Raw genomic sequence first — 57,328 nt, forward strand, 5'->3', positions numbered from 1 at the left:
AGTGGGTCGCAGAGCTCAAACAAGCCGGCGCACGTCAACAAAACGTAGCCGCCAACACCCAATCCGAGACGCCCGACCGGGCGCAAAACTGAAAGAGAGGTCCACCATGACTTTCAACACTACTCCTCGCCGTCTCGCTGCTCGCTCCTTCAAGGCCATTGCCCTCGTCGCCAGCATGAGCGCCCTTTCCCTGTCGGCCTTTGCAGGTGATTCGGCCCTGTACGGCCCAGTCGCGCCAAAAGGCTCGAGCTTCGTACGTGTCTACAACGCCAGCAACGCCGAAGTCAGCGCCACCGTTGGCAGCACCAACTTGAGCGACGTGGCTCCGCTGGCCAGCAGTGACTTCAGCTTCATGCCTGGCGGTGACTACAGCGCCAAGGTCGGCAGCCAGACCGTTCCGGTTAAACTGGCCCCCGATCACTATTACACCCTGGTCAACAACGCCAGCGGCCAGCCTCAGTTGATCGAAGAACCACCGTTCAAGAACAAGCAGAAATCCCTGGTCCGTGTGCAGAACCTCACTGACAAGGCACTGACCCTCAAGACCGCCGATGGCAAGACCGAAGTGGTGCCGAACGTAGCGGCCAAAGGTCGTGGCGAGCGTGAAATCAACCCAGTGAAGGTGACCCTGGCGCTGTTCGAAGGCGACAAGAAAGTCGGCGACCTCAAGCCAGTGGCCCTGGAACGCGGCGAAGCGGCCGTGCTGTACGTCACAGGCAGTGGCAGCAGCCTGTCGCCAGTATGGGTGAAACGCCCGGCGTCGACCCGCTGATGAATTCGCCTGATTGACGTTGTCCCCCTGTGGGAGCGGGCCTGCTCGCGAATACGGTCGCACATTCAACATTGATGTTGGCTGAACCACCGCTTTCGCGAGCAAGCCCGCTCCCACCCTGAATCGGGGTGTCATTCGGGCACGGAACAATAACAAGAGAGTGAAACGACAGAACGCAGTAGCTCTAAAACCATTTCGATTTGTAGGAGTAACAAACATGATTCCGGTGATCTTGTCAGGTGGTAGCGGCTCACGTCTTTGGCCGCTTTCGCGCAAGCAATTCCCTAAACAGTTCCTGGCCCTGACCGGCGAACACACCCTGTTCCAGCAGACCCTCGAGCGCCTGGTGTTCGAAGGCATGGACACGCCGATCGTGGTCTGCAACAAAGACCACCGGTTCATCGTCAACGAGCAACTGAGCAATCGCAAACTGGAAGTCCAGCGCATCCTGATGGAACCGTTCGGGCGCAACACCGCGCCGGCCGTGGCGCTGACCGCGATGATGCTGGTCAATGAAGGTCGCGACGAGCTGATGCTGGTGCTGCCGGCCGACCACGTGATCGAAGACCAGAAAGCCCTGCAACGCGCCCTGGCCCTGGCCACCGTGGCCGCCGAGCGTGGCGAAATGGTGCTGTTCGGCGTACCGGCCACCAAACCGGAAACCGGCTACGGCTACATCAAGTCGACCAACGATGCGCTGCTGCCTGAAGGTGTGAGCCGCGTCTCGCACTTCGTTGAAAAACCCGACGTCAAGCGCGCCACCGAGTTCGTCAACGCCGGCGGTTACTTCTGGAACAGCGGCATGTTCCTGTTCCGCGCCAGCCGTTTCCTCGAAGAGCTGAAAAAGCACGACCCGGACATCTACGACACCTGCCTGCTGACCCTGGAGCGCAGTGAGCAGACCGCAGACACCATCACCTTCGACGAAGCCACCTTCGCCTGCTGCCCGGACAACTCCATCGACTACGCCGTGATGGAAAAAACCCAACGCGCCTGCGTAGTGCCGCTGTCGGCTGGCTGGAGCGATGTCGGCTGCTGGGCGTCGCTGTGGGAAGTCAATGAAAAAGACAGTAACGGCAACGTCACCAAAGGCGACGTGGTCATCCAGGACAGCCGCAACTGCATGATCCACGGCAACGGCAAACTGGTGTCGGTGATCGGCCTGGAAAACATCGTGGTGGTCGAAACCAAGGACGCCATGATGATCGCCCACAAGGACAAGGTCCAAGGCGTGAAGCAGATGGTCAACACCCTCAACGCACAGGGCCGTACCGAGACCCAGAACCACTGCGAAGTCTATCGTCCATGGGGTTCCTATGATTCGGTGGACATGGGCGGTCGCTTCCAGGTCAAGCACATCTCGGTCAAGCCGGGCGCGTGCCTGTCACTGCAGATGCACCACCACCGCGCCGAACACTGGATCGTGGTCAGCGGCACCGCCGAAGTGACCTGCGACGAGAACGTGTTCCTGCTCTGCGAAAACCAGTCGACCTACATCCCGATCGCATCGGTTCACCGTCTGCGCAACCCGGGCAAGATCCCGCTGGAAATCATCGAAGTGCAGTCCGGCAGCTACCTGGGCGAAGACGACATCGAGCGCTTCGAGGACATCTACGGTCGTTCCACCCCGGTTGAGCGCGGCGTGTCGGTGAAAACCATCGCGCAGTAACGATCAGCCACACGAGAAGCCCCCATCCAGCCCACTGCGTCCCCTATCTGCAGTGGGTTGGGTGGGGGCTTTTTTTTGAGACGCGCCATGGACGAACATCATCGCTTCAACATTGCCGGTTCCCTTAGGTAGGATGTGCCTACGGTATCGGAGACTTCAACCATGCTTATCGGCGTCTTGCTGGTCATCACCTGGCTCATCCTGTTGTTGCGCTATCCAGCCAAGGCGCTGCCGGTGTCCCTGGCGGCGTTCATCGGGCTTGGCCTGGTGGCCGCGTGGGTGCTCTGGCAGGAAAACCGTGAAACCCGACAGGTGGAGCGCCTGGAACTGCGCATCACGTACGCCCCCGAACACTGCCCCGCCGATCGTCCACTGCTGCTGAACATGAACAACGGCAACGACGTGCCGCTGACCGAACTGCATTGGCGGATCGCCGCTTACGCGCCCGGCGATACCATCAACCTGGCCGACACCCCCTACACAGCGCCCCGCTACCGGGGTCCGGGCGAACTGCAAGCCGGCGCCAGTTGGCAGGACTGCCTGCCCCTGCCGCCGCTGCGCCCTGGCTATCGCCCGCAAACCCTGGAGTTTCGCGCCGAGCGATTGCAAGGTAGCTTCTCCAACTGATTGCCCTCCTCCCTTTTTGCACAAGGAATGCGCCATGCCCGTCGCGTTGATTACCGGATGTTCCAGCGGCATCGGCCGCGCCCTCGCCGACGCCTTCAAGGCCGCTGGCTACCAGGTCTGGGCCAGTGCGCGCAAAGTTGAGGACGTGGCAGTGCTCAGCGCTGCCGGGTTCACGGCGGTGCAATTGGACGTGAATGACGGCCAGGCCCTGGAGCAGTTGAGCGAGCGAATCAACCAGCAACACGGTGGCCTCGATGTGCTGATCAACAATGCCGGCTACGGCGCCATGGGGCCGCTGCTGGACGGCGGCGTACCGGCCATGCAGCGCCAGTTCGAGACCAACGTATTCGCCCTCGTCGGCGTAACCCGTGCACTGTTTCCGGTGCTGCGCCGGACCAAAGGCCTGGTGGTGAACATCGGCAGCGTTTCCGGTGTGCTGGTCACCCCGTTTGCCGGCGCCTATTGCGCCTCGAAGGCAGCGGTGCACGCCCTGAGTGATGCGCTGCGCATGGAACTGGCGCCGTTCGGCATCCGCGTGATGGAAGTCCAACCCGGCGCCATTGCCTCCAGCTTCGCCAAGAATGCCGGCCATGAAGCCGAACAGCTGATCAGCGAACAATCACCCTGGTGGCCCCTGCGCGACGGCATCCGCGCCCGGGCCAAGGCCTCCCAGGACAAACCAACCCCCGCCAGCGAATTCGCCACTGGCCTGCTCAAGGCCGTACAACAACCCAAACCACCGCGCCTGCTGCGCCTGGGCAATGGCAGCCGGGCCTTGCCGTTGATGGCCGGATTGCTGCCCAAGGGCTTGCTGGAGAAAGGGTTGATGAAGCGGTTTGGCTTGGGTGGGTCACTTTGATAGCTATGCAGCGATGCGATTGTCGCGGCCACCTCGAAAACTGTGGGAGCGGGCTTGCTCGCGAAGGCGGTGGCACAGTCAACATCAATACTGAAATAACCAGCGATCTCAGCGCTCGCCCTGGGGCTCGACCACCACTGTGCAGGTCATCCCCGCCGCCAGCAGCACACCCTGCGGCACTTCATCAAGATGAATCCGCACCGGCACCCGCTGGGCCAGGCGCACCCAGTTGAAGGTCGGGTTGACGTCGGCGATCAGCTCGCGACTTTCGGGGTTGTCGCGGTCGTAGATGCCGCGGGAGATGCTCTCCACATGCCCCTTGAGCATTTCCCCGCTCATGAGCTGCAACTGCGCCGCATCGCCGATCCGCACCTTGGGCAACTTGGTCTCTTCGAAGAAGCCATAGACCCAGAACGAATTCATGTCCACCACGGCCATTTTCGCCTCGCCGATGCGCGCATAGTCGCCACGGTGCACGTTGAGGTTAGTGACGTAGCCGTCCACCGCCGCGCGGACTTCGGTGCGCGCAAGGTTCAGCTCGGCCGCCTCCAGTTGCGCCTGGGCGTTCTGGTAATCGGCCAGGGCCGAGTCGGCGATGTTGCTGGCGTCGTCGCGGTTTTCCCGGGAGATCACCAGGCTGTCCAGGTCGGCGCGGCGATGGGCGTTGATCTTGCGCATTTCCCAGGTGGCCTTGCGCGACGCCACCAGGGCGCGCGCCTGTTTGACCGCGATGCGGTAATGCTCGGGGTCGATGCGCAGCAGCAGGTCGCCCTTTCTTACGGTTTGGTTGTCGCGCACCGGCACCTCGACCACCTCGCCACTGACATCGGCAGCGACGTTGATGATGTCGGCCCGCACCCGGCCATCGCGGGTCCAGGGGGTGTTCATGTAATGCACCCACAGCGTACGGCCGATCCACAACGCCAAGGCCAGCACCAACAACGTCGCCAGCAGGCTGAAAAACTTTTTCATCGCATCGATCTCAACGGTAGACCGTCAGCGCCAACGCGCCGAACAGGCAGGTAAACAGACTCAGGCGCAGCAACGCCGGGTGCCAGAAGAAGCGGTACAGGTCCAGCCCCGACAGGAAGCGATCCAACGCCCAGGCCAGGGCCGCGGCGATGAAGAACATCAAGGTCATGGTGGGCATGTACACGCCATGGAAGGCGATCTCACGGGGCATGTTCAGGTTCCTGGGACAGCGCTGTGGCATGCGGTATGGCATAGCCGGCCAACGGCGATTGCGGGTCCAGCAGCGAAGTGCGGATGAAATGCAGGTAGCTTTTCACCCGGCGCAGGGCTGAGGTGTCGAAATGCGGGGCGAAGGGTTCGTCGGTGGCCTGAACGCGGCTGATGGCGTGATCCACCGCCACCAACGCGCGCTCCAGATTGCTCTGGCTCGGCAGGCGGAACAGCCGCACCAGCGCCCGCCCCATCACACGGATCGCCTGGCGCCACGGCTGGCTTTCGGCATAAGCCGGATGCACGGGCAAAATCGCCTGCTCCTTGCGCAACTCGATAATCGCGTGGCCGACCTCCAGCACCACGAACATCCAACGCAGCAATCCCCGTTGCACCTGGGGCTGCCCCGCCGCCAGCCCGTAGGCTTGGTGCAGCAAGTCGCGGGTGCCACTTTCAAAGCTCGACGCCAGGCCCTTGAGCTTGCCGCTGATGGCAAACACCACTTGTTCGCGCAAATCCTGTTCCAGCCGGCGCCACAACCAGCGGCTATTGGGCGGCAGGATGATCGCCCCGGCGGCGGCGCACACCAGCATGCCGAGGATCATCGCGAAGTAGTCGTTGATGAAGGCGTAGGGGTTGTAGACCGTCAGGTTGTCCGGTACCGAGCCGGTGCTGAAAAAGATCAGCAGCCCCAACCCGACCCCGGCGTATTGCGGTCGCGAACTGAGGAACGAGCCGAGCATGATGACTGGCGCGAGCATCACACAGAGCAGAGGAAAACCGTCGATCAGCGGGAAGATGAAAAACATCTCGACGAAGCCGATCAACGCCCCGAACAACGTGCCGCAGGCCATCTGGAATGCCATGCGCTTGGGGTTCGGCGTCGCGGCAGACAGGCCCACCGTGGCCGCGGCGATCATGGTCATGGTCGCGCCGCTTGGCCAGGCCGTGGCGACCCAATAACTGCCCAGTACCAACAGGATGAAGGCGGCGCGCAACCCCGAAGCCGCCGCAGCCAACCCATTGGTCTGCGGCACGAACGGTTCGTCCCAACGCTCGCGTTCGTGCCGATGGTCGGCCAGGGACGCGTGCGTCAAGGCATAGCCGTGCAAGTCGTCGACGAAGCGATAAAGCAATTCGTAGGCGGTGTGGAAGTCCAGTTGCGCCCCATCACTGGGCGCCGATTCCTGGAACAACGCCCGCAGTCGCCGCACCTGGGCCGGCAACTCAGCCTTGTAGTCGGCCAGCGCCGCCGCCAGACGCGCCCCATCGGCGTCGGTCAGGGCCCGTGCGCTGAAACCGTCGAGCAATTCAGCCAACGTTTGCAACCCGGGTTTGATGGCGTTCACCACATCATCGGCCGCACTGCTGCGCAAGCGCTCCAGCAACTGATGCAAGGCATTGAAACGGGTGGTGATGCCCATGAACTCGCTGTTCAAGCGACTGAGCCGACCATTGCGCCGACGCATATGCGGGTCTTCGAACACGGTGACGCTGCGCAGGCTTTCCAGGCCCACCGCTTCGGCAATGAAGCCCACGTTGCGCGCCTCGAAGGTCTCCCGTTTGCTGCGCCCGCGCAAGCCATCCGTGACGAACAGGGCAAACACCCCAAAGCGCTGGTACAAGGCGTTGCGCATGGCGGCGCTGGCGGTTTGCGGCAGGATCGCGGCGCTGACCAGAGTGGCGCAGACAATCCCCAAGGAAATTTCCAACACCCGCCAGACCGCCGCCATGAACGCCCCTTCCGGATGAGCCAGGGCCGGTAGGCCGATCATCGCCGCGGTGTAGCCGGCCAATACGAAACCATAGGCGCGGAAGTTGCGATAACGCGCGGCACCGGCCGAACAGATGCCGACCCAAATGGCCAGGCAGCCGAGAAACAGTTCGGTGTTCTGGGCGAACAGAGCGATCAACGCCACCATCACCGCCGAACCCGCCAGGGTGCCGAGGAAACGATAGAAACTCTTGGCGAACACCTGGCCGCTCTGGGGCTGCATGACGATGAACACGGTGATCATCGCCGTACGCGGTTGCGGCAGTTCCAGACGCATCGCCAGCCACAGCGTGAGGAACGCGGCGAACAGGACTTTGAAGATGTAGACCCAGGTCACCCCATCGCTGCGGGCCCAGTCGAAGAAACCACGGCGCCATTCGAGGCGGTACAGCCAGCGTACGGGGGCGAGTAAAGACGTCACAATAGACCTACTTAGCCTGGCTCAAGTCAGGGGTGTCGTTGCCGGCTTCCAGCCCACCGCCCAACGCCGTCACCAGGTCGCCATGGGCCATCAGGCGCGCTGCTTCTACCTGCTGCCGCACCTGTTGCTGCTTGAACAACAGGCTCTGGGCGTTGAGCACGTTGAGGTAGTCCGTCAACCCGCGCTGGAACGCCACCAGCGCAATGTCGTAAGTGCGCTGGGCGGCCGCCACCGACTCGGCGGCAAAGGCTTGTTGCTTGTCCATCGATTCACGACGGATCAACTGATCGGAAATGCTCTTGAGCGCGTTCACCAGGGTCCGGTTGTAGTGGGCAACGGCGATGTCATAACCGGCGGCCGCCTCGCCCAACTGTGAGCGCAGGCGCCCGCCGTCGAAGATCGGCAGCGAGATGGCCGGGCCGACGTTATAGGTGAGTTTTTTGCCGGTCAAAAACTCCAGCGCCCCACCGCCAGTGGCCATGTAGCCGACACTCGCCACCAGGTCGACGTTGGGATAAAAGCCGGCGCGGGCCACCTCGATGCCCCGCGCCTGGGCCGCCACTTGCCAACGCCCGACCACCACATCCGGGCGCTGGCCCAGCAGTTCGGCGGGTAATGCCGACGGCAGCTTCAAAGGCGCGCCGAGGGCCAGGGTTGGACGTTGCAACCGCGCGCCCTCTCCTGGCCCCTTGCCCGCCAATGCCGCCAATTGATTGCGGCTCAAGGCAATGGCTTCATCGAGGGCGTCGAGTTGGCGATGGGTCTCAGGCAACGGCGCCTGGGCCTGGCTGACTTCGAAATGGGTACCGATGCCACCGTCCAGGCGTTTTTGCGCCAGGTCGAGAATCTGCTCTTGCTGGTGGAGCGTGGCGACAGCGATATCGCGCTGGGCGTAATGCAACGAAAACTGGATATAGGCGCGCACGATGTTGCTCTGCAGTTCCAGTTGCGCCTGCCGCGCCTCAGCGACACTGGCATGGGCCAGGTCAACCGCCCGCTCACTGGCATTACGCTCGCGGCCCCATAGGTCCAGGGCGTAGCTCAAGCCCAGGCCAGCGTTGTTGTCCCAGGTGGTGGTGTCGGCGAGTTCGCCAGGGCCATAGAACTGATCGGTGGGCCAGTTGTGACGCTTGAAGGTCGCCTGGCCATTGATCTGCAGCGACTCGGCGGCCTCGGCCACACCGGCCATGGCCTTGGCCTGACGCACCCGTGCCACCGCCATGGCCAGGCTCGGGCTATCGTGCACGGCCAGGTCGATCCAGCGATTCAACTGCGGGTCGCCATAGGCGCTCCACCATTGGCGGGTAGGCCAGTGGGCGTCGCGGGCGGCCTCGCGGATGGTCGCATCGGTAGCCAATTGGTTGGCCGGTAATACCTGGCTTTGCGGCCCAATCCCTCCTGTCCCGATGCAACCACTGATGGTGAATGTCAGAACCCAAACACTGAGAGTCTTCAGCTCTCTGCTGATGCAACGCGGCACTTGCGCAAAATTCCTGAGAGGGGGGCATGACGACGAGGATGGCTGCCTGTTAACGCAAAACTTGTGGGAGCGAGCTCGCTCCCACAGGTGCCCGCCAAGGCCCGCTCCTGCTTTGGCGGCAATTCTAGGCATCGCCCTCCCCGGCGATAAGCCGACCTTTCTGTGAATCTTTGTTACCGTTAACGCGATAATCCATTAGTCGGGTCCCGTAGCGCTGTAACTTCATGTCACAATTTGCCACCGCCCAAGAGAGCCCTCCATGGACACCTTGCAAAACATGCGCGCATTCAGCTGCGTTGCCGAAGCCGGTAGTTTCACTGCCGCCGCCGCGCAACTGGACACCACGACAGCCAACGTCTCGCGCGCGGTTTCCAACCTGGAAGCCCATCTGCAAACGCGCCTGCTCAACCGCACCACCCGTCGTATTGCCCTGACCGAGGCGGGTAAACGCTACTTGCTGCGTTGCGAGCAGATCCTGGCGTATGTCGAGGAAGCCGAAGCCGAAGCCAGTGATGCCCATGCACGCCCCGCCGGGCAGTTGAAGGTCCACACCATGACCGGCATCGGCCAGCATTTCGTGATCGATGCCATCGCCCGTTACCGCAAGACCCATCCGGACGTGACCTTCGACCTGACCCTGGCCAACCGGGTGCCGGACATTCTTGACGAGGGCTACGACGTCTCCATCGTGCTCGCCAGCGAGTTGCCGGATTCGGGCTTCGTCTCCCAGCGCCTTGGCATCACCTACAGCATCGTCTGCGCATCGCCGGCCTACGTGAAAGCCAGCGGCTGCCCGCAAAAACCCGGCGACTTGCTCAACCACGCCTGCCTGCGCCTGGTCAGCCCGGTCATTCCGTTGGAGAAATGGGTGTTCGACGGCCCGGAAGGCCAGGAAATGGTCACCATCAACAGCTCACCGTTCCTGGTGAATTCCGCCGATGCGATGAAAACCGCGATCACCAGCGGCATGGGTGTGGGGGTATTGCCGGTGTACGCCGCCATCGAAGGCCTGCGCAACGGCACCCTGGTGCGGGTGATGCCCAACTACCGTTCCCAGGAACTGAACCTCTATGCCATCTACCCTTCGCGCCAATACCTGGATGCGAAAATCAAGACGTGGGTCGAATACCTGCGAGGCTCGTTGCCAGAAATCCTCGCGGCGCACCAGGCCGAGCTGACGGCTTATGAATTGAGTGGAAGCCTGGCGGGCGCACGGGCAGCGAACTGAAGTCGCCCCCGCACTCCGAGGATGATGCTCAGCGCTTGCCCATCGAGCGACGCGTGCCGGGAGGCGCGGCGCCCGGGGTCTTGGTATGGCCGTTCTTCGCACCGTTCTTGTACCACGGCTGTTGCCCGGCACCTTTGGCCGCAGCCAGTTCACCGGGCTTGAACGGGAATTTGAAGGCAGGGATCGCCGCTTGGGCGTTCTCGTCGCTGGAAACATCGCTGTCAGGCAGGTCGGCCTGTTCGCCGCTCGGGCGTTCGTCCGCGGGCGAAGGTGTTGGGGAAGTCATGTAAAGCTCCGGGTAATGCGTGCAAGTCGGGCCCGGAGAACGAGCCGCGAAAGGCGCCAGTATACCTGCCCGATACCGGGGCGCGCTGGGCAGATTCGACCAGCGTCATCACTCGTCTTACAGGAAGTCGGGACCAAACTGACAAGCCTGTCAGTTAGGCGTCACCTTCCTGACCGTCTCGCAACGCTATATAAGAAAGATAGATATCCTTCCGTCCTGAACCGGCTCTTCGCATCCATGCACATCCAGAAAAAAACTGTCCTGCTCGTTGCGCTGTTGGTCGCCCTGGGGGCGCTTGTCCTCTGGTATGTCATGAAGCCTGTCACCGCCAAACCCGGTGTGCCTACTGCCGTTCCGGTACGGGTCGTCAGCGTGGTGCAAAAGGACGTGCCCCGTTTTGCCAGCGGCATCGGCACGGTGCTGTCACTGCACAGCGTGGTGATCCGCCCGCAGATCGACGGCATCCTCACCAAGCTGCTGGTCAAGGAAGGGCAACGGGTCAAGAAGGGTGACCTGCTGGCAACCATCGATGATCGCTCCATCCGCGCCAGCCTCGACCAGGCCCGCGCCCAGCTCGGCGAGAGCCAGGCGCAACTGGCGGTGGCCCAGGTCAATCTCAAGCGCTACAAATTGCTCAGTGTCGACGACGGTGTCTCGAAACAGACCTACGACCAGCAACAGGCGCTGGTCAATCAGCTCAAGGCCACGGCCCAGGGCAATCAGGCGGCCATCGATTCAGCCCAGGTGCAACTGTCCTACACCCAGATCCGTTCCCCGGTGAGCGGTCGCGTCGGTATTCGCAACGTGGATGAAGGCAACTTCCTGCGCACCAGCGACACCGAAGGTCTGTTCACCGTGACCCAGATCGATCCGATCGCGGTGGAGTTCTCCCTGCCCCAGCAAATGCTGCCCACCTTGCAACGGTTGATCGCCGCGCCCGAGCAAGCCTTGGTCAAGGCCTACATCGGCGCCGATGGCACTGCCGGGGAACTGCTCGGCGAGGGACGGCTGAGCCTCATCGACAACCAGATCAACGCCAACACCGGCACCCTGCGGGCCAAGGCTGAATTCAACAACACCGCGCAACGGCTCTGGCCAGGACAGCTGGTAACACTGAAGATCCAGACCGCCCTCGAAAAAGACGCCCTGGTGGTTCCACCCACCGTGGTCCAACGGGGCCTTGAGCAGCACTTCGTCTACCGGATCAAGGGTGACAAGGTCGAGAGCGTGCCGGTGGTGATGGTTTACCAGGACAGCGACATGCACATCATCAAAGGCGTGAACGCCGGCGACCAACTGGTGAGCGACGGCCAGTCACGGCTCAAGCCGGGCGCCAGTATCCAGGTGCTCAGTGATCCGCCGGCCGTGGCCAAGTCTTCGGAGTTTCAGCCGTGAAGGGCCGTGGTTCGGTTTCGGCGTGGTGCATCGATCACCCCATCGCCACGGTGTTGCTGACGTTTGCCCTGGTACTCCTGGGTTTTATCGCTTTTCCCAAACTTCCGGTCGCGCCATTGCCGGAGGCGGAATTCCCGACGATCCAGGTCAACGCCCAGCTCCCCGGTGCCAGCCCCGAGACCATGGCTTCGTCGGTGGCAACCCCACTGGAGGTGCAGTTCAGCGCTATCCCCGGCATCACCCAGATGACCTCCAGCAGCGCCTTGGGCTCGACCAACCTGACCCTGCAGTTCAGCCTTGATAAAAGCATCGATACCGCAGCCCAGGAAGTCCAGGCAGCCATCAACACCGCCGCCGGCAAACTGCCCAACGACATGCCGAACCTGCCCACCTGGCGCAAGGTCAACCCGGCCGATAGCCCGGTGCTGATCCTCAGCATCAGCTCCACCCTGATGCCTGGCACCGAACTGAGCGACTACGTCGAAACCCTGCTGGCCCGTCAGATCAGTCAGATCGATGGTGTAGGACAAATCTACATCACCGGCCAACAACGTCCGGCGATCCGCGTCCAGGCCTCGGCTGACCGGCTCGCCGCCATCGGCCTGACCCTGGCGGACATCCGCGTGGCGCTCCAGCAAGCCAGCCTTAACCTGGCCAAGGGTGCCCTGTACGGCGAGTCGAGTGTTTCCACCCTGTCCACCAACGACCAGTTGTTCCAGCCCGAGGAATACGGTGAATTGATCGTGTCCTACAAGGACGGGGCACCGGTGCACCTCAAGGACATCGCCAAGGTGGTCAACGGTTCGGAAAACGCCTACGTCCAGGCCTGGTCCGACAACGAACCGGGGGTCAACCTGGTGATTTTCCGGCAACCGGGGGCGAACATCGTCGAGACCGTCGACCGCATCCAGGCCGCCTTGCCCACCCTGCAAGCCATGCTGCCCGCCACCGTGCAGGTCAAGGTGCTGATCGACCGCACCCAGACCATCCGCGCCTCGCTGCATGAAGTGGAAATCACCTTGCTGATCGCGGTGCTGCTGGTGGTGGCGGTGATGGCGCTGTTCCTGCGCCAGCTCTCGGCAACCCTGATCGTCTCGGCGGTGCTGGGAGTATCGCTGACCGCCAGTTTCGCCCTGATGTACGTGATGGGCTTCAGCCTGAACAACCTGACCCTGGTGGCCATCGTCATCTCGGTGGGGTTCGTGGTGGACGACGCGATTGTGGTGGTGGAAAACATCCATCGGCACCTGGAGACCGGCGAAGGCATGCGCGAAGCGGCGATCAAGGGCGCCAGCGAAATCGGCTTCACGGTGGTTTCCATCAGCTTCTCGCTGATCGCCGCGTTCATTCCACTGCTCTTCATGGGCGGCGTGGTCGGACGGCTGTTCAAGGAGTTTGCCCTGACCGCCACCTCGACCATCCTGATTTCGGTGGTGGTGTCCCTGACCCTGGCGCCGACCCTGGCGGCGTTGTTCATGCGCGCCCCGGTGCATCATGCCCACAGCAAGACCGGCTTCGGCGAGCGCCTGCTGGGCGGGTACGAGCGGGGCCTGCGTCGGGCCCTGGCCCATCAGAAGCTGATGCTCGGCGTGTTCGCCCTGACCCTGGCGCTGGCGGTGGTGGGCTACGTGTTCATCCCCAAGGGCTTCTTTCCGGTACAGGATACCGGCCTGGTGCTGGGCACCAGCGAAGCCGCCGCTGATGTGTCGTTCCCGGACATGGTGGCCAAGCACAAGGCCCTGGCCGAAATCGTTGCCGCCGACCCGGCGGTGCAGACCTTTTCCCATTCCGTCGGCGTCTCGGGCAACAACCAGACCATCGCCAACGGCCGCTTCTGGATCGCCCTCAAGCCTCGGGGCGAGCGGGACGTCTCGGCCAGCGGGTTCATCGACCGGATCCGCCCCAAACTGCTGAAAATCCCCGGTGTGGTGCTGTACCTCAGGGCCGGGCAGGACATCAACCTCAGCTCCGGCCCCAGCCGCGCCCAGTATCAATATGTACTCAAGAGCAACGACGGGCCGAGCCTCAACGCCTGGACACAAAAACTCACCGACAAGTTGCGCGGCAACCCGGCGTTCCGCGACATTTCCAACGACCTGCAACTGGGCGGCAGCATCACCCACATCAACATCGACCGCAGTGCGGCGGCGCGCTTCGGCCTCACCGCCAGCGACGTCGACCAGGCCCTGTACGACGCCTTCGGGCAGCGGCAGATCAACGAATTCCAGACCGAGACCAACCAGTACAACGTGATTCTGGAGCTCGACACCGCACAACGCGGCAAGGCCGAAAGCCTGGCTTATTTCTACCTGCGTTCGCCCCTGAGCGGGGAAATGGTACCGCTCTCGGCCTTGGCCCGCTTCGATGCGCCAAGCAATGGTCCGTTGTCCATCGCCCACGACGGCATGTTCCCGGCCGCCAACCTGTCGTTCAACCTGGCGCCCGGCGTGGCCCTGGGGGACGCGGTACTCATGCTTGAGCAGGCGAAGAACGAGATCGGCATGCCGGCCGCCATCACCGGCAACTTCCAAGGCGCCGCCCAGGCATTCCAGAGTTCCCTGGCCAGCCAGCCGTGGCTGATCCTCGCCGCACTGGTGGCGGTGTACATCATCCTCGGCGTGCTCTACGAGAGTTTCGTACACCCGCTGACAATCATCTCCACCTTGCCTTCGGCCGGCCTCGGCGCACTGATCATGCTTTGGCTGCTGGGCCAGGACTTTTCGATCATGGCGTTGATCGGGCTGGTCCTGCTGATCGGGATCGTCAAGAAGAATGGCATCCTGATGATCGACTTCGCCCTCGACGCCCAGCGCAACGGCGGAATGACGCCCCAGGAGGCGATTTTCCAGGCGTGCCTGACCCGCTTCCGGCCGATCATGATGACCACCCTGGCCGCCCTGCTCGGCGCCCTGCCGCTGATGCTCGGCCATGGCCCCGGCGCGGAGCTGCGCCAGCCCCTGGGCATCGCGGTGGTGGGCGGCCTGCTGGTGAGCCAGGCGCTGACGCTGTTCACCACACCGGTCATATACTTGTGGCTCGAACGACTGTTCCATCGGCCTGGACCCGCTCCGACGGCGGCTCTGGCGAGCACAGACTGAGGCGGGACCATGCGCGTTCTGATTATCGAAGACGAAGAAAAAACCGCGGACTATCTGCACCGCGGCCTGACCGAACAGGGCTACACCGTGGACGTGGCGCCGGACGGTATCGAGGGGCTGCACCTGGCCCTGGAAACCGACTACGCCGTGATCGTGCTCGACGTGATGCTGCCGGGCCTGGACGGCTTCGGCGTGCTGCGGGCCTTGCGCGCCCGCAAGCAGACACCAGTCATCATGCTCACCGCCCGAGAACGGGTGGAAGACCGCATCAAGGGCTTGCGCGACGGTGCCGACGATTACCTGGGCAAACCCTTCTCTTTCCTTGAACTGGTGGCCCGCCTGCAAGCCCTGACCCGTCGCAGCGGCGGCCATGAACCGGTGCAGGTGAGCATCGCCGACCTGTGGATCGACCTGATCAGCCGCAAGGCCACGCGCGCGGGCCAACGCCTGGACCTGACGGCCAAGGAGTTCTCCCTGCTCAGCGTCCTCGCTCGCCGCCAGGGCGAAATCCTCTCGAAAACCGCCATCGCCGAAATGGTCTGGGACATCAACTTCGACAGCGACGCCAACGTAGTGGAAGTGGCGATCAAACGCCTGCGGGCCAAGCTTGATGGGCCGTTTGAACAGAAGTTGCTGCACACGATTCGCGGGATGGGCTACGTGCTGGAGAGCAGAAGTGAGTAACAGCCTCGCGCTACGCCTGAGCGGCATGTTCACGCTGGTGGCGGCGCTGGTGTTCCTGTTGATCGGCGGGGCCTTGTACCAGCAGGTCGCCAAGGGCCTGGGCCTGTTGCCCGAGGCCGAACTCGACGCGCGCTACAGCGTGCTCGAGTCGACGGTGGGCCGTTACGGTACGTCCGAGCACTGGGTGAAGATCAACAACAAACTGCGATTGCTGGGCGAGGAAGACAAGCGCATCCACTTCTGGATCGTCAGCGGCGATCCGCACTTTGAATATGGCGACCCCGACCCGCAGATTCGTGCCTTTGCCGAAGGACCGCTGGGCAAACACGACCTCAAGTTACCCCATCGGCCATACCCGATGAAGGTGCTGGTGAGCCAGTTCCCGGCCAAGGACCAGCGCCCACCGCTACGTTTCATGATCGGCATCGACACCGAGACGTTCTACCAGACCCAGCATCGTCTGTTGGTGGCGCTGGTGAGCCTGGCGATTGTCGGTGTACTGCTGGCCTCTTTGCTGGGCTACTGGGTCGCACGCATCGGCCTCAAACCCTTGATCAAACTCTCCGATGAGGCCCGGCGCCTGACCCCGCCCCGCCTGTCCGGGCGCCTGCGATTGTCGCCCTTGCCGCCGGAGCTTAGTCAGTTCGTCAGCTCCTTCAACGCCACCCTCGACCGGGTCGAACAGGCGTATTCACGGCTGGAGTCGTTCAATGCCGATGTCGCCCATGAACTGCGCTCGCCCCTGACCAACCTGATCGGCCAGACCCAGGTGGCATTGACCCGCGGGCGCTCGGCCGAACATTACTTCGAAGTGCTGCAATCAAACCTCGAGGAGTTGGAGCGGCTGCGCTCGATCATCAACGACATGCTGTTCCTGGCCAGCGCAGACCAGGGCAGCAAGGCCACCAAGCTGACCAGCGCCTCCCTGGCCGGCGAAGTGGCGACCACTCTCGAATACCTGGACTTCATTCTGGAAGACGCCCAGGTCCAGGTGCGGGTCAGCGGTGACGCCCAGGCCAACATCGAGATCGCCCACCTGCGTCGGGCACTGATCAACCTGCTAAGCAACGCGGTGCAGCACACCGCGCCCGGGCAAGTCATCGACGTGCGCATCGAAACCCTTGGCGAGCAGATCAGCCTCGGTGTCACCAACCCTGGCGAGCCGATTGCCGGTGAACACCTGCCGCGCCTGTTCGAACGCTTCTATCGAGTCGATGCCTCCCGCAGCAACAGCGGCGCCAACCACGGGTTGGGGCTGGCCATCGTCAAGGCGATTGCGCTGATGCACGGCGGGGATGTGTTCGTGCGCAGTGACCGAGGCGTGAATACCTTCGGGATCCGCTTGCCAGCCTGACGCTCCCCGATGCTTAACGCCAGGCGATTGAATGCTGGGCGAAAGCCAAATGAAGCAAAATAAAAAGATCGCCGCCCTCAACAGCTCATACGCGTTATTGCGCGAACACTGATTGCCCGCTCTCACCGATCCAAGCACAATCAGCAAAAGGCCAGCATCTGGTGCATTGCCGGTTATGCAACCCTTTGGGACGGATCCCCGCCACATGACAAATGCAGAAATCGGAACCATGAGCGCGAGCAGTGCGACCCCCGGCAACACCCCATTTTCGATACGTTCGGAACGGGTACTCGTACTGGCCAGTTCGTTGGTGGTCATTGCCATCCTGAGCATCGTGACCTTTCTGCTGATCCGCGAACACGCCGCCGCCCAACAGGCCGCGACACGCGCAGCGACCAATATCGTGCAACTGATTGATGCCGACGTGCTGCGCAACGTGGAGCTCTACGATCTGTCGCTACAAGGCCTGGTCGCCGCCGCCCAACGCGACGACCTGAAGGACGTTTCGCCGACAATTCGCCACCTCGCCCTCTTCGACCGCGCCACCGCCGCCCCCTATAAAGGCGACATCCTGCTGCTCGACAAGCACGGTGATGTGGTCGCCGATTCCGCCTCGATTGAGCCTCGAAAGGGTAACTACGCCGACCGGGAGTATTTCAAGTCCCATGTCCAGGACCCGAGCCCGGGCATGATGATCAGCCGCCCGTTTCGGTCAAGGAGTCACGCGCAGGACTGGCGCATCAGTTTCAGCTATCGCTTGAGCGATGAACGGGGTGAGTTCATGGGTGTGGCCGAGGCGGCGATGCGTCTGAACTACTTCAATCAGTTGTTCAAGAGTCTGAACATCGGTCATGGCGGTACAGTCAATCTGGTCAGCCGAGACGGTATTCTATTGGCGCAAGAACCGCCCTTGGCCGAAGACCTGACAGGCAAGGATTTCAGTAACCGGCCGAATTTCGTGCGCATCCTGCGCGAAGGCAACGGTAGCTTCACCAGCGTGTCCGGTCAGGACCAGAAGCCGCGCCTGTACACCTTTTCCCAGGTGGGCGACTTGCCGTTGATTGTCGTGGTCGCGCTCTCGGCCCAGGACGTTTTTGCTTCATGGCAACGTACGGCGCTACTGGTCAGCGGCGCTACCGGCGCGCTGTGCATCGGCTTGCTCTGGCTCACTTGGCTGCTGCGCCGCGAACTGAGGCGCCGCCACGCCGCTGAGCGGGAACTGGCCCAAAGGGCGGCCGTCGACTCGTTGACAGGCCTGGCCAACCGCCGGACTTTGGACGAAAAGCTGCAACAGGAATGGCTACGGGCCCAGCGCTCAGGCCAGCCGCTGTCGGTCATGATGATTGATGCCGACCACTTCAAGGCGTTCAACGATCGTCATGGCCACCAAGGCGGTGACGAGGCCTTGCGAACCCTGGCGCAGTTGATCAGCAGGCACGTTCGCCGACCAGCCGACCTGGCAGCGCGCTACGGCGGTGAGGAGTTCTCGGTGGTACTGCCGGAAACCACCACCGCCGGAGCCTTTACCATGGCCCAGAACATTCGCGAAGCAGTGGAGCAATTGCCACCCGCTCTCGACGGTGATGATCCCATGACGGTCAGCATCGGCATCGCCACTTGGGCCCAAGGGCCGTATGGCGAACTCGAACAACTCATGTTTGCCGCTGACAAGGCGCTGTACCAGGCTAAGGCCAGTGGGCGTAATCGCGTGGTTTGTGCGATGTAATGCCCCCTCCCTGTGGCTATTCGACCGATTTGGGTAGGTGTGTACACCCATTGCTGCAGTAACGGCCACTGGCGGTCCAACATCACCGCAAACTGACCCGCCGCTTTCGCAAGCAAGCCCGCTCCCACAGGTCCTGCTCAAACAGCTCTGATTGGTGTACACCGCCCGCAAGAGCCAGGCCGGCTGTCAGGCCGCCTCGCGGCGGACGTTGATCTCGGCGCCCCGTTAACCACGATGGCCGAACGCAGGTATTGCGCAGTGGGCATCCCGGCATGGATGCCGGGATAGCCGCGCTGGGCCATGGATGGCCCTTCGCGGCGGGCCCACGGAGCAATGCCTGCGTTCGGGCATGCCGAGCCTAGGCGAGGCACCGAGTGGTGGGGCATAAAGCGTTTTGCTTACTTTTGCGCTTCTCAAAAGTGAGCCGCCGTAAGGGCGGAACCATAAGCAGCCGTTACCGCAGCAACGGATATGTACCCCAACCAACCCAAAAAACAGCATTACCCCTATCGCCACAGACGCCCCAGAAAACAGCCATAAAAAAAGGCCACCCAAAGGCAGCCTTTAAAAACTAGAGAGGTTTTTTGCTTACACAGCCGCAACAGGGCGCATGTAAGAGATTGGTGCGGTGCTGGCGTCTTCGAACGTCACGACTTCCCAAGCATCTTTCTGCTCAATCAACTTGCGCAGCAGCTGGTTGTTCAATGCGTGGCCGGACTTGAAGCCCCTGAACTCACCAATCAGGCTATTGCCCAGCAGGTAGAGGTCGCCGATTGCATCGAGGATCTTGTGCTTGACGAATTCGTCTTCATAACGAAGGCCGTCTTCGTTCAACACACCATCGGAATCGACCACGATCGCATTTTCAACACTGCCGCCGAGTGCGAGGTTGTGCTTGCGCAGGTACTCGATATCACTCATGAAACCAAAGGTGCGGGCGCGGCTGACTTCTTTTACGAACGAAGTGCTGGAAAAATCCACGCTTGCACTCTGGGTGCGGTCACGGAAAACCGGGTGATCGAAATCGATCTCGAAGCTCACCTTGAAACCTTCGAAAGGGACGAAAGTGGCGCGCTTGTCGCCATCTTCCACTGTCACTTCCCGCAGGATGCGGATGAACTTCTTGGCGGCGTCCTGCTCTTCCAGGCCAGCCGACTGAATCAGGAATACGAAGGGTCCGGCACTGCCATCCATGATCGGTACTTCGGACGCGGAGAGCTCGACGTAGGCGTTATCGATGCCCAGGCCAGCCATGGCCGAGAGCAAATGCTCCACCGTGTCCACTTTGGTGTCACCGTTGACCAATGTGGTCGACATAGTGGTTTCACCAACGTTTTCCGCGCGAGCAGGAATCTGCACCACAGGGTCGAGGTCGGCACGACAAAACACGATGCCGGTATCGACAGGTGCTGGCTTGAGGGTCAGGTAGACCTTCTCGCCGGAGTGCAGGCCGACACCTGTGGCACGGATAATATTCTTCAGGGTGCGTTGTTTAATCATGGCATGGGCCGCTTCAGCGCAAATTGCGAACTGGTATCAACAAAGGCTGGCGATGATAGCAGACCAGACCTTTGCTGAACACCAATCACCCGTATCCCCCTGATACATTTCATCAATCGGCCTGACGACGCAGGAATGCCGGGATGTCCAGGTAATCCAGATCGTCTTGCGGATTCATCTTCGCGGCAGTCGCAGTACCGGCCTGGGCCTGGTTGCGCATGACGGTCGGACGGTCCAGATCACGGTAGTTCACCGCAGGCGCTTCCTGACGGGAGGACACTTGTTGTTGCGGTTGCGAAGCCATGGAGGTGTGAACGGTATTGTCGATGACCTTCACAGGCTTCTCGATTTTCGCGCCCAGACCGGTGGCAACCACGGTGACGTGCAACTCGTCGCGCATGTCCGGATCGATAACGGTACCGACCTTGACCATCGCGTGCTCGGAAGCGAAGGCTTCGATGATGCTACCCACGTCGGAGTACTCACCCAGGGACAGGTCAGGACCGGCGGTGATGTTCACCAGGATGCCGCGTGCACCTTGCAGGTTCACGTCTTCGAGCAACGGGTTGCGAATGGCCGCTTCGGTGGCCTCGCGTGCACGGTTCGGACCGCTGGCGCAGCCAGTGCCCATCATCGCCATGCCCATTTCGCTCATGACAGTCCGTACGTCGGCAAAGTCGACGTTGATCATGCCCGGACGCTTGATGATGTCGGAGATACCGCGAACGGCACCGGCCAGTACGTCATCGGCCTTGGCGAAAGCCGACAAGAGGCTTGCGTCTTTACCGAGGATAGTCAGCAGCTTCTCGTTAGGAATGGTGATCAACGAGTCGACGCTTTCAGACAGCAGACGGATACCTTCGTCGGCGATCTGCATACGCTTGCGGCCTTCGAAAGGGAACGGACGAGTCACCACCGCAACGGTGAGGATCCCCATTTCCTTGGCCACTTCGGCAATGATTGGCGCCGCACCGGTACCGGTACCGCCGCCCATGCCCGTGGTGATGAACACCATGTTGGTGCCTTGCAGGACTTCAGCAATGCGCTCACGGTCTTCGAGAGCGGCCTGACGACCGACTTCAGGGTTGGCGCCGGCGCCCAGGCCTTTGGTTACGCCAGTGCCCAATTGCAGGATGGTCCGCGCGCCGATGGATTTCAGCGCCTGGGCATCAGTGTTGGCGCAGATGAATTCAACGCCTTCAATGTTGCTCTTGACCATGTGGTTGACAGCGTTGCCGCCGCCACCGCCGACACCGATTACTTTAATAACCGGGCTAGCGGGGATGTTGTCTACGAGTTCGAACATTTTCCCTCTCCTTTCATTCTCTAGTTTTTTCGCCTACTGCGTTTGTTGCGTCTTCCGGCGCCAAGCTGGGCTTGGCGCTTGAAGCTTTAAACCGGTGTTAGAAGTTGCCTTTGACCCAGGCCTGGAGCCGCTCGAACAGCGGAGCCTTCGGCTCGTCGCTGCTGTAGCTGTCGCGGCTGCCTATCCCTGAGAACGAAATTCCGTCGGACTGCTTCTGCAGGCCGTACATCAACAGGCCCACGCCGGTGGAATAAATCGGGTTGCGGACCACGTCATCCAGGCCCTTGACGCCATGGGGCACGCCCAGGCGTACCGGCATGTGGAAAATCTCTTCGGCCAGTTCCACCGCACCTTCCATCTTCGACGTACCGCCGGTCAGCACGATGCCGGCCGGGATCAGGTCTTCGTAGCCGCTGCGGCGCAGTTCGGCCTGGATCAGCGTGAACAGCTCGTCGTAACGCGGCTCGACCACTTCGGCCAGGGCCTGGCGGGACAGCTCGCGCGGTGGACGGTCGCCAACGCTTGGCACCTTGATGGTTTCACCGGCACCGGCCAGTTTCGCCAGGGCGCAGGCGTAGCGGATCTTGATTTCCTCGGCGTACTGGGTCGGCGTGCGCAGGGCCATGGCGATGTCGTTGGTCACCTGGTCACCGGCAATCGGGATCACCGCCGTATGACGAATGGCGCCCTCGGTGAAGATCGCGATGTCGGTGGTACCGCCGCCGATGTCCACCAGGCACACGCCCAGCTCCTTCTCGTCGTCGGTCAGCACCGAGTAGGCCGAGGCCAGTTGCTCGAGGATGATGTCGTCGATTTCCAGGCCGCAGCGGCGCACGCATTTCTCGATGTTCTGCGCGGCATTCACTGCACAGGTGACCACGTGGACCTTGGCTTCCAGGCGGACGCCGGACATGCCCAGGGGTTCACGCACGCCTTCCTGGTTATCGATCACATAATCCTGCGGCAGGGTGTGCAGCACCCGCTGGTCGGCCGGGATCGCCACGGCCTGGGCCGCGTCGAGTACGCGCTCGAGGTCGGCGGAGCTGACTTCGCGATCACGGATCGCCACGATGCCGTGGGAGTTCAGGCTGCGGATGTGATTGCCCGCCACGCCAACGAACGCCGAGTGGATCCGGCAACCGGCCATCAGCTGCGCCTCTTCGATGGCGCGCTGGATCGATTGCACGGTGGACTCGATGTTCACCACCACGCCTTTTTTCAAGCCACGGGACGGATGAGTACCGATCCCGACGATGACCAGCGTGCCGTCGTCCGCGACCTCGCCTACCAGCGCTACCACCTTGGAAGTGCCGATATCCAGACCGACGATCATTTTTCCGCTTTGCACGTTTGCCATGGTCCTGCCTCTTCTTAATTCTTCGCGACGGCGGGTGCGGCCGTCGTCGGCGCTACAGGTTCCCGCCAGCCAACAGCGAGGCCGTTGGCGTAGCGCAGATCGATGCGCGCAATGTTCGTAATCTGTTCTTTAAGCGTCTTGTCATAGATGGCGATGAAGCGGCGCATCTTTTCCACCAGGTTGCCGCGACCGAGCAGCAGCTCGATGCCCGGGCCCGAGCTGCCCGCGCCAGTGGTCAGAAACCAGCTGCCGCGCTCACGCAATTCCAGGCGCGCGATGGAGAAGCCCAGTGGCCGCAACATCTGACTCAACACCTGGTACTGCTGCATCACTTGCTGCTGGGCCCGCTGTGGGCCGAACAGTTGTGGCAAATGTTCATAGTTGGCCAGTTCTCGCGGCGTAAACGCCTGGCCCTGGTTGTTCAACAGCGATTCGTCGCCCCAGCGGGCCACCGGCAGTTGTTCTTCCAGGCGAATGGAAATCTGGTCAGGCCATACCCGACGGACTTCTGCGTGAGCGATCCAGGGCATCTGCTCCAGCTCCGTGCGCATGCCCGCCAGGTCGATGGTGAAAAAGCTCGAGGCCACGAACGGGGCGATCCGCTGCTGCACCGCCTGCTGGCTGATGTAGCTCAGGTCACCCTGGACGTTGATCCGGGCAATCGGCCGGTCGGCGTAAGGCAGCAACCGCTGGGCACCTTCATACGTACCGAACCCCAACACCACCAGCAGCACCGGCCAGAACAGGCTCTTGAGAAAGCCAAAATTGGCTTTCGGCAGACGCGCCGACATCGGCTCCTTGGCCACCATTCGGCTGGCACCCCGCGGCACCGGCTTGCGACCGGGTGCGGATGGCTGATGACGAAGCGATGCGCCTTGCATGGCTTAACCTCTTGACTCTTGATTGCCGACACTGGCAGCCAGGATCGACAGCACCAGTTGCTGGAAATCCAGGCCGGCGGCACGGGCCGCCATCGGTACCAGGCTGTGATCGGTCATGCCGGGCGCGGTGTTGACTTCCAGGAACCAGAACTGCCCATCGGCGTCCTGCATCACGTCCGCCCTCCCCCAACCGGCAATACCCAGCGCCTCACAGGCCTTGGCCGTGAGGTCCATCAGTTGTTTTTCCTTGGCGGCGTCCAGCCCGCAGGGAATGCGGTACTGGGTATCGTTGGCGACGTACTTGGCGTCGTAGTCGTAGAACGTATGCGGGGTGCCCAGCGCAATCGGTGGCAACACCTGGTCACGCAGGGTGGCGATGGTGAACTCGGGACCTGTGATCCACTGCTCGACCAACACTTGCGAATCGTAGGAACTGGCGTCTTTCCATGCCGCGGTCAACTCAGGCAGCGAAGTCACTTTCGCCATGCCAATACTTGAACCTTCATGGGCCGGTTTGACGATCAAAGGGAAGCCCAGTTCCGTGGCCGCCGAAATACAATCGGCCTCGCTTGCGAGCACGGCGTGACGCGGCGTCGGAATGCCGAGGCTGTGCCAGACCTGCTTGGTGCGCAGCTTGTCCATCGCCAGGGCGGAAGCCAGGATGCCGCTGCCGGTGTAGGGAATGCCCAGGCACTCGAGCAAGCCTTGCATGCTGCCGTCTTCACCGCCACGGCCATGAAGGATGATGAACGCGCGGTCGATCTTCTCGTTCAGCAGACGCTGAAGGAAGTCGTCGCCCACGTCGATGCCGAAAGCGTCGACACCGGCGCTTTGCAGGGCTTGCAGCACAGCATTGCCGGACTTGAGGGATACCTCGCGCTCGGCGCTCTTGCCGCCGAACAATACGGCAACGCGGCCGAAGGCTTTCGGCTCAAGGGTCGAGACCAGGTTGGCGTAGGCAGCAGTCATTTCAGTTTCCCCTCGCTGGAAGCCACGATTGCCCCGGCGAATAACGGACTTTTCAACAGTTTCGGGGCCAGGCCACCGATGTCACCGGCACCCTGGCACAGCAGGATGTCGCCAGCGCGCAGCAGCGGCTTGACCAGCGGCGCGAGGTCCACGCCGCGCTCGATGTAGATCGGGTCCAGCTGGCCGCGCTGGCGAATGCTGTGGCACAGCTGACGGCTGTCGGCGCCGGGAATCGGCTCTTCACCGGCCGGATAGACTTCCATCAACAGCAACACGTTGGCATCGGCCAACACTTGGACGAAATCGTCATACAGGTCGCGGGTGCGGCTGTAGCGGTGTGGTTGGTAGACCATCACCAGGCGACGCTCCGGCCAGCCACCGCGCACGGCCTTGATCACCGCCGCGACTTCGGTCGGGTGGTGGCCGTAATCGTCCACCAGCATCACGTTGCCGCCGTCCACCGGCAGTTCGCCGTAGACCTGGAAACGTCGGCCCACGCCCTGGAACCCGGACAGGCCCTGAACGATAGCTTCATCGCTGACGCCTTCGTCAGTGGCGATGCAAATGGTGGCCAGGGAGTTGAGCACGTTGTGGTTACCCGGCATGTTCACCGACACATCCAGTGGCTCACGGTCCGGGCGCAACACGGTGAAGAACGTCTGCATACCCTGCTGGCGCACGTTGATGGCGCGCACGTCGGCTTCTTCGCCAAAACCGTAGGTCACGGTCGGACGTTTGATCAGCGGCAGGATTTCACGTACCACCGGGTCGTCCAGGCACACCACCGCCAAACCATAGAACGGCAGGTTGTGCAGGAACTCGACGAAGGTTTTCTTCAACTTGTTGAAGTCGCCGTCATAGGTCGCCATGTGATCGGCATCGATGTTGGTGACCACGGCCACCAGCGGTTGCAGGTGCAGGAAACTGGCGTCGCTCTCGTCGGCTTCGGCGATCAGGTAGCGGCTGGTACCCAGCTGGGCATTGGTGCCCGCGGCGTTCAGGCGCCCACCGATCACGAAGGTCGGATCCAGGCCGCCGGCAGCGAACACCGAAGCGATCAGGCTGGTAGTGGTGGTCTTGCCGTGAGTACCGGCGACGGCGATGCCGTGGCGATAGCGCATCAGCTCGGCCAGCATCTCAGCCCGAGGCACCACGGGAATGCGGCGTTCCAGGGCGGTGGCGACTTCCGGGTTGGAGGTGTTCACGGCACTGGAGACCACCAGCACGTCGGCATTGGCGGCGTTCTCGGCGCGGTGCCCGATAAAGATCTGGGCGCCAAAGGACTCCAGGCGCTCGGTGACCGGAGAGGCCTTCAGGTCGGAACCGGAAACCTGGTAACCCAGGTTCAGCAGCACTTCGGCAATCCCGCACATGCCCACGCCGCCGATACCGACGAAGTGGATGCGGCGGATACGGCGCATTTCCGGTTGCGGCATGGCTTTGCGATTCTCAACCATGGGCCACCTCCAGGCAGGTATCGACCACTTGGGCCGTAGCATCGGGTTTGGCCAGGCGGCGGGCGGCACGGGCCATGTCTTCAAGTCGTTGCGGCTGCATCAAAACCTCTGTCAGGCGGGCGGCAAGATCCGCGGCGCCAGTCGTTCTTTGCGGCATCAGGAAGGCAGCGCCTTCACGGGCCAAATAATCGGCATTGCGGGTCTGGTGATCGTCGATGGCGTGGGGCAAAGGCACCAGCATCGAGGGCAGACCGGCGGCAGCCAGTTCGCTGATGGTCAGCGCGCCTGCGCGGCAAACCACCAGGTCGGCCCAGCCATAGGCTTGGGCCATGTCTTTGATGAAAGGCTGCACCTGCGCCTCGACGCCTGCGGCGCGATAGCGCTCGGCGGTCACTTCATCGTGATTTTTGCCGGCCTGATGGAACACTTCCGGTCGCAGTTCGGGGGCGACCTGCGACAAGGCTTCAGGCAGCAATTTGTTCAACGGCTCTGCCCCCAGGCTTCCGCCCAGGATCAGTAAGCGCGCCTTGCGTCCGGCCAGGGCCGGGCGCGGTGTATCGAGGAACAGCTCGGTACGCACCGGATTACCGGTGGTGCGACGGCTGCCCGACAGGGTAAAGGTGTCGGGAAAGGCTTCACAGACCCGGGCGGCCAACGGCACCAGTAACCGATTGGCGGTACCGGCCACGGCGTTTTGTTCGTGAACGATCACCGGCACACCGGCCAATTTCGCCGCAACACCGCCAGGACCTGTCACATAACCGCCAAACCCCACCACGCATACCGGCTGCAAGCGGCGGATGATCGCCCGCGCCTGCCAGACCGACTTGAGCAGCATCAGCGGCGCCTTGAGCAACGACAATTTGCCCTTGCCCCGCAGGCCACTGGCGTCGATCCGGTGCAGCTCAAGGCCCGCACCCGGCACCAATTCGTTCTCGATACCCCGTGGCGTACCCAGCCAGTGCACGGTGTAACCGCGCGCCTGGAACTCCCGGGCACAGGCCAGCGCCGGGAACACATGCCCACCGGTACCGCCCGCCATGATCAGCACGTTAGCGCCCATGAGTCGGCTCCTCGGCGAAGTCGCTCTCTTGGAACTCCATCTCTTCGCTGCCCAGATGGGTTCGACTCTCCCACTCGATGCGCAACAACAAGCCGAGACAGGCACAGCAGATCACCAGAGAGCTGCCGCCATAACTGAGGAATGGCAGCGTCAGGCCTTTGGTCGGCAACAGGCCGACGTTCACACCGATGTTGATCAGGAACTGACCGATCCACAGGAACGACAGGCCATACGCCACGTAGGCGGCAAAAAACTGCTTGGCCTTCTCGGCCCACAAACCGATGTACATCCCGCGCACGCAGACAAATACGAACAGGGCAACGGTGCACAACGAGCCCACGACACCCAGTTCTTCGGCCAGGACCGAGAACACGAAGTCGGTGTGGGCCTCGGGCAGGTAGAACTGCTTCTGCACGCTGTTGCCCAGGCCTACGCCCAGCCATTCGCCACGACCGAAGGCGATCAGTGCCTGGGTCAATTGATAGCCAGAGCCGAACTGGTCGGCCCACGGGTCGGTAAAGGTGATCAGACGCGCCATCCGATAAGGTTGCGCCTGCACCAGCACCGTCACCGCGCCAACCGCCAGCGCCACCATCAGGGTGAAACGGAACAGGCCGACGCCACCGAGGAACAGCATCGCCGCCGCCGCGCCCATCATCACCACCGTGGCCCCGAAGTCCGGCTCCATCAGCAGCAGGCCTGCCATCGGCAGCAACACGATGAACGGCTTGAAGAAGCCCATCCAGCTTTCGCGCACTTCTTTCTGCCGGCGCACCAGGTAACCGGCAAGGTAGATCACCACAAAAACCTTGGCGATCTCCGAAGGCTGTACGTTGAAGAAACTGAAACCGATCCAACGCATCGAACCGTTGACCTCGCGGCCAATGCCTGGCACCAGCACCATCACCAACAGGCCAAAGGCGCCGAGCAGCATCAGCCAGCCCAGGCGCTGCCAGGTGGCGATCGGCACCATCATGGTGACGATGCACGCGCCCAAGCCGATCACCAGGTAAATCAGGTGGCGGATCATGTGATAAAGCGTGTTACCCGACTGCACGGCCGCCACTTCCGACGAGGCGGACGTGATCATCACCAGGCCCAGGCCAAGCAATGCCAGGCAACCGGCAAGCATCGGGAAATCCAGGTCGATGCCACGCCCGGTGATCAGCGGCGACGGGTACGGCTTGATGATGTTCATCAGGCTCATGCCAAGTCCTCCGCGGCCCGGGCGAACAGCTGCCCGCGCTCTTCATAGTTCTTGAACATGTCGAAACTGGCGCAGGCCGGCGACAACAGGACCGCATCGCCCGGTTGAGCGAGGGCGCGGCATTGCTGCACCGCCTCATCCAGCGAACCGACGCGAACCAGCGGCACGGCGTCGCCAAGCGCCTGGGCGATCAATTCGCGGTCGCGGCCCATCAGCACCACGGCACGGCAGTTGGCCGCCACCGGATCACGCAGGTCCTTGAAGTCGGCACCCTTGCCGTCGCCACCGGCGATCAGCACCAGTTTGCCTTCGATGTCCGCCCCCAAGCCTTCGATGGCCGCCAGGGCGGCACCGACGTTGGTGGCTTTGGAATCGTTGTACCAGGCCACGCCATCGAGGTCGCGAACCCACTGGCAGCGGTGTTCGAGACCGGCAAACGTGCGCAGGGCCGAGAGCATGGCGTCGAACGGCAGGCCGACCGCATGCCCCAGGGCCAAAGCGGCCAGGGCATTGGCCTGGTTGTGGGCACCACGGATCTTCAGCTCGCGTACCGGCATCAGGTTCTGGAATTCGAAGGCCAGGTATTTCTCGCCATTCTCTTCGCGCAGCCCGAAGCCTTTGAAATCCGGAACGCCCAGGCCGAAGGACCAGCATGGCAGGCCCTCGCCCAGCAGCGGACGGGTCAACGCGTCCTGACGGTTGAACACCACTTGCCGCGCGCCACGGAAGATCCGGTGCTTGGCCAGGTGATAAGCCGGCAGGCCGCTGTAGCGGTCCATGTGGTCTTCGCTGACGTTGAGCACGGTCGCCACTTCGGCGCCCAATTGATCGGTGGTTTCGAGCTGGAAGCTCGACAGTTCCATCACGTACAGCTCGACGTCGTCACTGAGCAGGTCCAGCGCCGGAGTACCGAGGTTGCCACCCACCGCGACCCGCTTGCCGGCGGCCGCCGCCATCTCGCCTACCAGGGTGGTGACGGTGCTTTTCGCATTGGAGCCGCTGATGGCGATGATCGGTGCCTTGGCGTTACGGGCGAACAGCTCGATGTCACCGGACAGTTTTACACCACGGGCCGCCGCCGCTTGCAGGGCCGGAGTCGCCAAGGCCAGGCCAGGGCTCACGTAGAGCTCATCGGCGCGGCACAGGAATTCGACGTCCAGCTCGCCACAACGCACGTCCACCTGGGGATAGTCACGCCGCAGCGTGGCCAGCTCAGGCGGATTCTCCCGCGTATCAGCCACGGCAAAGGACACGCCCCGGTTCGCCAGGAAGCGAACCAGGGACATGCCGCTCTTGCCGAGGCCGACAACGATGCGGAAGTGGTCAGAAGCGATCAGGGACACTCGTTCTACCTCAGTTTCAGGGTGGCAAGGCCGACCAGTACCAGAATCACCGTGATGATCCAGAAACGGACGATCACACGCGGCTCGGGCCAGCCCTTGAGTTCAAAGTGGTGGTGAATCGGCGCCATGCGGAATACGCGGCGGCCGGTCAATTTAAAGGAGGCAACCTGAATGACCACTGACAGGGTCTCCATCACGAACACACCGCCCATGATGAACAGGACGATTTCCTGGCGAACGATGACCGCGATGGTGCCCAGGGCCGCGCCCAGCGCCAGTGCGCCGACATCGCCCATGAAGACTTGTGCCGGGTAAGTGTTGAACCAGAGGAAACCCAGGCCGGCACCGATCAACGCACCGCAGAACACAATCAGCTCGCCCGCTCCTGGCACATAAGGAATCAGCAGGTATTCGGCGAATTTCACGTTACCCGACAGGTAGCAGAAGATCCCCAGCGCGCCGCCCACCATCACCGTCGGCATGATCGCCAGGCCGTCGAGGCCATCGGTGAGGTTGACCGCGTTGCTCGAACCGACGATCACCAGGTAGGTCAGCACGATGAAGCCGGCGCCCAACGGAATGCTGTAGTCCTTGAGCATCGGCAGGATCAGGGTGGTTTCCACCGGCGAGGCAGCCGTCATATAAAGGAAGATCGCCGCACCGAGGCCGAACACCGATTGCCAGAAATACTTCCAGCGACTTGGCAGCCCACGGGAGTTTTTCTCGATCACCTTGCGGTAGTCGTCGACCCAACCGATGGCACCGAACAGCAAGGTCACCAGCAGCACGACCCAGACGTAACGGTTCGCCAGGTCGGCCCAGAGCAAAGTACTGATGCCGATGGACGACAGGATCAGTGCACCGCCCATGGTCGGAGTGCCGGATTTGGACAGGTGCGACTGCGGGCCGTCGTTACGCACCGACTGACCGATTTGCAGGTTCTGCAAAGTGCGAATCATCCACGGCCCCAGGAACAGCGACAACGACAGCGCGGTCAGCACACCCAGGATCCCGCGCAGGGTCAGGTACTGAAAGACCGCGAAGCCTTTGTGGAACTGTTGCAGGTACTCCGCTAGCAGCAGCAGCATTAATGTTTCTCCATACGGGTGCCGCACAAAGCCGCGACGATGTTTTCCATCGCTGCGCTGCGTGAGCCCTTGATCAATAAGGTGGTGTTCGGGTCCTGCTCAGCGCCGAGAGCCTGGATCAACTCGGCCTGAGTGGTGAAATGCCGTGCGTGTTCGCCAAACGCGGCGACTGCATGGGCCATCATCGGGCCAACGGCATACAGCGCATCGACCTTGCCGCGCGCATAGGCACCGACGTCGTGATGGCCCTGTTGCGCCCACTCGCCCAGCTCGCCGATATCCCCCAGCACCAGCACGGTACGACCGGAGAAACCGGCAAGGATATCCACCGCCGCACACATGGACGACGGATTGGCGTTATAGGTGTCGTCGATCACGCGCATACCGTTGCTGGCCAGTTGCGCTACGGAGCGCCCCTTGACCGGCTGCACGGCGTTCAGGCCGGCGACGATGCCCGGTAGCGACACGCCCAGCGCATGGCCGGCAGCCGCGGCGGCCAGGGCGTTGGCGACGTTATGGATGCCGAGCAGATTCAACTGGACCCGCTCCGCGCCATCCGGGCTGTGGAGGTTGAAGGCCGGGCACCCTCGGGCATCCCGGTCCAGGTCGCTGGCATAAAAATTCGCGGCGAGGTTGCTCAGGGCGAAGGTCAACACCTTGCGCTCGCCCGCCCGGGCTTTCCAGATTTCAAAAGCCTTGTCGTCGAGATTCAGCACGGCGACGCCATCGGCATCGAGCCCTTCGAGAATCTCGCCCTTGGCCTCGACGATTTTTTCCGGGCCGCCGAACTCACCGACGTGGGCGGTCCCGGCATTGTTGAGGATCGCCACGTGGGGCTTGGTCATGCCCACGGTGTAGGCAATCTCGCCGAGCCGCGAAGCACCCAGTTCGATGACGGCGGCGCTGTGTTCTGGCGCCAGCTCCAGCAGCGTCAGCGGCACGCCGAGGTCGTTGTTCAGGTTGCCCCGGGTCGCCAGCACCGGGCCGCGGGTACGCAGGATGCTGGCAAGCATTTCCTTGACGGTGGTCTTGCCGCTGGAACCGGTAATGGCCGCGACCGGGTTGCCATACGCCGCGCGGTTCAGCGCCCCCAGTTGGCCCAGGGCTTGGCGAGTGTCGCTGACCAGCAACTGCGGCAGCGTACTGTTGGTCACTTCCCGCTCGACCAATGCAGCAACGGCACCTTTGGCGGCGACTTCATTCAGGTAATCGTGGCCGTCGAAACGCGGCCCGGCCAGGGCGACGAACAACTGCCCAGGGGCAATGGCCCGGCTGTCGATGCTGACGCCATCAAAGGTGGCATCCGCAGCAAGCAGGCGCGCATTCAGGGCGTTGGTCAGTTCGCTGAGTTTCAGGGCCTTAAGCATGGGCCACCTCCCACGCGGTCAAGGCATGATCGGCTTCCACCAGATCGGAGAACGCATGGCGCTCGCCGTTGATCTCCTGATAATCCTCATGCCCCTTGCCGGCCAGGACGATGACGTCGTCCGCCGAAGCGCTGGCGATCAACTGAGCGATGGCCTGGCCGCGACCGGCCACGAACGTGACGTTATCCACCGCCGAGAAACCGGCACGGATGTCGTCGAAAATCTGCAATGGGTCTTCGCTGCGCGGATTGTCGTCGGTAACCAGCACGCCATCGGCCAGCCGCTCTACCACCTCGGCCATCAGCGGACGCTTGCCGCGATCGCGATCACCGCCACAGCCGAACAGGCACAACAATTTGCCTTTGGCGTGAGGCCGCAGGGCCATCAAGACTTTTTCCAGGGCATCGGGGGTATGGGCATAGTCGACCACCACCAGCGGTTGCGTACCGCCACCCAAGCGCTGCATGCGACCGGCCGGGCCTTCGAGCTTCGGCAGGACCTTGAGAATTTCATCCAGCGCGTAGTCCAGGCCGAGCAAGGCGCCGATGGCGGCCAATACGTTGCTCAGGTTGAAGCGCCCCAGCAAGGTGCTGCGCAAGTGGTGTTCGCCCTGGGGCGTGACCAGCGTGGCGCGCACGCCTTCGTCATCGAACTGCGCCTGGCGTACATAAAGGTAGGCGCTGGCGTCTTCCAGGCTGTAGGTGATCAACCGCGACTCACGCTTGTCGGCGGCCAACTGCCGGCCAAACTCGTCATCGAGGTTGATGACCCGGCACTTCAAGTCATTCCAGGCAAACAGCTTGGCCTTGGCCTCACCATAGGCCTGCATGGTGCCGTGATAATCCAAGTGATCCCGGGACAGGTTGGTCAGCACCGCGACGTCAAAGGCCAGCGCGGTCACACGACCCTGATCCAGGCCATGGGAAGAAACTTCCATCGCAACGGCCTTGGCACCGGCCTTCTTCAGGTCCGCCAGGGTCGCTTGCACGGCAATCGGGTTCGGCGTGGTGTGCAGGCCACTTTCCAGCGCCCCATGAAAGCCGTTGCCCAAGGTCCCGACGATGCCGCAATGCTGGCCGAGCAGGTCCAGCGCCTGGGCCACCAGTTGGGTCACGCTGGTCTTGCCGTTGGTGCCGGTCACGCCAATCAGGTTCAGGTGACGACTCGGGTCGCCATAGAAGCGTCCGGCGATGTCCGACAATTGTGCCGTCAGCCCCTTGACCGGAATCAGTGGGACATCAGTGATCGGCAGCACGGTTGCGCCTTGCACTTCATAAGCCACGGCAGCCGCGCCGCGCTTCAAGGCGTCGGCAATATGGGAACGGCCATCGAACCGGGCGCCCGGCACCGCCAGGAACAGGTCCCCGGCACGTACATTGCGGCTATCCAGGGCCAGCTCGCGAATCAGTAGATCGTGGCCGGCGTGGGCGAAAATCTTGTTCAGGCTCAGGGACATCAGCCACGCCCTCCTTCGGCTTTCAAGGGTACGACCGGCGCGGTATTCGCCTGCTGGGTCGGCGGCAGGTTATCCGGGGTAATGTTCATCAGGCGCAGGGTGCCGGACATCACTTTGCTGAACACCGGCGCCGAGACCAGACCACCGAAGTAGCCCGCCTTGCTCGGCTCGTCGATGACCACGACGATGGCATAGCGCGGGTCGCTCATCGGGCCGAAACCGGCAAACAGCGAACGGTAGGAATTCTCGGCATAGCCTTTGGTACCCACGGAGGTTTTACGCGCCGTACCCGATTTGCCGGCAACGTGATAGGCCGGCACCTGGGCGCGATAGACGCCACGCGGCGCCTCGATCACCTGTTGCAGCATGCCCTGCATGGTCTTGGCGACGTTCTCCGGGATCACCTGGGTGGTCTGCGGCGCCTTGTCGGTTTTGATCAGCGTCAGCGGCGCGATACGGCCGTTGTTGGCCAGCGCGGAAAACGCGTGGACCAACTGGATCGCCGTCACGGAAACACCGTAGCCGTAAGACAGGGTGGCCGTTTCAGCCTTGCGCCAGTCGCGGTAGTTCGGCAGGTTGCCGACACGCTCGCCCGGGAAGCCCAGGCCGGTGTCCTGGCCGAGACCGATCTTCTGGGCCAGGCGATAAATCGTCTCACCGCCAATATCGAAGGCAATCTTGCTCATGCCCACGTTACTGGAATTGATCAGAATGCCGGTCAGGTCGAGTACCGGGCCTTCGGTCTTGGACACGTCGCGAATGGTGTATTTGCCAATCTGCAGAGTGCCCGGATACACCTCGACGGTGTCGCTCGGTTTCCAACGCCCGGTTTCCAGGGCCGCGGCCATGGACACGGCTTTCATGGTCGAACCCGGTTCGAACACGTCGATCATCGCGCGGTTACGCATCATCGCCGGTTGCAGGTTGCGACGGTTGTTCGGGTTGTAGGTCGGCTGGTTGACCATGGCCAGGATCTCGCCGGTCTTCACGTCCATGATCACCAGGCTGCCGGCCTTCGCGCCGTTCTCGACGATGGCATTGCGCAACTCGCGGTTGGCCAGATATTGCAGGCGCAGATCAATGGACAACGCCAAGGGCTTGCCGGCCTTGGCGTTTTTGGTGACTTGGACATCCTTGATCAGCCTGCCGCGCCGATCCTTGATAACCTGCCGCTTGCCGGCGACCCCGGCGAGCCATTCGTCATAGGCCAGTTCGACACCTTCTCGCCCCCGGTCATCAATGTCGGTGAATCCGACCATGTGGGCCGTGACTTCACCGGCCGGGTAAAACCGCCGGAACTCTTCGATGCCATAGACGCCTGGGACTTTCAGGTCGAGCACGCTCTGGCCTTGCTCGGGCGTCAACCCGCGCACCAGATAGATGAATTCTTTGTTGGCCTGGGCCTCGAGACGCTCGGCCAGGGCCTTGGGATCTTGTCCAAGGGCAGCAGCCAGTGCCGGCCACTTCTCCTTGGCTTGCTGCATTTCCTTGGCGTTCGCCCACAAGGTGGTCACCGGGGTACTCACGGCCAATGGTTCGCCATTGCGATCGGTGATCAGACCACGGTGAGCCGGGATCGGAATATGCCGCACGCTACGGGCATCGCCCTGCCCCTTGAGGAAATCACGATCGACGACCTGCAGGTCGATGATGCGCCAGGAAATGGCCGCCACCATGATCCCGAGCAAACCCAGGACCAAGCGGAACCGCCATGGGAACAGTGCCCCTTCGAGCTTCATCATGGCGTCACCATCTGCACTTCGGCAGCGCCGGGAATACGCATTTTCAGCTGTTCGGTGGCCAAGACCTCAATGCGGCTGTGGGCGGTCCAGGTGCTCTGCTCCAGGATCAACCGGCCCCACTCGGCCTGCGCCTTGTCACGCACGCTCAGCTCGCTGTAAAGATTATTGAGCAACTGCCGGTTCCAGTGCGCGCTATAAGACACGGCAATGGCCGACACGAGCACGCCGATAAACAGCAGCAGCATGAAAAAGCTGCCGCCTGGCAGTGGCTTGGCGAAGAGCTTGCTCACCGCAACTTCTCCGCGACACGCATGACGGCGCTACGGGCGCGCGGGTTGGCCTTGAGTTCAGCTTCGGAGGCGAACTGTGCCTTGCCATGGATCTTGATTTTCGGCACGAAGGCTTCGAAACGCACCGGCAGGTTGCGCGGCAGGTTATCGGCTTCGCCCTTGGTGAGTTTGCGCATGAACAGTTTGACGATACGGTCTTCCAGGGAATGGAAGCTGATCACCACCAGTCGCCCGCCGATCTCAAGCGCTTCAAGGGCGGCTTCAAGACCGGCCTCAAGATCGCCCAACTCGTTATTGACATGGATGCGCAACCCCTGGAAAGCGCGGGTCGCCGGGTTCTTGCCCTTCTCCCAGGCCGGGTTGGCGACTTTCAGCACTTCGGCCAGATCGCCGGTGCGCTCGAACGGCTTGATATCGCGACGCTCGACCACGGCGCGCGCCATGCGACCGGAGAAGCGCTCTTCGCCGTATTCTTTAAAGACGCGGGCGATTTCTTCCACCGCAGCGGTGTTGACGAACTCAGCGGCGCTGATGCCCCGGGACGGGTCCATGCGCATGTCCAGCGGGCCGTCATTGAGAAAACTGAAGCCGCGCTCCGGATCGTCCAACTGAGGAGAAGACACACCCAGGTCGAGCAGCACGCCACTGACCTTGCCGGCCAGGCCACGCCCGGCGACTTCCGAACCCAACTCGGCAAAGCTGCGCTGCACAACGACAAAGCGGCCGTCTTCGGCCGCCAGCGCTTGCCCGGTGGCAATCGCTTGAGGATCCTTGTCGAATCCCAGCAGCCGTCCATCCGGACCGAGCTGGCTAAGAATCAGCCGGCTGTGCCCGCCACGCCCGAACGTGCCGTCCAGATAGCAGCCATCAGGACGTACGGCGAGCGCCTCGACGGCCTCGTCCAGCAGTACGGTGATGTGGTTAAAGCCGCTATCAATAGTCACAGGATCAAGTCACGCAGTTCATCAGGCATGGCGCCCGGTTGTTGAATAGCAGCGAGGTCAGCGGCAGAAACCGCATTCCAGGCATCTTCGTCCCACAGTTGGAACTTGTTCAGTTGGCCCACCAGCATCGCGCGCTTGTCCAGCTTGGCGTACTCGCGCAGACGCGGTGGAACCAGAAAACGACCGCTGCCATCGAGTTCGAGGTCGACGGCATTACCGATCAGCAAGCGTTGCAGGCGGCGGTTTTCTTCTCGCAGCGAAGGCAGTGCGCGCAGTTTGGTTTCGATGATTTCCCATTCATCAAGGGGGTAAACACACAAACATGGATCAACGGCGTCGATCGTGACGATTAACTGCCCGGAACTTCGCGAAACGAGCTCGTCACGATACCGGCTTGGCATGGCGAGCCGGCCTTTTGCATCGAGACTGATAGCGTTAGCTCCGCGAAACACGTCTGCGTTTCTCCACTTTTTGGCGTTATACGTTCAAAAAAACCCACTTCATGCCACTTTCCGCCACTTGCGCACACTATAGGAATGCGCCCACCGCACCGTCAAGGCGCGGATTGAAGGAAAAGCCTTATAGATCGGAGATTTAGGAGCGTTTCAGGAGGGGTAACAAGAATCTGACGTAGGAATTTTCACCTCAACCCGAATAGGCACAGGAGGCTGCGCGCATAAGTTAAAGTGATTTATTAAGAGTAAGATTTTTTTGGTCTTAGGAACTGCGTCTGCCAGTGATTCCGGCAGGGAGGGAAAAGGTGGAGAGTCGATCTGTAAGCCGGGTTCTGTCTTGAACAGTCATTCGTCTACGATGGCCATCACTGGACATCTTTAGCAACCTACCCGGTCCCAGCGCGGGCCACGCCTTGGGACCCTATTTGGTCTTGCTCCAAGTGGGGTTTACCTAGCCACGAACTGTTGCCAGACGTGCGGTGCGCTCTTACCGCACCTTTTCACCCTTACCGGCGCCGAAACGCTTAGGCGGTTATTTTCTGTGGCACTTTCCGTAGGCTCACGCCTCCCAGGCATTACCTGGCACTTCGCCCTATGGAGCCCGGACTTTCCTCCCCCCCCTAATTTTCATAGAGGGCAGCGACTGTCCGATCGACTCTCCGCCGCGAAGGTTAACGGTAGAGCGCCTGAAGAACAAGCGCTAAAAGCCTTTGGCCAGCCCCATCCCCCGGTTTCACTGGTCCTTCTGTTTTTCCAGCGCGACCTGATACAGCACGTTCTTGCGCTCGCCAGTGATCTGCGCGGCGAGGGCGGCGGCACGCTTGAGGGGCATTTCCTCAAGCAGCAGGTTCAGGATGCGCAGCGCTTCGCTGCTAACGGCCTCTTCACTTTCCGGCGCGGTCCAACCAGCCACCAGCACCACGCATTCGCCGCGCTGCTGATTGCTATCGTTTTCGACAAACGCCCGCAGCTCGGCCAACGGCAGCCCCTTGAGGGTTTCGAAGGTTTTGGTCAGCTCACGAGCCAGCAGCGCCGGACGCTCGGCACCGAACACCAGCTCCATGTCTTGCAGGCATTCAAGGATGCGGTGCGGCGCTTCATAAAAGATCAGCGTGCGCGGCTCTTCCTTTATGGCCTCAAGACGCGCTCGCCGCCCCACCGCCTTGGCCGGCAGGAATCCCTCGAAGATGAAACGGTCCGACGGCAAGCCGGCCGCCGACAGCGCTGCGATCAATGCACAGGCCCCCGGCACTGGCACCACGCTGATACCGGCCGCCCGGGCCTGGCGCACCAGGTGATAGCCGGGATCGGAAATCAACGGTGTACCCGCGTCGGAAATCAGCGCCACGTTATCGCCCGCCAGCAGACGGGTGATGAAGCGACTGCCTTCGTCCCGCTCGTTGTGTTCGTGACAGGCCGCCAAAGGCGTGGAGATACCAAAATGCTGCAACAGCCGCTGGGAGTGGCGCGTGTCTTCGGCCGCAATGAGGGCGACCTCCTGCAGAATCTTCAGCGCCCGGGCACTGATATCGTCCAGGTTGCCGATGGGCGTCGCCACCACATAAAGCGAGCCGGCAGCGGAATTCAAAGCACCTGGAGCAGTCAAGACACACACCTCATGATCGGTAAAAACCGCCATTGTAGCGCGTAGCGGCGGTCTCGGCTGCGCAGGTAGGAGCTGACGAGCGAAGCGAGGCTGCGATCTTTCCCCCGACACTTGAATCTCAAGCGAAAGATCAAAAGATCGCAGGCTGCGCCAGCGCCTACAGAGCCCAGCGGGAGCAAGCGCCCTCGCCACAAAGGGTCAATACCTCGTCTTTTTTGCTGCGCCGCACTCTTTGAAATACCTAAATTGATCGATTCACGCCACTAACATCGCGCCCCGGCCAGTGCTTGGGTACAATTCGAGGCTAATTTGATCTCGTATCAGGAACACTTACATGATCGCTTGCCTGCGGCTGCTTTCCGCCCTCTGCCTCGCTGCCCTCCTGGCGGCTTGCGCCAGCTCGCCCTCGTCCAGCCTTGGCGAACTTCCCCGGACCCCAGATGCCAGTATCGAGCAGTTGCTCGAACAGGCCGCCCAAAGTAAAACACCGGAAAAAGCCGCCCTTTTGCGCCTGAGCGCAGCAGACCTGGCCTACCGTCAAGGGAATGCCGGCCAGTCCGCGCAGATCCTGCAACAAGTGCCTATGGAGCAACTCAAGCCCGGCCAGCAGATTTTCGCCAGCACGCTGTCGGCGGAACTGGCGATGACCCGCAATCAACCCAAGGCCGCGCTGACCGCCCTTAGCCACCCGAGCCTGCAACACCTGAGCGAAATGCCGGTAGAGCAACAGGTGCGAACTGGCACCATCCGCGCCCGCGCCCTGGAGGCCGATGGCCAGACCCTGGCGGCTGCCAAGGAGCGCATCTTTATCGCGCCCCTGCTGGAGAACGAAGCGGCAGCGAAAAACCACGAAGCGATCTGGACATTGATCGCCTCGCTGCCCACCGACCAACTGCAGCCGACCACCACCGACGACCTCGGCGGCTGGTTGAGCCTGGCCAAGGCAGTGAAAACCGCCGGCACCCTGGAGCAGCAACAGGCCGCTATCGACAGCTGGCGCGAACAGAACCCGAAGCACCCGGCGGCCCTTCAACTGCCGACACCTCTGGTCAAGCTCAAGGCGCTGGCAAGCCAGCCGCTGAGCAAGATCGCCCTGCTGCTGCCACAAAGTGGTCCGCTGACCACTGTCGCCAAAGCCCTGCGCGAAGGCTTCATGGCTGCGCACTACCAGGCTCAACAGGCTGGGCAGAAACCGCCGAGCATTCAGTTCTACGACAGTGCCAGCCTGACCTCCATGGACGAGTTCTATCGCAAGGCCCAGGCTGACGGCGTGCAACTGGTCGTCGGCCCGCTGGAAAAACCACTGGTCAAACAGATCAGCGCCCGCCCTCAGCTGCCGATCACCACCCTGGCGCTGAACTACAGCGAAGGCGAACAAGGCCCACCCCAACTGTTCCAGTTCGGCCTGGCTCCCGAGGATGAAGCTCGCGAAGTCTCCCGCCGTGCCCGTGCCGATGGCCTGCATCGCGCCGCTGTCATGGTACCGAAGGGTGAATGGGGCGATCGCGTACTGAAAGCCTTCAGCCAGGACTGGCAGGCCAACGGCGGTACCATCATCGCCATTGAACGGGTTGACCAACCGGTGCAACTGGCCCAGCAGATCGCCGACATGTTCCAACTGCGCCAGAGCGAAGGTCGCGCCAAGAACCTGCAAAGCACCGTCGGTGCCACGGTCGCGGCCCAGCCGTCCCGCCGCCAGGACATCGAGTTCATCTTCCTGGCGTCGACTCCGCAACAGGCGCAGCAGATCAAGCCGACCCTGAACTTCCAGTACGCCGGCGACGTGCCGGTCTATGCGACTTCCCAGGTGTTCAGCGCCAGCGGCGACCAGAACCAGTACAACGACATGAACGGCATTCGCTTCTGCGAAACCCCCTGGTTGCTCGATGCCAACGACCCGCTGCGCCAGCAGGTCACCGCTCAGTGGCCCCAGGCGGGCGGCAGCATAGGCCGGTTGTACGCAATGGGGGCGGACGCCTATCGCCTGGCACCGCGCCTGGGCCAGCTCAAGACCTTGCCGGACAGCCGCATCGAAGGCCTGTCAGGCAGCCTGGCAGTGTCTCCCTCCCAACGCGTGCAACGTCAATTACCCTGGGCTGAATTCGTCAACGGCCAGGTACAACGCCTGCCGGACACCCAGCGCTGATGCCTGACCGGTCACGCCAGCAAAGCGGACGAGATGCCGAGGGCCAGGCCCTCGCGCATCTTCAACAACAAGGTCTGCGCCTGCTGGCGCAGAACTGGTTATGCAAACGCGGCGAGCTTGATCTGGTCATGCTTGACGGCGATACAGTAGTATTCGTCGAAGTCCGCTACAGAAAAAACACCCAATGGGGCGGTGCGCTCGACAGCATCGACGGGCGCAAGCGCCAGAAGCTGATTTTCGCCGCGCAGTATTTTCTGCAAAGGGAGTCTCGCTGGGCCGATCATCCTTGCCGTTTCGACGTCGTTGCCATCGACAGCAACGCCGATCAGTTGAACTGGCTACAGAACGCCTTCGACAGCTGAATATCCATGCCGAGCCGGACACCTTCACTTAACTTTTTTGCTCTTTGCTTTGCGGGCCGCACATGTTTGTGCCGATGAGCCGCGCTACTTAAGGTCACACAGATGGACATGCAATCGCGAATTCGCCAGCTTTTTCAGGCCAGTATCGACACCAAGCAACAGGCGATGGACGTACTTGCACCGCACATCGAGCAAGCCAGCCAAGTGATGGTCAACGCCCTGCTCAACGAAGGCAAAATGCTTTCGTGTGGCAACGGCGGCTCTGCCGGCGACGCCCAGCACTTCTCGTCGGAGCTGCTCAACCGCTTCGAACGCGAGCGTCCGAGCCTGCCGGCCATCGCGCTGACCACCGACAGCTCGACGATCACCTCGATCGCCAACGACTACAGCTACAACGAAATATTCTCCAAACAGATCCGCGCCCTGGGCCAACCCGGCGACGTGCTGCTGGCGATTTCCACCAGCGGTAACTCAGCCAATATTATTCAAGCGATCCAGGCCGCACATGATCGCGAAATGATTGTCGTAGCATTGACCGGTCGTGACGGCGGCGGCATGGCGTCACTGTTGTTGCCTGAAGACGTCGAGATCCGCGTACCGGCCAATGTCACTGCACGTATTCAGGAAGTCCACCTGCTGGCGATCCACTGCCTTTGCGACTTGATCGACAGCCAACTGTTCGGGAGTGAAGAATGACCCCTAATCGCCTAGGCCTTCTGGCCCTGACCCTATGCCTCGGCATCAGCGGCTGCACATCGGTGGTTAACGCCAGCCGGGAAAAGCCGATTGAAGATGACCGCGGCACCCGCACCTTCGGCAGCAAGATCGATGATTCCCTGATCGAAACCAAAGTGGGAGTGAACATCGCCAAGGCCGACCCGGACCTGGACAACAATTCGCACATCGTCGTTACCAGCTTCAACGGTGTTGTATTGCTGGCCGGCCAGACCCCACGCGCCGACCTCAAGGCCAAGGCCGAACAGGAAGCCAGCGCGGTGCAACGGGTCAAGACCGTGCATAACGAACTGCAAGTGCTGTCACCCTCCTCGCTGCTGGCACGCCAGAACGACGCGTGGCTGACGACCAAGATCAAAACTCAGATGCTCACCGACGCCAGTATTCCTGGTTCGCGCATCAAGGTTGTGACTGAGAATGGCATTGTCTATCTGCTGGGCTTGTTGACCAAGAAAGAGGCCGCGCAGGCGACCAATCTGGTGCAGGGTGTGTCCGGGGTGCAGAAAATCGTCAAGTTGTTTGAGTACATTGACTGATACTTCAGTTGTCCAAGAAAAACGGCGCTTCTTCAGAGATGGAAAGCGCCGTTTTTTTTGGCTTCGTTTTTTTTTGGGGGGGGAGTTTGATCGGTGTGTATATCCGTTGCTGCGGTAACGGCGGCGTAGGGTTCCGCCCTTACGGCGGGTCACTTTCGAAGAGCGCGAAAGTAACCAAAGCGCTTTTGCCCCACCACTCGGTGTGTCCGGTCCGTACACGCTTCTCAAAAGTGAGCCGCTGTAAGAGCGGAACCATAAGCCGCCGCTACCGCAGCAACGGACATACACACCGACTAAACAGCAAAAAAATGCCCGCATCTCACGACACAGGCATTTTCCTAACCAGGCTGCCAGGCCTTCACCCAGTCCATGACTGAATAGCCTTTAGCACAGCCCGCTATTTCACCACTTTCAGACTAGGCCGCCCGCTAGGACGTGGCGGCTCGTCATCCGGTGGCGGCAGATCATCATCCGGCTCGAGCTCCTCTTCGCCATCCAGCGGCGCCTCCAGCTCAAACACCATGCCCTGACCGTTCTCCCGGGCATAAATCCCCAGGATCGAAGCGATAGGCACGTACAAGGTGTGTGGCACACCACCGAAGCGCCCTTCGAAGCTGACAGCGTCGTTATCCATGTGCAGGTGACGCACGGCGGCCGGCGATACGTTCAGGACAATCTGCCCGTCGTTGGCAAAGCCCTGCGGCACCTGCACCGACGGATACTCGGCATTGACCAGCATGTGCGGGGTGCAATCGTTGTCCACAATCCACTCATAGAGCGCGCGGACCAGATAAGGTCGACTGGAGTTCATAGCGGCTCCCTAAGCCTTAGCGCATGTCGCGTTCGACGCCAGACAGACTCGCCTGGAAAGCCTCACGCGCAAATTGGCGCTCCATATAATCAAGCAGCGGCTTGGCAGGCCGCGGCAGTTCGATACCCAGAATCGGCAAACGCCAGAGTATTGGCAATAGGCAGCAATCCACCAGACTTTGTTCCTCACTGAGGAAGAACGGTTTGTCGACGAACAGCGGCGATACGCCAGTCAGGCTTTCACGCAACTCTTTACGCGCAACCACCCGCGCCGGTTCCTTGGTTCGTGAATCCAGGATCAGATCCACCAGCCCGCACCAGTCACGCTGGATGCGATGGATCAGCAGACGGCTGTTGGCGCGCGCGACAGGGTACACCGGCAGCAAAGGCGGATGCGGATAACGCTCATCCAGGTATTCCATCACCACGGTCGACTCCCACAATGCCAGGTCACGATCGACCAGTGTGGGCAGACTGCCGTAAGGGTTCACTTCGATCAGCTTCGGCGGCTGACGGCCCGCTTCCACGTAAATGATCTCGGCGCTGACACCCTTCTCTGCCAGTACGATGCGTACCCGGTGGGAATAGTGGTCGGCGGGGTCGGAGTAACAGGCCAACCGATTGGTCACGCCCATGGCGATCCTCCTCGCTTGTTGAAATTATCGAAAAACGGAAAAACGAGCGCGCCCAAAGGGCGCCTCCCGTAACACCTGGCTGACCAGGCTCGTTACACTTTCAGAGACGCCCTTGGGCGCGCACGATTAACAGCAACGGATTACAGCTTTATCAATGCACGTCTTTCCAGTATTCGCGCTTAAGCAGGTAAGCGAATACGAAGAAGAACGCCAGGTACAGCAATACATACGTACCGATGCGCTGATGCTCCAGCTTCACCGGGTTGGCCGAGTAGGCCAGGAAGGTCACCAGATTCTTGACCTTCTCATCGAACTGCTCTGGGGTCAGGCTACCAGTGTTCGGCAACACGGTCAGTTGGTCGCAGGCTTCATGGGTCAAAGCGGTGCCAGTCAACGGGTCATATTGCTTCTTGCCGTCCTCGACGATTTGCACCTGCTTGCAGCCTACCACCTGGCGCCCCTGCAGGCCGACCAGAACGTTCGGCATGCCGACGTTCGGGAAGACCTTGTTGTTCACGCCCCATGGACGCGCAGGATCTTCATAGAACGAACGCAGGTAGCCGTAGAGCCAGTCGGTACCGCGCACGCGCGCCACCAGGGTCAGGTCCGGCGGTGCAGCGCCAAACCAGGTCTTGGCGTCTGCCGGTTGCATGCCGATGCTCATGTGGTCGCCCAGCTTGGCACCGGTGAACACCAGCTTCTCGAGCATCAGCTCATGAGGAATGCCCAAGTCATCGGCTACGCGCTCGTAACGCTGGAACTTGGCACTGTGGCAACCCATGCAGTAGTTGGCGAACGTACGCGCGCCGTCCTGCATGGCCGCTTTGTCAGAAACGTCGATATCGACTTTTTCCAACTCCGGACCACCGGATGCGGACGCAAAGGACAAAACAGGCATAGCAGCAAGAATCAGTGCAGAAAATAGCTTTTTCATCAGCCAGTCACCCTTTCCGGAACCGGTTTGGTCTTCTCGAGCCTGGTGTAGAACGGCATCAGAATGAAGTAGGCGAAGTACAAGAAGGTGCAGACCTGCGACAGCAGTGTCCGGCCCGGGGTCGGAGCGAGTACGCCCAGCACGCCGAGGATCACGAACGAGATGCAGAACACCACCAGCCAGATCTTGCTCAGCCAGCCTTTGTAGCGCATCGACTTGACGGGGCTGCGGTCCAGCCACGGCAGGACGAACAGCACGGCGATGGCCGCGCCCATGGCGATGACGCCCAGCAGCTTGTCCGGAATCGCCCGCAGAATCGCGTAGAACGGCGTGAAGTACCAGACCGGGGCAATGTGCTCAGGGGTCTTGAAGGCGTTCGCCTGCTCGAAGTTCGGTTTCTCGAGGAAATAACCACCCATTTCCGGGAAGAAGAACACGATGGAGCAGAAGATGAACAGGAAGACCACCACGCCGACGATATCTTTCACGGTGTAGTACGGGTGGAAGGCGATGCCATCCAGCGGTACGCCGTTCTCATCCTTGTGCTTCTTGATGTCCACGCCATCCGGGTTGTTCGAGCCGACTTCGTGCAGCGCCAGGATGTGCAGCACCACCAGACCGAGGATCACGATCGGCAGGGCCACGACATGCAGGGCGAAGAAGCGGTTCAGGGTAATGCCGGAGATCAGGTAGTCACCACGGATCCATTGGGTCAGGTCATCACCGATGACCGGGATCGCACCGAACAGCGAGATGATCACCTGGGCACCCCAGTAGGACATCTGGCCCCATGGCAGCAGGTAGCCCATGAAGGCCTCAGCCATCAGCGCCAGGTAGATCAGCATGCCAAAGACCCACACCAACTCACGCGGTTTCTGGTACGAACCGTAGAGCAGGCCACGGAACATGTGCAGGTAGACCACGATGAAGAACGCCGAAGCGCCGGTGGAGTGCAGCAGACGCAGGATCGAGCCGTACTCGACGTCGCGCATGATGTATTCGACGGAAGCAAACGCCTCTTCCGCCGAAGGGGTGTAGCTCATGGTCAGCCAGACACCGGTAACGATCTGGTTGACCAGAACGAGCAAGGCCAGGGAGCCAAAGAAGTAGAAGAAGTTGAAGTTTTTTGGAGCGTAGTACTTGCTGAGATGGTCTTCCCACATTTTGGTCGCGGGAAAGCGCGCATCAACCCAATCCATGAATTTGCTCATCACGCTTTCTCCGTATCGACGCCGATGACAATGATGTCGTCGGTCTCATAGGAATGCGGGGGAACTGGCAGGTTCAGAGGTGCAGGCTGTGATTTGTAGACGCGACCCGCCAGGTCGTAGTGGGAGCCGTGGCAAGGGCAGAAATAACCACCGACCCAGTCCTTGCCCAGATCGGCAGGGGCCACTTCAGGACGGAACGTTGGTGAGCAACCCAGGTGCGTGCAGATCCCGATCAGCAGCAGGACTTCCGGCTTGATCGAACGCGTCTCCGGATCGACATAGGTCGGTTGCGTGGAGTTCTTGGAGGTAGGGTCAGACAGCTGGCCCTCGATCTTTTTCAGATTCCCCAGGATTTCCTCGGTACGGCGGACGATGAACACCGGCTGACCGCGCCATTCAGCAATCATCTGCTGGCCTGGCTCGATCTTGCTGACATTCACTTTCACCGGTGCACCTGCAGCTTTCGCCTTGGCACTGGGAAACCATGACCCCACGAACGGGACCGCAGCCCCCACCGCTCCTGCAGCACCCACCACGGATGTGGCTGCTACCAGGAAGCGACGCCGGCCTGCATTCACGCCGTCATTGCTCATTCAGTCCTCTCCCATCAGCTTTGTGGCCTGTTAAATCAGGCGTCTACTAAGTAAAAATCTGAACTTATAAAAATTTTGCCGAATGGTAATGAAAAGCCCCAATATTGACAAGGTAATTACCAAGCGGCCAAACCGCCAAGCCTTGTAGTATAGGGCCTCTACGGATGTGGCAAGTTGTCACAGGATAAATATTTCGCCCATAAAAAAACGCCCAGCTCCGTAAGGAACTGGGCGCTTTTTGAACGCAAAAGCGAATTAACGCTTCGAGTACTGCGGACGCTTACGCGCTTTACGCAGACCGACTTTCTTACGTTCAACTTCGCGAGCATCGCGAGTTACGAAGCCGGCTTTGCGCAGAGCACCGCGCAGAGTTTCGTCGTAATCCATCAGGGCGCGAGTGATGCCGTGGCGGATTGCGCCAGCTTGACCACTTACACCACCACCGATAACAGTGACGTAGATGTCGAATTTTTCGACGGTCTCGGTCAGTTCCAGCGGCTGACGAACTACCATGCGGGCAGTTTCGCGGCCGAAGAAGTTATCCAGGGAGCGGTTGTTGATGGAGATGTTACCAGTACCCGGACGCAGGAAAACGCGTGCGGTTGCAGTCTTGCGACGGCCAGTGCCGTAATTTTGAGTCGCCGACATAATGAACTATTCCGTTAAAACTTCAGTTCTTGGGGCTGCTGAGCAGTATGAGGGTGAGCAGCGCCCGCATAAACCTTCAGCTTACGATACATGTCGCGACCCAGTGGGTTTTTAGGCAGCATGCCTTTAACCGCGGTCTCGATCACGCGCTCAGGGGCTTTGGCGATCAGCTTTTCGAAGTTGATCGACTTGATGCCGCCAGGAAAACCGGAGTGGGAGTAGTACATTTTGTCAGTGGTTTTAGCGCCAGTAACACGTACTTGCTCAGCATTGATCACGACGATGTAGTCACCGGTGTCAACGTGAGGGGTGTACTCAGGCTTGTGCTTGCCACGCAGACGGCTCGCGATTTCGGTGGCCAGACGACCCAGGGTCTGACCAGCAGCGTCGACGACAAACCAGTCGCGCTTTACTGTTTCCGGTTTAGCAGTAAAAGTTTTCATTCTTTATAGCCTCAGGGGCCGCCCTGTAAATTAGACGGCGGATCTTACTGAATAGTGCGTACTTTGACAAGTCAAAGGCAGCCGGATACAGACGCTTTCGGGGGCTCGGGTCGGCGCGTCCGTTCAACGGCAAGATTCTTCGGCGGCGGCGCATCACTTCCACTGCAGAAAGAGGTGCGCAATTATGCAGATTGCGAAAAATATTTCAACCTGCTTTTATGATTGTTTTGCCCAAGGAGTCACCGATGGACTATCGCCAGCTAGGCCGTACCGATCTGAACGTGAGCGCCCTGTGCCTCGGAACCATGACCTGGGGTGAGCAGAACAGCGAGGCCGAGGCCTTTGCCCAGATCGAGCGCGCCAAGGGTGCCGGCATCAATTTCATCGACACTGCCGAGATGTACCCGGTACCACCGAAAGCCGAGACCTACGCCACCACCGAGCGCTACATCGGCAATTATTTCAAGAACCGCGGCGACCGCGCCGACTGGATCCTGGCGAGCAAGATCGCCGGCCCTGGCAACACCATCGACTACATCCGCGACAAAAACCTCAAGCACAACCGCCAGCACATCGTCGAAGCCGTGGATGCCAGCCTCAAGCGCCTGCAAACCGACTGGATCGATCTTTACCAGTTGCACTGGCCGGAACGCAGCACCAACTTCTTTGGCCAGCTGGGCTACCAGCACAAGGCCGACGAGGACTTCACCCCGTTGGAGGAAACCCTCGAAGCTCTGGACGAACAGGTCCGGGCCGGCAAGATCCGCCACATCGGCCTGTCCAACGAAACGCCGTGGGGCACCATGAAATTCCTCGCCCTGGCCGAGGCCCGTGGCTGGCCGCGAGCGGTGTCGATCCAGAATCCGTACAACCTGCTCAACCGCAGCTTCGAAGTCGGCCTCGCGGAAATCGCCATCCGCGAACAGTGCGGCCTGCTGGCCTACTCGCCCCTGGCATTCGGCTTCCTGTCGGGCAAATACGAAAACGGTGCACGGCCAGCCAAGGGTCGCCTGACGCTCTATAGCCGCTTCATGCGCTACTTCAATCCGCAATCGGAAGCGGCGTGCAGCCGTTATGTGGCGTTGGCCCGCGAACATGGCCTGGACCCGGCCCAGATGGCCCTGGCGTTCGTCACGCAGCAACCGTTCGTGACCAGCAACATCATTGGCGCCACCACGCTGGAGCAACTGGACAGCAACATTGCCAGCTTCGACCTGAAGCTGTCGGATGAAGTGCTGGCGGGGATCGAGGCGATCCACAAGGATCAGCCGAACCCGGCGCCTTGATTGCCCGGTAAAAAGCCTTCGCGAGCAAGCCCGCTCCCACAGAGGGGCTGTGTCGATCACGAAATAGTGCTCAGACACAAATCCCCTGTGGGAGCGGGCTTGCTCGCGAAGGCAATCTTGAATTCACCCCATAATCAAAGCGACCGCGCAATAATCTCCTTCATGATTTCATTGGTCCCGGCATAGATCCGCTGCACCCGCGCATCCGCCCACGCCCGGGCAATCGGGTATTCCCACATGAAGCCGTAGCCGCCGTGCAACTGCACGCATTCGTCGAGCACCCTGCATTGCAGGTCGGTGCCCCAGTACTTGGCCATTGCCGCCGTCGGCACGTCGAGCTTGCCTTGCAGGTGCAGTTCCAGGCAGCGGTCGACGAAAACCCGGCCGATCTGGATCTCGGTGGCCATTTCCGCCAGCTTGAAGCGAGTGTTCTGGAAGTCCGCGATGGATTTGCCAAACGCCTTGCGCTCGCGGGTGTAGTCCAACGTCCATTGCAACGCCGCTTCGGCCGAGGCCAGGCCTGCGATGGCAACGGTCAAGCGCTCCTGAGGGAGTTCCTGCATCAAGTAGGCGAAGCCCATTCCAGCCTGCCCGAGCAGGTTTTCCCTCGGCACGCGAACGTCCTGGAAGAACAATTCCGAGGTGTCCTGAGCCTTCATTCCGACTTTTTCCAGGCGCTTGCCCTTTTCGAAGCCAGGCGTGCCCGCCTCCACCAGGAACAGACTGGTGCCCTTGGCGCCAGCCTTGGGGTCAGTCTTGGCGACCACGATCACCAGATCGGCCAGGAAGCCATTGGTAATGAAGGTTTTCGAGCCGTTGATCACGTATTCATCACCGTCCAGCACTGCCGTGGTCTTCACGCCCTGCAGGTCGGAACCGGCGCCCGGCTCGGTCATGGCGATGGCCGTGACCATCTCCCCAGACACCAGTTTGGGCAGGTACTTGAGCTTCAGCGCTTCACTGCCGTAATGCAGGATGTAGGGCGCGACGATGTCGGAGTGCAGCGAGAAACCGATCCCTGTCAGCCCCAGGCGGCCGATCTCCTCGATCACTACCGTGCTGTAGAGGAAGTCTGCGTCCAGCCCGCCATAGGCCTCTGGAAGGTGCGAGCACAACATGCCCGCCTCCCCCGCCTTGTTCCAGAGTTGGCGATCGACATGCCCCTGTTTCTCCCACTGACTGTGGTACGGCACCGCTTCTTTTTCGAGGAAGGTTCGTACGCTGTCGCGAAACAATTCGTGCTCGGGAGCGAACAGGGTTCTTGGGATCATGGCGCACCTTTGATTATTGTTGGGTGTGGTTATCCAACAGAGCCTAAGCCTGCGATGTACGACAGGACACTGGACACATCCGACAAAAAATAAGACGATCCAGCCGTCTGATGACCACTTTCCCCTATAAAAATAAAGATGAATTATGTCTATGCACGTCTCCACGCCTTTGCGGCGCGTCAGCATCCTGGCGATCGACCGGGTTTTCGCCTCCACCCTCATGCAAGCCAAGGATTTTTTCCACCTGGCCAGCCTGCGCTACGGCAAACAACTGGGCCAGGGCCTGACCCCGGCGTTTGAAACCCGGCTGGTCAGCCCCGACGGCAAACCGGTGAACAGCTTCAGCGATGTGATCATGCCGGTGGACGGTGGCCTGGAAAATACCGACGTCATCATCCTCCCGGCGTTCTGGGATGATTTCGCCACCCTCTGCCAACGTTATCCCCAAGTCCTGCCCTGGCTGCGCGAACAACATGCTCGCGGCGCTGTACTCTGCGGCGAAGCCACCGGAGTGTTCTGGCTGGCTGAGTCCGGGCTGCTCGACGGCAAGGAAGCCACCACGTACTGGCGTTTCTTCAATGCCTTCAAGGAGCGTTTTCCCCAAGTACACCTGAACCAGGACAAGCACCTGACCGACGCCGACAACCTGTTCTGCGCCGGCGGCACGACCTCGGCCTGCGACCTCTACATTTACCTCATCGAGCGTTTCTGCGGCGCCAACGTGGCCCAGGCCGTGGCACGGGATATCCTGTACGAAGTGCAACGCAATTATTCACCCGGAAGAATCGGCTTTGGCGGTCAAAAACTGCACCAGGACGTGATCATCCTGCAGATCCAGCACTGGCTCGAAGAGCACTTCGCCGACAAGTTCCGCTTCGAGGACGTCGCCCGGGAACACGGCATGAGCATCCGCAATTTCATGCGCCGCTTCCAGACCGCCACCGGCGACAAACCGCTGCATTACCTGCAACGGCTGCGGATAGAAACCGCCAAGGGTCTGCTGTCCGGCAGCCGCAAAAGCATCAAGACCATCAGCTATGAAGTCGGCTACGACGACGCCAGCTTTTTCGCCCGACTGTTCCGGCAACATACCGACCTGTCGCCGAACCAGTATCGGCAGCAGTTTCAGCAGGCGGCATAACTGTGGGAGCTAGCTCGCTCCCACAGGGTCAGGTGGGGAATCACCACATACAAAAACGGCCTGCAATCGCAGGCCGTTTTTTTATCCGAATCACCCTACGGCTTATGCGCCCGAGCCAGGAACTCGTGGGATTGCATTTCCAGCAGACGACTCAAGGTCCGCTGAAATTCGAAAGTCAGGCGACCGCCGGTGTAGAGGTCCTTGAGTTCGACTTCGGCCGAGATAATCAGCTTCACGTTACGGTCGTAGAACTCGTCGACCATGTTGATGAAGCGCCGGGCGATGTCGTCGGTGGTGACGCTCATCTGCTCGACGTTGCTGAGCAGCACCGCGTGGAAAATCTTGCCCAACTCGATGTAGTCGTTCTGGCTGCGAGGGCCGTCGCACAGTTCGCGGAAGTCGAACCAGGCCACGTCATCGCACGTACGTACGGCGCGGATTTCGCGATTTTCGACGACCAATACATCGTTTTCCACGGCCTGGGTGCACTCCGGCGTCAGGGCTCGGAAGCTCTTGCGCAGGCTTTCTTCGGCAGCGGCGTCCAGGGGAAAGTGGAACAGCTCGGCTTGTTCGAGGTGACGCAGACGGTAATCGACACCGCTGTCGACGTTGACGATTTCGGTGTGCTGCTTGATCAGCGCGATGGCCGGCAGGAAGCGCGCCCGCTGCAGACCGTCCTTGTAGAGGCCGTCCGGCACGATGTTCGAGGTGGCGACCAGGGTCACACCATTCTTGAACAGTTCCTCCATCAAGGTGCCAAGGATCATAGCGTCGGTGATGTCGGAGACAAAAAACTCATCGAAGCAGATCACCCGTGTCTCGTCGGAGAAACGCTTGGCGATGATGGTCAGCGGGTTCTTCTCGCCGCCCAGGGTTTTCATTTCTTCATGCACACGCTTCATGAAGCGGTGAAAGTGCGTCCGGGTTTTTTCCTTGAACGGCAACGCCTCGAAAAACGTGTCCACCAGGTAAGTCTTGCCACGGCCCACGCCGCCCCAGAAATACAGGCCCCTGACGGGTGCCTGGTCTTTTTTGCCGAACAGTTTGCCCAACAAGCCCGGCTTGTTGTTCGAGGCGGCGACCAGATCGTCGTACAGGCGTTGCAAATGCCGCACGGCCGTTTCCTGGGCTGCGTCGTGGAAGAACTCCGGGCGTTTCAGATCAGCTTGATATCGTTCTAGGGGCGTCATATTCGTTAGCAAGGCAACAAAAACGGGCCGTCACTGTAGCGACGGCCCGCAGGAATGGCAATCGGCCCTTACTCGGGCCGATGATCGGGAGACGCCTGGGATCAGTCCTGGGCGGGCGTCAGGGCGATGCGCAACGCATCGACGGCTGCATCCCGGGCGGCGCTGTCCGCGAAGGCCGGGCTGTCTGCCACGCACTCGCCGTTGAGCCAGACACTGAAACTCAGGTCGTCGCTGCGTACGTCCAGTGGTTGGCCGGCTTGCAGTTGCTTGGTGACCTGGCCGGCCGTCTTGCCATCGGCAAAGTTGCGAGAGAGCACCAGTTGCTCGCCGTCAGCCGCCAGCAGACGGAAGCGGAAACTGCCGTCGTCTTCGCGAAAGCTCACGAAGCGTGCAGCCTTGGCGGTTTTCTTTTTGGTGCTGGTCGCCACTTGCACCTGGCTGACAAACGAGCGCAGGCCAACGGCTTCGCGCAGTTCGTTGAGGAACGGCGTCGCCACGGCCCGGGCTTTTTTCGCGCCCAGTTGCAGGATGTCTTCAAGGTCCGACGGACGCTCGATCAACTGGTGATAACGCTCGCGCGATTCACCCAGCTCACTGTCGAGCAACTGGAACAGGCGGTTCTTGGCTTCGCCCCAACCCAGGCCCTGCAGCAGTTCGCTACGGAACTCAGCCGATTGCGCTGGAGTGGCGAAAGCCTGGAACAGGGTGAACAGGTGCGAGTTGTCCGGATCCTTCGCTTCACCTGGAGCGCGGGAATCGGTGACGATCCGCGAGATCGCGTCTTTCATGTCCTTGGCGCTGCTGAACAACGGGATGGTGTTGTCGTAGCTCTTGGACATCTTGCGGCCATCGAGGCCCGGCAGCGTGGCGACGCTTTCCTCGATCAGCGCCTCGGGCATGGTGAAAAACTCCTTGCCCTGGCCGAACAGGTGGTTGAAGCGCTGACCGATGTCGCGGGCCATTTCCACGTGCTGGATCTGGTCGCGACCGACCGGCACCTTGTGAGCGTTGAACATCAGGATGTCGGCGGCCATCAGCACCGGGTAGCTGTACAGGCCCATGGTGATGCCGGCATCCGGGTCTTCACCGGTTTCGACATTCTTGTCCACCGAGGCCTTGTAGGCGTGGGCACGATTGAGCAGGCCCTTGGCGGCGACGCAGGTCAGCAGCCAGGTCAGCTCGGGGATCTCGGGAATATCGGACTGGCGATAAAAGGTCACGCGGTCCACGTCCAGGCCACCGGCCAGCCAGGTCGCGGCGATCTCCAGGCGCGAGCGTTGAATGCGCAGCGGGTCATCACACTTGATCAGGGCGTGGTAGTCGGCCAGGAAGTAGAACGAATCGGCGTTGCTGTCGCGACTGGCGAGGATCGCCGGGCGGATGGCGCCGGCGTAGTTGCCCAGGTGCGGGGTGCCGGTGGTGGTGATGCCGGTCAGGATACGGGTACGAGTCATCATGGGTTATCGCTTGTCAGACAGCAGTCAATTCGAGAGGCGCGGCAGGAGCAGATCCTTGAGATCAGTCAGCTTGCCATGAAAAAAGTGTCCGCATTCTGCCACTTTCAGCAGCTCATGGGGGCGTTGGAGCGTGTCGGACCATTGGTAAACCAACTGCGGATCGATGACTTCGTCGGTTTCCGGTTGGATCACGGTCAACTCGCCCCTCATCGGCAAGGGTGATTGCGCGTCCAGGCGCATCACCGCCGGGGCCACCATGAACAGGTGCTTGAGCGGTTGGCCCTGGGCTTCCAGGCGGCCGCCCAGGCTTGCAGCGACGAATCCGCCAAACGAAAAACCAAACACCGTCAGGGGCAGTTGCGGGTATTTCTCCAGCAACCACGCGGCTGCAGCCTGGGCATCGTCCACTTCACCGGACCCCATGTCATGACTGCCAGCGCTGGCGCCGACGCCACGATAATTGAAACGCAACGTAACCAGGCCAGCATCACGGGCAGTGCGTTGCAGGGTCGAGACCACTTTGTTGAGCATGGTCCCGCCCTGCACCGGGTTCGGGTGGCAGATCAGCGCCAGGCCACGGGGGGCCTCGCTGTCCAGGTACAAGGCTTCCAGTTGGCCCACCGGGCCATCGATCACTACAGGGGTTTCGCGCATAAGCAAGGGAAAGAACTCCGTGACCCCGAATAGGGTCGACTCGTCTAGCTAAAAGTCTGTGCCTGGCATGATTGCGATGTTCTTCGCGGTATACAGCGCAGGTCTGAGCCGTTAACGTAAAGCAAAGCCGTTTATAGAGGAAGGACTCGTGGAACACTCGCTCTTAGTTTGGTTGTTGCCGACTCTTGCCCTGGTTGCCGGTGTCGCCATTGGATTCCTGCTTGCCCGACTGCTGCCCAATGCGGTGCCCAACAGCACGCAACGTCAGCTGGACGACATTCAGGAACGTTTCGACAGTTATCAGAATGAAGTGGTCACCCACTTCAACAGCACCGCGTCTCTGGTGAAAAAACTCACCCAGAGCTACCAGGATGTCCAGGATCATTTGTCCGAGGGTGCCAATCGCCTGGCCCTCGACGAGCAGACTCGCCAACGCCTGCTGGCGGCCCTGCAGGCCGACTCTGCACAGGCTCCACGGGAACGCCTGACCCCGCCAAAGGATCAGGAACCGCCCCGGGACTACGCCCCCAAGGCCCCTAATTCGCCCGGCATGCTCGATGAGCATTACGGTTTGAAGAAGTAATTTTCAGCGACACCAAAAGCCCGCCCGGTCCCATGATCGGGCGGGCTTTTTTATTGGCTCGGGTCAGCACAGATCCTGCGCCCACCGCTGATTCCCTGTGGGAGCGAGCTTGCTCGCGATGACGACAGCACATTCGACATTACTGCTTCAGGCGACTCAGAACGCCAGTTGCAGACTCTGCTGCCCTTCCAGGCTTAGCAGGAACTGCTTGGCCGCAAGGCCACCGGCGAAACCGGTGAGGCTGCCAGAGGTGCCGATGACGCGGTGGCAGGGAGCGATGATCGAGATGGGGTTGCGGCCGTTGGCCGCGCCCACGGCCCGCACCGCAGTCGGTTGGCCGATCTGAAGGGCGATATCGCGGTAGCTGCGGGTTTCGCCGAAGGGAATGGTCAACAGGGCCTGCCAGACGCGGGTCTGGAAGTCAGTACCGACGAAGTCCAGTTCCAGGTCGAAACACCTGCGCTGGCCGGCAAAATACTCCATGAGTTGGCGTTCGGTTTCCTTGAGGATCGGGTGGCGGCTGTCCTCCTCCAGGGGGCCCAGGCGCACCCGGTTGAGCCGCTCGTTTTCCCAGAGGATGGCCGCCAGTTTTGTATCCCGGGCGACAAGCATCAGTTGGCCCACGGGGGAAGGGATGGTTTTGTACATGGGCAACATCGAACATTCCTTAACGCAAGCCGAGCGCTTTTGTGGCGAGGGAGCTTGCTCCCGCTGGGGTGCGAAGTGCCCCTTACACCTGACGACGCGACGTGTCAGGCAAACATGTTCGCTGCCTGGGGGGTTGCTACGCAACCCAGCGGGAGCAAGCTCCCTCACCACAGGTTTCCCAGCGGACCAAACATCCCGCTTACCCCAACAACCCCAACGCCTTCGCCCGCGCCACCGCCTGGGTACGGCGCTCCACGCCGAGTTTGCTGTTGATGTGGCTGGCGTGAGTCTTGACGGTGTGCAGCGAGATGAACAACTGCTCACTGATTTCCTGATTCGAACAGCCTTGGGCAATCAGCTGCAATACCGCTCGCTCGCGGCTGCTGAGGTTTTCCACAGGAGCCAACGGGTCGGCAGGTTGCGCTGCGGTCGACGGCAGGCGCTCGAGCAGATGCTCGCGCAAGGTGCTGGACGGTGCATGCAACAGTTGTTCACGCAGCCATTCACGATGTGCTTCGCCCAGCAACCATTCGAAGGGTTGCAGAACACCGCCGGCAGCGGCTTCGAACGCCTGGGCCAGGGTGCGTCGAGCTTCGGGTTCGCGCCCGACACTCAGCAGCAAGGCGACTTTCTGGTTGAGCGCCATCACACTGAGCATCTGCCGGCCAGTTTGCTGTCCGTGCTCAAGCAAGGCATTGAGCCGCCCTTCGGCCAACATCGGTTGGCCCCGGATGGACTCCAGCACCGCCTGCTGCAATTCGACGTGCAGCGGCAACTGCGGGTGGAATTCCGGCGGCGCGGCGGCCCGTTCACCAGTGTAGGTCTGCCCCAACCGCGTCAACCAGGCTTCGGCCAGGTCAGTGCGCCCCTGGGCCAGCCAGAGTTCGCATTTGACCAGGGTGATCATCGCCAGGTAATAGATCGGCGGGACGTCCCAGATGTGCATCAGGCGCTCGGCTTCGGCCAACTCGGCAAAGGCCCGGGCAAACTCGCCGTTGTAGCCTTCGATACGGGCGATCACGCAATGCCCGATCAATACGCTGATGTCGCGGCAAGCGCGGGCCTCGGTGAGGCCCGCCTGCAACCGCGCCACCCCGGCCTGCGGCTGCATGCGCAAGGTCAGCAGGAAGCCCTCGTAGAGGATCAAGCGCGCCCGCACCGCATAAAGCCGTTGGGGCGACAGTTTGTGCAAACGTTGCAAACCCTGATGCACTTCATCCAGCGCCCGCAGAATTTCCCCCCGCGCCTGCAATACCCGGGCGCGATCGTAATGGGCCAGGGCCTCGAACAACGGGTTGCCGACGCGCTGAGCCAACTCAAGGGAATCACGGTTCAAGGCCCGCGCGCGCCATAGATCACCGTCGGCAATCGCCAGGTTAGACAGCGTGGACAGGCACATCAGGCGCTGGCCATAGCGTTTATGCGGCAGGCTCTCCAGGGCTTCGGTGCAGTAACGCAC

General features: G+C 61.3%; 53 protein-coding genes and 1 other RNA gene (2 of these 54 cut by a window edge). 18 read left to right on the plus strand and 36 right to left on the minus strand.

All coding sequences use genetic code 11. The features are described from left to right. The 5 genes from EPZ47_RS24385 to EPZ47_RS24405 all read left to right on the plus strand — a co-directional run. Positions 1 to 92: the 3' portion of an alginate O-acetyltransferase gene (locus EPZ47_RS24385; protein ID WP_135847067.1), read on the plus strand. Its footprint begins 1,084 nt before the window's first position; 92 of the gene's 1,176 nt are visible here — the last part of the coding sequence; the start codon falls outside the window, past its left edge; the stop codon is at positions 90 to 92. A gap of 14 nt (positions 93 to 106) precedes the next feature. Next, positions 107 to 772 (plus strand): alginate O-acetyltransferase AlgF, encoded by a 666-nt coding sequence (locus EPZ47_RS24390; RefSeq protein WP_135847068.1) that lies wholly within the window; start codon positions 107 to 109, stop codon positions 770 to 772. Positions 773 to 989: 217 nt separating this feature from the next. Further along, a complete protein-coding gene (locus tag EPZ47_RS24395) occupies positions 990 to 2,441 on the plus strand; it encodes a mannose-1-phosphate guanylyltransferase/mannose-6-phosphate isomerase (RefSeq protein ID WP_135847069.1) in 1,452 nt (483 codons plus the stop codon). 162 nt (positions 2,442 to 2,603) lie between these two features. Further along, complete coding sequence (locus EPZ47_RS24400) at positions 2,604 to 3,068, plus strand: multidrug transporter (protein ID WP_135847070.1); 465 nt, start codon at positions 2,604 to 2,606, stop codon at positions 3,066 to 3,068. Between the two features lie 34 nt (positions 3,069 to 3,102). Continuing rightward, positions 3,103 to 3,927: an SDR family oxidoreductase gene (locus EPZ47_RS24405; RefSeq protein WP_135847071.1), complete on the plus strand. Its 825-nt coding sequence runs from the start codon at positions 3,103 to 3,105 to the stop codon at positions 3,925 to 3,927. A gap of 108 nt (positions 3,928 to 4,035) precedes the next feature. Here the strand turns inward: EPZ47_RS24405 and EPZ47_RS24410 are convergent, their stop codons facing one another. From EPZ47_RS24410 to EPZ47_RS24425, 4 genes are read right to left on the minus strand one after another with little or no spacing between them, the layout of a single operon-like run. After that, on the minus strand, positions 4,036 to 4,899 hold the full coding sequence (locus EPZ47_RS24410; protein WP_135847072.1) for an efflux RND transporter periplasmic adaptor subunit: 864 nt from the start codon (positions 4,897 to 4,899) through the stop codon (positions 4,036 to 4,038). 10 nt (positions 4,900 to 4,909) lie between these two features. Further along, positions 4,910 to 5,110: a DUF1656 domain-containing protein gene (locus EPZ47_RS24415; RefSeq protein WP_024617598.1), complete on the minus strand. Its 201-nt coding sequence runs from the start codon at positions 5,108 to 5,110 to the stop codon at positions 4,910 to 4,912. Then, positions 5,100 to 7,304: an FUSC family protein gene (locus tag EPZ47_RS24420; RefSeq protein ID WP_135847073.1), complete on the minus strand. Its 2,205-nt coding sequence runs from the start codon at positions 7,302 to 7,304 to the stop codon at positions 5,100 to 5,102. Before EPZ47_RS24420 ends, EPZ47_RS24415 begins: the two co-directional genes overlap by 11 nt. Before the next feature lie 7 nt (positions 7,305 to 7,311). Next, entirely contained in the window at positions 7,312 to 8,784 is a 1,473-nt protein-coding gene (locus EPZ47_RS24425; RefSeq protein ID WP_135847074.1) for an efflux transporter outer membrane subunit, read from the minus strand. Between the two features lie 259 nt (positions 8,785 to 9,043). Here EPZ47_RS24425 and EPZ47_RS24430 point away from each other — a divergent pair, with 259 nt between their 5' ends. Then, on the plus strand, positions 9,044 to 10,012 hold the full coding sequence (locus EPZ47_RS24430) for a LysR family transcriptional regulator (RefSeq protein WP_135847075.1): 969 nt from the start codon (positions 9,044 to 9,046) through the stop codon (positions 10,010 to 10,012). Positions 10,013 to 10,040: 28 nt separating this feature from the next. On the opposite strand, the gene EPZ47_RS24435 is transcribed toward EPZ47_RS24430, so the two are convergent. After that, positions 10,041 to 10,298, minus strand: coding sequence for a hypothetical protein (locus EPZ47_RS24435; protein ID WP_135847076.1), 258 nt, complete (start codon positions 10,296 to 10,298; stop codon positions 10,041 to 10,043). A 237-nt stretch (positions 10,299 to 10,535) separates the two neighbouring features. On the opposite strand from EPZ47_RS24435, the gene EPZ47_RS24440 reads away from it, so the two are divergent. From EPZ47_RS24440 to EPZ47_RS24460, 5 genes are all read left to right on the plus strand, one after another. Beyond that, complete coding sequence (locus EPZ47_RS24440; protein WP_135847077.1) at positions 10,536 to 11,693, plus strand: efflux RND transporter periplasmic adaptor subunit; 1,158 nt, start codon at positions 10,536 to 10,538, stop codon at positions 11,691 to 11,693. Next, positions 11,690 to 14,791, plus strand: coding sequence for a multidrug efflux RND transporter permease subunit (locus EPZ47_RS24445; protein ID WP_135847078.1), 3,102 nt, complete (start codon positions 11,690 to 11,692; stop codon positions 14,789 to 14,791). Before EPZ47_RS24440 ends, EPZ47_RS24445 begins: the two co-directional genes overlap by 4 nt. A 9-nt stretch (positions 14,792 to 14,800) precedes the next feature. Further along, positions 14,801 to 15,475, plus strand: coding sequence for a heavy metal response regulator transcription factor (locus EPZ47_RS24450; protein WP_135847079.1), 675 nt, complete (start codon positions 14,801 to 14,803; stop codon positions 15,473 to 15,475). Then, positions 15,468 to 16,829: a heavy metal sensor histidine kinase gene (locus tag EPZ47_RS24455; RefSeq protein WP_265072373.1), complete on the plus strand. Its 1,362-nt coding sequence runs from the start codon at positions 15,468 to 15,470 to the stop codon at positions 16,827 to 16,829. Before EPZ47_RS24450 ends, EPZ47_RS24455 begins: the two co-directional genes overlap by 8 nt. A gap of 229 nt (positions 16,830 to 17,058) precedes the next feature. Continuing rightward, positions 17,059 to 18,555, plus strand: coding sequence for a sensor domain-containing diguanylate cyclase (locus tag EPZ47_RS24460; protein ID WP_135847081.1), 1,497 nt, complete (start codon positions 17,059 to 17,061; stop codon positions 18,553 to 18,555). A gap of 588 nt (positions 18,556 to 19,143) precedes the next feature. Here EPZ47_RS24460 and lpxC read toward each other — a convergent pair. From lpxC to rsmI, 18 genes are all read right to left on the minus strand, one after another. Then, the gene (gene lpxC / locus EPZ47_RS24465; RefSeq protein WP_135847082.1) at positions 19,144 to 20,055 is read right to left on the minus strand and encodes a UDP-3-O-acyl-N-acetylglucosamine deacetylase; all 912 of its coding nucleotides are present in this window, start codon (positions 20,053 to 20,055) and stop codon (positions 19,144 to 19,146) included. A 112-nt stretch (positions 20,056 to 20,167) separates the two neighbouring features. Beyond that, positions 20,168 to 21,361 carry a cell division protein FtsZ gene (ftsZ, locus tag EPZ47_RS24470; RefSeq protein WP_135847083.1) on the minus strand — a complete coding sequence of 398 codons (1,194 nt, stop codon included), beginning with the start codon at positions 21,359 to 21,361 and terminating at the stop codon, positions 20,168 to 20,170. Positions 21,362 to 21,458: 97 nt separating this feature from the next. Next, the gene (gene ftsA / locus EPZ47_RS24475; protein ID WP_003205342.1) at positions 21,459 to 22,718 is read right to left on the minus strand and encodes a cell division protein FtsA; all 1,260 of its coding nucleotides are present in this window, start codon (positions 22,716 to 22,718) and stop codon (positions 21,459 to 21,461) included. A 14-nt stretch (positions 22,719 to 22,732) separates the two neighbouring features. Then, positions 22,733 to 23,599, minus strand: a complete 867-nt coding sequence (locus EPZ47_RS24480) for a cell division protein FtsQ/DivIB (RefSeq protein ID WP_135847084.1) — start codon at positions 23,597 to 23,599, stop codon at positions 22,733 to 22,735. A gap of 3 nt (positions 23,600 to 23,602) precedes the next feature. Further along, positions 23,603 to 24,568, minus strand: a complete 966-nt coding sequence (locus tag EPZ47_RS24485; protein ID WP_135847085.1) for a D-alanine--D-alanine ligase — start codon at positions 24,566 to 24,568, stop codon at positions 23,603 to 23,605. After that, entirely contained in the window at positions 24,565 to 26,025 is a 1,461-nt protein-coding gene (gene murC, locus EPZ47_RS24490; protein WP_135847086.1) for a UDP-N-acetylmuramate--L-alanine ligase, read from the minus strand. Before murC ends, EPZ47_RS24485 begins: the two co-directional genes overlap by 4 nt. Then, on the minus strand, positions 26,018 to 27,088 hold the full coding sequence (murG, locus tag EPZ47_RS24495) for an undecaprenyldiphospho-muramoylpentapeptide beta-N-acetylglucosaminyltransferase (protein ID WP_135847087.1): 1,071 nt from the start codon (positions 27,086 to 27,088) through the stop codon (positions 26,018 to 26,020). The genes murC and murG overlap by 8 nt, the downstream gene beginning before the upstream one ends. Then, positions 27,078 to 28,295, minus strand: coding sequence for a putative lipid II flippase FtsW (gene ftsW / locus EPZ47_RS24500; RefSeq protein WP_122567006.1), 1,218 nt, complete (start codon positions 28,293 to 28,295; stop codon positions 27,078 to 27,080). Before ftsW ends, murG begins: the two co-directional genes overlap by 11 nt. After that, complete coding sequence (gene murD / locus EPZ47_RS24505) at positions 28,292 to 29,638, minus strand: UDP-N-acetylmuramoyl-L-alanine--D-glutamate ligase (protein WP_135847088.1); 1,347 nt, start codon at positions 29,636 to 29,638, stop codon at positions 28,292 to 28,294. Before murD ends, ftsW begins: the two co-directional genes overlap by 4 nt. Before the next feature lie 5 nt (positions 29,639 to 29,643). Continuing rightward, positions 29,644 to 30,726, minus strand: coding sequence for a phospho-N-acetylmuramoyl-pentapeptide-transferase (mraY, locus tag EPZ47_RS24510; protein ID WP_014340067.1), 1,083 nt, complete (start codon positions 30,724 to 30,726; stop codon positions 29,644 to 29,646). Next, on the minus strand, positions 30,726 to 32,093 hold the full coding sequence (locus tag EPZ47_RS24515) for a UDP-N-acetylmuramoyl-tripeptide--D-alanyl-D-alanine ligase (RefSeq protein ID WP_135847089.1): 1,368 nt from the start codon (positions 32,091 to 32,093) through the stop codon (positions 30,726 to 30,728). Before EPZ47_RS24515 ends, mraY begins: the two co-directional genes overlap by 1 nt. Then, positions 32,086 to 33,549, minus strand: coding sequence for a UDP-N-acetylmuramoyl-L-alanyl-D-glutamate--2,6-diaminopimelate ligase (locus tag EPZ47_RS24520; protein WP_135847090.1), 1,464 nt, complete (start codon positions 33,547 to 33,549; stop codon positions 32,086 to 32,088). Before EPZ47_RS24520 ends, EPZ47_RS24515 begins: the two co-directional genes overlap by 8 nt. Next, on the minus strand, positions 33,549 to 35,288 hold the full coding sequence (locus EPZ47_RS24525) for a peptidoglycan D,D-transpeptidase FtsI family protein (RefSeq protein WP_178084335.1): 1,740 nt from the start codon (positions 35,286 to 35,288) through the stop codon (positions 33,549 to 33,551). The genes EPZ47_RS24520 and EPZ47_RS24525 overlap by 1 nt, the downstream gene beginning before the upstream one ends. Further along, positions 35,288 to 35,581, minus strand: a complete 294-nt coding sequence (gene ftsL / locus EPZ47_RS24530) for a cell division protein FtsL (RefSeq protein ID WP_122567011.1) — start codon at positions 35,579 to 35,581, stop codon at positions 35,288 to 35,290. The genes EPZ47_RS24525 and ftsL overlap by 1 nt, the downstream gene beginning before the upstream one ends. Next, entirely contained in the window at positions 35,578 to 36,525 is a 948-nt protein-coding gene (gene rsmH / locus EPZ47_RS24535) for a 16S rRNA (cytosine(1402)-N(4))-methyltransferase RsmH (protein ID WP_406550149.1), read from the minus strand. The genes ftsL and rsmH overlap by 4 nt, the downstream gene beginning before the upstream one ends. Then, entirely contained in the window at positions 36,522 to 36,977 is a 456-nt protein-coding gene (gene mraZ, locus EPZ47_RS24540; protein WP_003205355.1) for a division/cell wall cluster transcriptional repressor MraZ, read from the minus strand. Before mraZ ends, rsmH begins: the two co-directional genes overlap by 4 nt. Positions 36,978 to 37,285: 308 nt before the next feature. After that, an RNA gene (rnpB, locus tag EPZ47_RS24545) (RNase P RNA component class A) lies at positions 37,286 to 37,639 on the minus strand. A 74-nt stretch (positions 37,640 to 37,713) separates the two neighbouring features. Further along, the gene (gene rsmI / locus EPZ47_RS24550) at positions 37,714 to 38,619 is read right to left on the minus strand and encodes a 16S rRNA (cytidine(1402)-2'-O)-methyltransferase (RefSeq protein WP_135847092.1); all 906 of its coding nucleotides are present in this window, start codon (positions 38,617 to 38,619) and stop codon (positions 37,714 to 37,716) included. Between the two features lie 301 nt (positions 38,620 to 38,920). Between rsmI and EPZ47_RS24555 the strand changes: the two genes are divergently transcribed. The 4 genes from EPZ47_RS24555 (at position 38,921) to EPZ47_RS24570 (ending at position 42,365) form a co-directional block, all read left to right on the plus strand. After that, positions 38,921 to 40,732: a penicillin-binding protein activator gene (locus EPZ47_RS24555; protein WP_135847093.1), complete on the plus strand. Its 1,812-nt coding sequence runs from the start codon at positions 38,921 to 38,923 to the stop codon at positions 40,730 to 40,732. Continuing rightward, positions 40,732 to 41,094 (plus strand): YraN family protein, encoded by a 363-nt coding sequence (locus tag EPZ47_RS24560; protein WP_135847094.1) that lies wholly within the window; start codon positions 40,732 to 40,734, stop codon positions 41,092 to 41,094. The genes EPZ47_RS24555 and EPZ47_RS24560 overlap by 1 nt, the downstream gene beginning before the upstream one ends. Before the next feature lie 102 nt (positions 41,095 to 41,196). After that, positions 41,197 to 41,790: a phosphoheptose isomerase gene (locus EPZ47_RS24565; protein ID WP_007904374.1), complete on the plus strand. Its 594-nt coding sequence runs from the start codon at positions 41,197 to 41,199 to the stop codon at positions 41,788 to 41,790. Beyond that, the gene (locus EPZ47_RS24570; RefSeq protein WP_135847095.1) at positions 41,787 to 42,365 is read left to right on the plus strand and encodes a BON domain-containing protein; all 579 of its coding nucleotides are present in this window, start codon (positions 41,787 to 41,789) and stop codon (positions 42,363 to 42,365) included. Before EPZ47_RS24565 ends, EPZ47_RS24570 begins: the two co-directional genes overlap by 4 nt. Positions 42,366 to 42,762: 397 nt before the next feature. Here the strand turns inward: EPZ47_RS24570 and EPZ47_RS24575 are convergent, their stop codons facing one another. From EPZ47_RS24575 to rplM, 7 genes are all read right to left on the minus strand, one after another. Further along, complete coding sequence (locus EPZ47_RS24575) at positions 42,763 to 43,176, minus strand: ClpXP protease specificity-enhancing factor (RefSeq protein WP_135847096.1); 414 nt, start codon at positions 43,174 to 43,176, stop codon at positions 42,763 to 42,765. Positions 43,177 to 43,192: 16 nt separating this feature from the next. Then, positions 43,193 to 43,810 carry a glutathione S-transferase N-terminal domain-containing protein gene (locus tag EPZ47_RS24580; protein ID WP_003178195.1) on the minus strand — a complete coding sequence of 206 codons (618 nt, stop codon included), beginning with the start codon at positions 43,808 to 43,810 and terminating at the stop codon, positions 43,193 to 43,195. Between the two features lie 151 nt (positions 43,811 to 43,961). Beyond that, entirely contained in the window at positions 43,962 to 44,744 is a 783-nt protein-coding gene (locus EPZ47_RS24585) for a cytochrome c1 (RefSeq protein WP_135847097.1), read from the minus strand. Then, positions 44,744 to 45,955 (minus strand): cytochrome b, encoded by a 1,212-nt coding sequence (locus tag EPZ47_RS24590; protein WP_046063607.1) that lies wholly within the window; start codon positions 45,953 to 45,955, stop codon positions 44,744 to 44,746. Before EPZ47_RS24590 ends, EPZ47_RS24585 begins: the two co-directional genes overlap by 1 nt. Continuing rightward, positions 45,955 to 46,548 carry a ubiquinol-cytochrome c reductase iron-sulfur subunit gene (gene petA, locus EPZ47_RS24595; RefSeq protein ID WP_007905300.1) on the minus strand — a complete coding sequence of 198 codons (594 nt, stop codon included), beginning with the start codon at positions 46,546 to 46,548 and terminating at the stop codon, positions 45,955 to 45,957. The genes EPZ47_RS24590 and petA overlap by 1 nt, the downstream gene beginning before the upstream one ends. A 255-nt stretch (positions 46,549 to 46,803) precedes the next feature. Beyond that, complete coding sequence (gene rpsI / locus EPZ47_RS24600; RefSeq protein WP_003205364.1) at positions 46,804 to 47,196, minus strand: 30S ribosomal protein S9; 393 nt, start codon at positions 47,194 to 47,196, stop codon at positions 46,804 to 46,806. Between the two features lie 14 nt (positions 47,197 to 47,210). Continuing rightward, the gene (gene rplM / locus EPZ47_RS24605; protein ID WP_003205365.1) at positions 47,211 to 47,639 is read right to left on the minus strand and encodes a 50S ribosomal protein L13; all 429 of its coding nucleotides are present in this window, start codon (positions 47,637 to 47,639) and stop codon (positions 47,211 to 47,213) included. 245 nt (positions 47,640 to 47,884) lie between these two features. Between rplM and EPZ47_RS24610 the strand changes: the two genes are divergently transcribed. Further along, a complete protein-coding gene (locus EPZ47_RS24610; RefSeq protein ID WP_135847098.1) occupies positions 47,885 to 48,925 on the plus strand; it encodes an NADP(H)-dependent aldo-keto reductase in 1,041 nt (346 codons plus the stop codon). A gap of 134 nt (positions 48,926 to 49,059) precedes the next feature. Here EPZ47_RS24610 and EPZ47_RS24615 read toward each other — a convergent pair whose 3' ends face one another. Next, on the minus strand, positions 49,060 to 50,196 hold the full coding sequence (locus EPZ47_RS24615) for an acyl-CoA dehydrogenase family protein (RefSeq protein WP_135847099.1): 1,137 nt from the start codon (positions 50,194 to 50,196) through the stop codon (positions 49,060 to 49,062). A 244-nt stretch (positions 50,197 to 50,440) separates the two neighbouring features. Here EPZ47_RS24615 and EPZ47_RS24620 point away from each other — a divergent pair, with 244 nt between their 5' ends. After that, positions 50,441 to 51,337, plus strand: coding sequence for a GlxA family transcriptional regulator (locus EPZ47_RS24620; RefSeq protein ID WP_178084336.1), 897 nt, complete (start codon positions 50,441 to 50,443; stop codon positions 51,335 to 51,337). Between the two features lie 95 nt (positions 51,338 to 51,432). Here the strand turns inward: EPZ47_RS24620 and zapE are convergent, their stop codons facing one another. From zapE to EPZ47_RS24635, 3 genes are all read right to left on the minus strand, one after another. After that, a complete protein-coding gene (gene zapE, locus EPZ47_RS24625; protein WP_135847101.1) occupies positions 51,433 to 52,527 on the minus strand; it encodes a cell division protein ZapE in 1,095 nt (364 codons plus the stop codon). A 101-nt stretch (positions 52,528 to 52,628) separates the two neighbouring features. Then, positions 52,629 to 53,984 carry a tryptophan--tRNA ligase gene (locus EPZ47_RS24630; RefSeq protein ID WP_135847102.1) on the minus strand — a complete coding sequence of 452 codons (1,356 nt, stop codon included), beginning with the start codon at positions 53,982 to 53,984 and terminating at the stop codon, positions 52,629 to 52,631. 24 nt (positions 53,985 to 54,008) lie between these two features. Beyond that, entirely contained in the window at positions 54,009 to 54,638 is a 630-nt protein-coding gene (locus EPZ47_RS24635; RefSeq protein WP_135848066.1) for an alpha/beta hydrolase, read from the minus strand. A 148-nt stretch (positions 54,639 to 54,786) separates the two neighbouring features. On the opposite strand from EPZ47_RS24635, the gene EPZ47_RS24640 reads away from it, so the two are divergent. Continuing rightward, the gene (locus EPZ47_RS24640) at positions 54,787 to 55,221 is read left to right on the plus strand and encodes a Z-ring associated ZapG family protein (RefSeq protein WP_135847103.1); all 435 of its coding nucleotides are present in this window, start codon (positions 54,787 to 54,789) and stop codon (positions 55,219 to 55,221) included. A 156-nt stretch (positions 55,222 to 55,377) separates the two neighbouring features. On the opposite strand, the gene EPZ47_RS24645 is transcribed toward EPZ47_RS24640, so the two are convergent. Next, positions 55,378 to 55,878, minus strand: coding sequence for a methylated-DNA--[protein]-cysteine S-methyltransferase (locus EPZ47_RS24645; protein WP_135847104.1), 501 nt, complete (start codon positions 55,876 to 55,878; stop codon positions 55,378 to 55,380). Positions 55,879 to 56,068: 190 nt separating this feature from the next. Then, positions 56,069 to 57,328, minus strand: the final stretch of a protein-coding gene (locus EPZ47_RS24650) for a winged helix-turn-helix domain-containing protein (RefSeq protein WP_135847105.1). Its footprint extends 1,479 nt past the window's final position; only the last 1,260 of its 2,739 coding nucleotides appear in the window; the start codon falls outside the window, past its right edge; its stop codon occupies positions 56,069 to 56,071.

Source organism: Pseudomonas viciae (assembly GCF_004786035.1).
Lineage (GTDB): Bacteria > Pseudomonadota > Gammaproteobacteria > Pseudomonadales > Pseudomonadaceae > Aquipseudomonas > Aquipseudomonas viciae.

Bases quoted from the DNA above. Each gene is read 5' to 3' on its own strand.
- EPZ47_RS24580 (WP_003178195.1), bottom strand. From the start codon at position 43,810: ATGGGCGTGACCAATCGGTTGGCCTGTTACTCCGACCCCGCCGACCAC.
- EPZ47_RS24400 (WP_135847070.1), top strand. From the start codon at position 2,604: ATGCTTATCGGCGTCTTGCTGGTCATCACCTGGCTCATCCTGTTGTTG.
- EPZ47_RS24635 (WP_135848066.1), bottom strand. From the start codon at position 54,638: ATGCGCGAAACCCCTGTAGTGATCGATGGCCCGGTGGGCCAACTGGAA.
- EPZ47_RS24565 (WP_007904374.1), top strand. From the start codon at position 41,197: ATGGACATGCAATCGCGAATTCGCCAGCTTTTTCAGGCCAGTATCGAC.
- EPZ47_RS24570 (WP_135847095.1), top strand. From the start codon at position 41,787: ATGACCCCTAATCGCCTAGGCCTTCTGGCCCTGACCCTATGCCTCGGC.
- EPZ47_RS24575 (WP_135847096.1), bottom strand. From the start codon at position 43,176: ATGAACTCCAGTCGACCTTATCTGGTCCGCGCGCTCTATGAGTGGATT.
- EPZ47_RS24480 (WP_135847084.1), bottom strand. From the start codon at position 23,599: ATGCAAGGCGCATCGCTTCGTCATCAGCCATCCGCACCCGGTCGCAAG.
- EPZ47_RS24555 (WP_135847093.1), top strand. From the start codon at position 38,921: ATGATCGCTTGCCTGCGGCTGCTTTCCGCCCTCTGCCTCGCTGCCCTC.
- rplM (WP_003205365.1), bottom strand. From the start codon at position 47,639: ATGAAAACTTTTACTGCTAAACCGGAAACAGTAAAGCGCGACTGGTTT.
- EPZ47_RS24525 (WP_178084335.1), bottom strand. From the start codon at position 35,288: ATGAAGCTCGAAGGGGCACTGTTCCCATGGCGGTTCCGCTTGGTCCTG.
- EPZ47_RS24645 (WP_135847104.1), bottom strand. From the start codon at position 55,878: ATGTTGCCCATGTACAAAACCATCCCTTCCCCCGTGGGCCAACTGATG.
- EPZ47_RS24520 (WP_135847090.1), bottom strand. From the start codon at position 33,549: ATGTCCCTGAGCCTGAACAAGATTTTCGCCCACGCCGGCCACGATCTA.
- EPZ47_RS24415 (WP_024617598.1), bottom strand. From the start codon at position 5,110: ATGCCCCGTGAGATCGCCTTCCATGGCGTGTACATGCCCACCATGACC.
- EPZ47_RS24440 (WP_135847077.1), top strand. From the start codon at position 10,536: ATGCACATCCAGAAAAAAACTGTCCTGCTCGTTGCGCTGTTGGTCGCC.
- EPZ47_RS24615 (WP_135847099.1), bottom strand. From the start codon at position 50,196: ATGATCCCAAGAACCCTGTTCGCTCCCGAGCACGAATTGTTTCGCGAC.
- EPZ47_RS24430 (WP_135847075.1), top strand. From the start codon at position 9,044: ATGGACACCTTGCAAAACATGCGCGCATTCAGCTGCGTTGCCGAAGCC.
- ftsZ (WP_135847083.1), bottom strand. From the start codon at position 21,361: ATGTTCGAACTCGTAGACAACATCCCCGCTAGCCCGGTTATTAAAGTA.
- EPZ47_RS24395 (WP_135847069.1), top strand. From the start codon at position 990: ATGATTCCGGTGATCTTGTCAGGTGGTAGCGGCTCACGTCTTTGGCCG.
- EPZ47_RS24485 (WP_135847085.1), bottom strand. From the start codon at position 24,568: ATGACTGCTGCCTACGCCAACCTGGTCTCGACCCTTGAGCCGAAAGCC.
- ftsW (WP_122567006.1), bottom strand. From the start codon at position 28,295: ATGAGCCTGATGAACATCATCAAGCCGTACCCGTCGCCGCTGATCACC.
- EPZ47_RS24410 (WP_135847072.1), bottom strand. From the start codon at position 4,899: ATGAAAAAGTTTTTCAGCCTGCTGGCGACGTTGTTGGTGCTGGCCTTG.
- EPZ47_RS24585 (WP_135847097.1), bottom strand. From the start codon at position 44,744: ATGAAAAAGCTATTTTCTGCACTGATTCTTGCTGCTATGCCTGTTTTG.
- EPZ47_RS24435 (WP_135847076.1), bottom strand. From the start codon at position 10,298: ATGACTTCCCCAACACCTTCGCCCGCGGACGAACGCCCGAGCGGCGAA.
- rsmI (WP_135847092.1), bottom strand. From the start codon at position 38,619: ATGGCGGTTTTTACCGATCATGAGGTGTGTGTCTTGACTGCTCCAGGT.
- zapE (WP_135847101.1), bottom strand. From the start codon at position 52,527: ATGACGCCCCTAGAACGATATCAAGCTGATCTGAAACGCCCGGAGTTC.
- mraY (WP_014340067.1), bottom strand. From the start codon at position 30,726: ATGCTGCTGCTGCTAGCGGAGTACCTGCAACAGTTCCACAAAGGCTTC.
- ftsA (WP_003205342.1), bottom strand. From the start codon at position 22,718: ATGGCAAACGTGCAAAGCGGAAAAATGATCGTCGGTCTGGATATCGGC.
- EPZ47_RS24515 (WP_135847089.1), bottom strand. From the start codon at position 32,093: ATGCTTAAGGCCCTGAAACTCAGCGAACTGACCAACGCCCTGAATGCG.
- EPZ47_RS24630 (WP_135847102.1), bottom strand. From the start codon at position 53,984: ATGATGACTCGTACCCGTATCCTGACCGGCATCACCACCACCGGCACC.
- EPZ47_RS24450 (WP_135847079.1), top strand. From the start codon at position 14,801: ATGCGCGTTCTGATTATCGAAGACGAAGAAAAAACCGCGGACTATCTG.
- EPZ47_RS24590 (WP_046063607.1), bottom strand. From the start codon at position 45,955: ATGAGCAAATTCATGGATTGGGTTGATGCGCGCTTTCCCGCGACCAAA.
- EPZ47_RS24405 (WP_135847071.1), top strand. From the start codon at position 3,103: ATGCCCGTCGCGTTGATTACCGGATGTTCCAGCGGCATCGGCCGCGCC.
- EPZ47_RS24390 (WP_135847068.1), top strand. From the start codon at position 107: ATGACTTTCAACACTACTCCTCGCCGTCTCGCTGCTCGCTCCTTCAAG.
- murC (WP_135847086.1), bottom strand. From the start codon at position 26,025: ATGGTTGAGAATCGCAAAGCCATGCCGCAACCGGAAATGCGCCGTATC.
- EPZ47_RS24460 (WP_135847081.1), top strand. From the start codon at position 17,059: ATGAGCGCGAGCAGTGCGACCCCCGGCAACACCCCATTTTCGATACGT.
- lpxC (WP_135847082.1), bottom strand. From the start codon at position 20,055: ATGATTAAACAACGCACCCTGAAGAATATTATCCGTGCCACAGGTGTC.
- EPZ47_RS24610 (WP_135847098.1), top strand. From the start codon at position 47,885: ATGGACTATCGCCAGCTAGGCCGTACCGATCTGAACGTGAGCGCCCTG.
- petA (WP_007905300.1), bottom strand. From the start codon at position 46,548: ATGAGCAATGACGGCGTGAATGCAGGCCGGCGTCGCTTCCTGGTAGCA.
- murG (WP_135847087.1), bottom strand. From the start codon at position 27,088: ATGGGCGCTAACGTGCTGATCATGGCGGGCGGTACCGGTGGGCATGTG.
- rpsI (WP_003205364.1), bottom strand. From the start codon at position 47,196: ATGTCGGCGACTCAAAATTACGGCACTGGCCGTCGCAAGACTGCAACC.
- EPZ47_RS24560 (WP_135847094.1), top strand. From the start codon at position 40,732: ATGCCTGACCGGTCACGCCAGCAAAGCGGACGAGATGCCGAGGGCCAG.